This window comes from Brevibacillus borstelensis (assembly GCF_037834415.1).
Taxonomy (GTDB): Bacteria; Bacillota; Bacilli; order Brevibacillales; family Brevibacillaceae; genus Brevibacillus; species Brevibacillus borstelensis_A.
In genome coordinates this window covers 1-48,662 of the sequence record NZ_JAUMSJ010000038.1, presented here as the reverse complement: position 1 = coordinate 48,662, position 48,662 = coordinate 1, and the positions used below count along the sequence as shown (strand labels likewise).

Sequence of the window (48,662 nt, the reverse complement as noted above, 5' to 3'; positions counted from 1 at the left end):
TTTTCTTTTTGTCTCTTTAGGTTGAATGGGGGAGGAAAAGGGGGAAATCGGCAATTGGGGACGAAATTTACAAACTACGTTTCCAGGGATCAAACTTGTCCAATTTGGTAACAGCCTCACGAGAAACTTTTTTGGTTACGTGAGCATAAAAATCCGCTGTTGTTTGATACTTTGTATGCCCAAGACGTTCCTGTACGGCTTTTTAGTCCACGCCTGCCTCAATTAATAGAGTTGCAGCGGTATGACGGAGATCATGCAATCGGATATGTTCGAATCCATTTTCCCTAAGAAATTTTCTCCAGGTTGCGGTCGGCGTTGTATAGTAGTACGGTCCCCCTGTTTCATTACAAAAGACAAATGAACTGTCCTGCCACTTATCCCGGAGCTTCATTTTCCGTTTACGCCATTCTTTCTGATATACTTCCAACTCCTGCATGTACCACGCTGGCATAAGAACGACACGTTCGGACCCTTCAGTTTTTGGTGATGTGATGATCGGTTTGTCGCCGTCAAATTCCGGAATGCTTTGCTCAATGATAAACGTAGCGTTATCAAAATCAACATGTTTCCATTCGAGGGCAAGCAGTTCTCCACGTCTAAAGCCTCCAAGCATACAACCAAGAAAATACAGTCTCCACACATCGGGTTCATAGTTGCGGTCTGGTTGGCTTGAAGAAGGAGACTGGCAGCATTTGACTTACGCCATCGGTAATGTAACCAAGGCCAACATTTAGACGATACACCAAAGATTTCCTTGGGGGGAAATGCGATCAAGATGCCGTGGCATAAAGCACCAGGAAGGGCTTGGGCTTGTGATCATCGACTACCTAACCAAAATCGGGGTGGACAAACATGGGCGCAGCCGTCAGGAGGAAGTATCCGAGATCGCCAGAACGCTCAAGAGCATGGCCGCTAAGCCGTGGTGTAGAGCAGCGGCAGGACAAGCGCCCGGTGATGAGTGATCGCGCGAGTCAGGACAGATCGAACAGGAAGCCGATCTGGTAGCATTCCTATACCGCGATGACTACTACAACAAGGAAACGGAGAACAAGAACATCGTGGAAGTAATCATATTCAAGCAGCGAAACGGGCCGACTGGAACAGCCGAGCTGGCCTTTTTGAAGGAGTACAACAAGTTCGTCTGCTTGGATCACCGCTACGAAAAACAAGCTACAATTGATGACTCACATGACGACGACCGAGAACAGACATGGCGTTTTTAGTTCACTCAGCGGTAATTTGGTGAAAAAAGACCCCTAGGTCTCCCTAAGGGTTTGTTGATGGAAACTATTCAGTAACTCTAAAACCGAAACGTATCGTTGCTGCACCGCTTATTCCATCACTTGCTGTAATAGTTACAGTAGTTTCACCTAGCTTTAATGGTTTGAATCCAGCAATACCAGTTGAACTGCCTATGGATACTTCAACAATACTGCTGTCGAGTACAGAAATGGCGTAAGTTAGAGGATCACCATCCGGATCTCTAAAAGAATTAGAAAAATCACGTTCATAAACCGATATAGCCAGCGGCAATGCGATCGAAGAGAGTGTACTGTCTGACTCGGGTTTTCGATTGCTATTCTCGACTTATTCCCTTCTCTTTGAGGAGTTTCGTTCGAGCCTACACCGTGCGGGCGACTTTCATCGCACACGGCGTTCCATCAACGGATAAGGAGGTAAAAACTTACAATGGGCAAGTTAAATATATGCTGCGTTTTCTATTCTGTCTGCTAACGAAAGTTAATCATTTTTATGGCTGAGTCTGAAGCGAGCCGAGCTTAACCAAACACGCGATTTGATAAATGAGAGGGGAATGGGACATGTCGAAGGTAAAAGTTGAGCGGGTTTTGGTACAAGGAACAGTAATTTTTACAGTGCAGTGCGATGATTTGGTGGGTCTGGTTACGCCAGGCCAGAGCAAGCCGCAGATGAGCAATTCATGACGGATTGGTTCGCAGATAAGGCTGCAAAGATGCTTGATCTGGCTGACGAAGACGTGGGTTACGATAATGAGGTGCCTGTGTTGGTCAGCGAAGAGACCGGGCAGAGGCTTACGGGGCAGATCATCACGTCATCCGATTGGAAGGCGATCAGAGCCGAACACAAGGCCAACGAAGGGGCTGCTTAACATTTCAATTGATTTGTAAAGGAGGAGAGCTTGGGGTGTTGGAATTGCAGCCTCTCTCTTACGCTGAAGCATACGAATATGTGCGGCAGTATCCCCGGCACCGCCCTGCGTGCGGCAGGATGGAGGGTAATTGTACCAGACGCGCGGGGGGCAGTTGGGATTGCCCGGCGCGGCCGCGAATCGATCGGCATCCCACTGGACAGAAACTACTATAGGAATTGTTGGCCGAGTGATTTTGCAAACTGTGTAGTCCAAGTAATGAGGAGGCGAAAAAACGGTGTTTCGAGTTTTGGGCATTTGCCGTGTATGTCTTGTCTTAAGGCAGCGATTGTCAACAGTGCGAGGAAACTCGATAGTTAATAAGGGGTAGGAGTTGGAGGGCATGCAACTGCATCAATAAATCTGGGATCGATTCCATAAAACACCCAATTTAATCCATTCCATCTATAACCCGAAATTTCTCCGTACTCTACTCGGGTTGGATAAAACCAAAACCTATCCCCATTGATGAGCCAAACAAAAGTGAACGCATATAAACAATCAACAATATATGAAACAGTAGGTCTTGGAGGGATCCTCCTAGGAGGCGGTGAAGATGGGCCTTGGACTGGATAAGCCATTTTTATTACACTCCTTTCTAGTTCTCAACAGCATTATATTCTGGGAATAAAAATTAGACTCATGTAAGGGTGAATAAAAGGGCCTAAATAATGGGATTGGCAATAGGTCAAGCATGTAACAAAATGTAGCGTAGAGCTTATCTAATAATCCGCAAGGATTTTTCAAGACATACAAACATGTTTTTTCGAAAAAAGAGCACAATCTCAAGAAATTTAAGCACTGACAGGGGATGAAGAATAGCACAGGATTTATGGACTACTCTTCATCAATTTCAACGTTGTTATCGTCTGGATCGGATATTCCGGCAAGGAGTCTAGCTTCCTTCTCAAAGGATTCAGTATCAACGCTATTAGGTTTTTCGGAAAAACTATCAGACCAAGAAATGCCGCAGGCTGCTGCGTGCATTCTTGGATCGTAGGGTGACCCTGTTTTAAGAACGCTGTAGATAATCTTTGCAACTTTGCCGCACATATGCCCAATGGCTTTTCTCTTAGGCATTTGACGTTCTACCAGTCGCTCGTAGTAAGCGGCAAAGACGTTTGGGCCAGCTTTCTGTGCAATAAGTATTAACGCCATTTGAAATAGAATTCTGCGCGTATCCCGAACGCCACTAAATGTTTGACGAGTTCCTTTGACGGAAGTGCCTGACTGTTTATTTTCGGCAGATACACCCAGATACTTTTTAAATTCTTTATATGTACTAAAACGTTGAATATCACCTATGACTGCAATAAGGGTACATGCCCACCCATCGCTCATGACAGGTAATGTGAAAAGCAACTGAGTATAGGGGTGTGGTGTAGTTCCTTTCGCGACATTACCATGCAATAGTTCATGTATATTCTCGTCAATACGCTCTAAACTTTCTTGAAGCCGCAAGGCTTCTTGAATAAGCCAGCTTTGACGATCAACGACATGAACCAATGGAAGAGCGACAGTATTAGGTAGGATCTTAACTAACTCGGTTGCTGCCTTTTTTGCAACATTCTTAGCTCCACTTTCAACAATGGCTTCCCGAATCTCATCTTCGGACAAATCCTTCATATCCAATGCTGTAGGATACATCAATACTAAGCGTAATACAGAAGGGTTTGAAAGCTTTTTAAACGCTCTTTTTAGATCAGGATGAGTGATCCGAAATAATTGCTGAACCTGATTTTTCCGCCGTGTCAAGGTAGTAGTTAGCAACCAACGATCCCGAATGAGGGTACGAAAAATCGACTGTGACAACGAGGCGGGACTGGCTATTCGTACAGACTTCATATCCGGATGTAGAGACTTGTGCCATCCCATATAAGCCATCGTTCTAGCATCAATAGCATCGGATTTTTCTTGGATGCCTAGCGTTTCTTCGCGGAATTTTTTAACAGAGGCATTATCAACCATGTGAAGAGAGTAACCAGCGTTTAATAATACCTGTTGAAGGAGAAAGGAATAGTGACCACCTGTCGGTTCCATTAAAACGAAAAAGTCGATTGGTTTTAATCCTAACTGCTCTTGAACAACTTGCAGGGCGTTCAAGAAATCAGAAATACCAGAGCTGTCGGCATCGAATTTCATTGTTTTAGCCCTTTTCCATTTTCCATCACGAAACTGTTCAGGAGTAATGCAGGTAGCCACGTGAAAATCTGCTCCAATATCAACACCAACGTAGATTGGATAAAAGAGCCTGACAACTTCCCGTTGTTCATCGGTTTGGCTGACACTAAAGGTCATTAGTCGAGTTTCCTTCATAGGATAAGTTCTCCTTTTACTAAAGCAGCATGTAATACACCTGACTATCCAAGTTACTGTGAGAGCTTTATTCGCCCAATGTAGCATGTCAGGATTATAGCGCCAGGTGATCAATCCCAATATTGAGTCAAGAGGTCTAACGAAAGTTAGCCCCAAACGTTATAAGGGTTTCAACTACTAGTTTTATATAAAGAGTAAACATTACGTTATATAGACCTTTAAAAACAATATACGATAGAACTGATAGAAAACCTTCTGAGCTTCAAGAAATATTTTGGAAAATAAAGAAACCCGTCCTTTGACGGGTTAAACGCTGAAATATGTGCAGTGCCAATACACGTGGAGTGCCCCAGTGTTATATCAGAGGTCTGTAGCTTCAGCCCCAATCCTATTATGGTCGGAAAAACCATGAAAGGTCACTGCACAATTTATATGATTCGTTATATAACGAGTTTCTTCCTGCAAGACCAATGTTTCCAAACGGTAATCAGAACTGCATCGAAGTGCGCCCACATTTTGTTCAGAAATACATTGGCACAGTAAAGTTTACTACTTTGAAAAAGCCTTGAAAAGAAATTCTCAGTCGATTGCTAACGCAATCTCCCTGCGACACCTCCCGTGTGGGCTATGTCCCCCAAAATACCTAATCGAAAGTTGTGGATATACCATGTATTAAAGTTCTTACGCGTATAGCATGTAGTCCTTTATTTGAGAGAAAAAAAGAATCTAAGCACTACAGTAACGGTAATTTTGGAAAGGGATGCGAGATGTCAGTCATAGCGATAAAAAAATCCCTCGGATTTTCCCGAGGGCCGATGATTGGTTACCGCTATAAGGTAACAGATGTTACGTTTGACTGACCAGCTCTGCTACCACCTGTAACAATTAGCTGGAAATGGTATGTCGTACCTTGTGATAAACCAAAAACCATCGCAAGTGTTGAGTTCTTGTCTAAATGCACATTTGTAGGCGACCAGTGATTTCCTCCGTCAATTGACTGCATCAAAACGACACGAGTCGCATCCTCAGCTTTACTAAATCCAAGGACAACAGCTGATGGGGAAGCTCCAGTCACCTTCAAATCTAATATTGGTTTAACGCTATTCTCGACTTATACCCGTTTCTATCGGAGGGTCTTCGTTCGAGCCTACACCGTGCGGGCGACTTTCATCGCACACGGCGTTCCACCAACGGATAAGGAGGTAAAAACTTACAATGGGCAAGTTAAATATATGCTGTGTTTTCTATTCTGTCTGCTAACAAAAGTTAATCATTTTTATGGCTGAGTTAGAAACGAACCGAGCTTAACAAACACACGATGTGATAAACAAGTGAATCGATCCAACAAAAGACATCAGAAATCTTGGAAATTTACCTTTCCATAACGGCTTCATTGAAGAATTGACTTTTGAATTTTTCCAGTTCCAGTTCCAAGTGCTCCTTCCGTTTGGTTTGGAGTATGTTTCACTGCGCGTCCTGCCAGACAGTGACCCCTATCTCATTGGAGAAGAGGCGTTTTTTCTCGGGGAGCTGTAGGCGCGGCTGCCTTTCCCTCTGAACGGACACAGATTTCCATACTGATTTATGCTTTGTTTGCCCGTTGTAAAAATCTTCTTATCCGTTGATGGAAGGGTCAATTTAAAACCGGCGATGGTGGGTCAAAATAAAGTCGGCGTTGACAAGTTTACACTTTGGGCGTTTTCGGCGGATTAAATTATTCACACTGTTGCAATGGTTGCTGCTCTTGCTTTCCCAACAATTGCATATGCAAAATGGGATGTTAATGGTTGGGACAAATTGTACATCTCAGATTATCAGACAATTTCTTCGAGTGGAAGCTATAGACTCATAGTGAAATCCGGAGATTCCGAAGGTACTTCTGGATACTTTACTTGCGAACTACGGGCTGCCAAATCGGGTCAGCCAGGAACTATATCCATACAGAAAGGAACGTGTCTACGTTCGGGATTAGTTAGTCAAACTGCGGTAAATTTAGATTCCTCTTATATGTACTATGTAGTATTTACTGACAATTCAGGTACTACTAAATCAGGTTATTGGGACCTTGAAAAACAACAGTAGATAAAAAAAGTAAGCAACTCTATTTCTATAGTAGAGTTGCCTTTTTCTTTTCGCAAGGGAAGACCCAAATTCTGAGTAGGGGGCACCCTGGCGACGGAAACGGATTTGAAACGAGCAAGTGTAGGGCCTGGTTGGGATCCATTTGACCCGGCGGAACCAAATGATGTATTCCGCTTTGAAATAGGGGAACGCGGAGTCTAGATGTACCTCGAGTTTGGAGGGTGTCCCGCCAAGCATTGGGCAAACGCTAGACGAGAGGCTCGGTAGTGTAACTGTGCAGGGAGTTAATTCCTTGGATCCATAGGAGAGGAATGGAATTTTTGAACTGCAACCTCTTGTCCCTCATATAGATCAACTTCATCACGGTATGGAATATCAAATTCACGATACAAGTTCCTGAAAAACGATAGCGCCGGATTATTCTTTGCCAATTGGCAAACATAGTATTTCCCAGGGTGGATGTTAAACAGTTGGCGTATTGCTTGTCGACCTAACCCCTTTCTGCGGTGGTTGCGAAGCAGGAAAATTTCTTGAAGAGAATAGTCTGTATCAGGGAAGGTATATGGTTGTCCAGCTAACAAAATGAATCCAACGGGTAGTCCATTATGAATGATGAGATACGGATATAGGCTATCTTTCTTTTCCCAATATAAATGGTTGTTACCAAAGTCAAAAAGACCATGGCTCCCAATCTCTATATAAGAGCTGTATTCAGAAAGGTCATGAAGATAAAGTTGGTACAAGTTCAATAAGATTTCTTTTTGATGTTTATCACATAATACTAGTTCCATGAAGGCACCTCTCATGATTTTCCTGCGTATGGGACATTTGTTATGTAACCCTATAACGCATCAACATACTCCTTTGCTTCCTTTAGCGATATCCCCAAAACTTCTCTTGCTTTTTTATAGCTTCAATTCTTTTACCTTCCGTAATGAGAAGACGCAACTCACTATTAACCGGGTGTTCAGTCAAACCGATGTGTTTCGTTATTGCAGAAATAAGATAGTCCGTTCTTTTTAAGCGGGATTGAAGCTCGTTAATTTGGAAGAGAAGAAGCAAAACAATCAGAAGTAACAATCCCAAAATTGTGAGTTCCAAAGTTAATCTCCTCATCAATAATAGATTTTCGCCCCACCTCATCCAAATTGTACCATGATGAATAAGGTGATCTTATACATTGTTCACTTTCCTTAACGTTCTGAAATTTTTTCAAGCAGCTCGATCATCCTCTTATTTTGCTTAAAAATCTCTCTTTGGTAAGAAACGATTAATACCGAACGAGTAAAGGAGAAGATGGAGAGACTTACTGTTGCCATTTCCATTATGAAGCACCTCGCTTTTCCGACAATATTGTTGTGTTGCAGGCACAATCGTTATCGTGCTGGACGATCGATTTGTTTGAAGTAAATGATCTCAGGATCTCCTTCGTCAAGATTTTCAATCATACCTGTTTTTGCAAAACCGAGACGATCGCATAGTTTATGCATCGCATAGTTGGATTGGTTGGTTGAGGTAAATAGCTTCGGGGTAGGACAGAGTCTCTCTATTTGTTTCAGTAAAGCAGTTGCAATCCCTTTGTGGCGATAAGAAGGGTCAACGATAACGAGAGAAACAAACCAATACCCGAAAAAGTTCGTATCAAACGTTAAAAAGCCGGAGATCGTAGAGTTTTGCTCCGCTACCAAGCAACGATTCTTTGTAATCATTTCCGATATGTAGTCGGATCTGCTCGGAGAATGGATGACCTTCTCATCAATACGAAAAATCTCGATTGCGTCATTCTGATTGGCATATCTAGTGTTCATTTTTATCACCTATATATTTTGAAAATGATACCAGACTCGCTGTCACAATGGACATCGTGGTTAGCGATTGAGCAATAACCCGATTAAAAAAACGAAAAACAACACGGCAAAAACGATGCGAATCATATCGATACGAAATTCTGAAGGCTCATGATCCTTGTTAAACCAAAAAGCGCGAGGCTTCAGAACGATAAAACCTGTGAGGAATAATAAGAAGATGAAAAAAATGAAGTCAACAACAGACTCGATTTTCAAAAAGATTCCCTCTTATCCGTAATTTATGGATTGGGTGAGTTTAGGGGCGGTTTCAGAGTCATAGCTTGAGCAGTTGCTTAAAAGATTTTTTTGTTATTGCATAATAATCGTAGCCTTCAAACGCTCTGTCATTTTCGGTAAGATTCTTCAGTGTCAATTTGTAGTGGAAGCCGACTTTTTCTAAAATTCTTCTGGAAGCAAGGTTCTGAGGATGAACAGTGGTCACAATTTCATCTAGTTGAAGTTCATCGAATCCAAATTGTAAAACAGCCCGTGCCGCTTCTGTTGCAAGACCTTGACCTGTAAATTTTTCAGAAATGCCATAGTAAAGTTCGATTTGCTTCGGATCGAGATCATAGGGCCCTAACCCGCAAAATCCAATAAATTCTTGCGTTTCTTTGAGGGTAATGCCAAGGTTAAACTTGTAAATTTTCTCTATGGTGTTTTTCTGGCAGCAAGATATGGACCATTTAATAATGTTTTCAACTTCCATTAACGAAGGAGTGGTTTCGCCGGGGATATAATCGTAAAATGTTGGACCTGAAACTGCGCGGTGCAGATCGTTCACATCTTCTAATTTGTAAGGTCTTATTCGCAATCGATCAGTTTCCAGGATTGCATCCGTAAACAGATGACGGGTCATGTTATTTGGTCCTCCAATTGCTTTGTAGTGTGAAAATCTGGAATTCGGTCTCTACATAACATATCAGAATTTGCGGTGAAGAACCATAGCCGGTTCAAGATATCATTCAAGGGAGAGAGAATATATGAACATTCATTTGATGACGATGACAGAAGCAAAGGAAGTAGCAAATTGGAAATATCCCGAGGAGTATTCGTTTTATGATTTGGAAGAAAGTCCAGAAACAATACAGGAACTCCTGGATGGCTCTTACTATGCAGTTCGAGATAAAGATAGCCAGCTTGTGGGATTTTTCTGTTTTGGGCTTAATGCTCAAGTCCCTGAAGGTCGAAAGCAAAAGTTATACCATGGCGACGGCGTATTAGATATCGGACTCGGCATGAAACCCGATTTGACAGGGAAAGGGAATGGTTTTTTATTTGTAAAGGCTGGAATCGATTTTGCAAAACAGCAATTTAACCCAAACCATTTGCGATTAAGTGTTGCAGCCCTTAATGGCAGAGCGATCAACGTTTATAAAAAAATGGGATTTAATGAAAGGGCCTCTTTCGTAAGCAATGGGACCGTATTTATCGTAATGACAACGGCAGAATGAATAACACAAAAACAAAACGGTGAGGAATTGGCGCAATATTTCGCTAGAGAATACGGAGCTGGTGCTCCTCTTTTCGAGGAAGCACCAGCCGTTGGGTTAGTCTGGCTGCGACACACCATCTGTACCAAACAAACGCCTCAAGACGAGCTGCGTCATGTCTGATGCACGCTCAAAAACAAAAGCGACTTCCATGTCGTGTGGCAGCACATGGTAATGATTCACGCCGAGTTGTGAAAGTTCTTTGCACATTCGCAGCGCGTCATGGAGACTTACAAAAAAGTACAGACGCTTGGCCATAGTTCTCACCTCCTTCCGCAACTAAAACGTAGCAGAAGAGGGATGAGGCAGAAAAAGAAAAGCCCCCTGGGGAGGGAGCCATACATTTCGTTCGCTGCCAACATTATAACATACGACCTTCCCGGGGGGAATGAAGGTGAGCGCACATGAACAAGTACCCTTCCAAAAGCCGGTGAACGAAATAGAGAAGGGTAGCGGAGCGCCAAAAATCTTCTTATTCGTTGATGGAACGCCGTGCGGGATGAAAGTCGCCTTTGTCTTTGACATCACGTTCGACGATAATCCGGATTGGCGTGAGAAAATCACTCGTGTCTTTCATAAAACGCAAAACCGGGTCATCTGGAGCGGTGACGTAACGACATCCAAGTCAGGAAAAATTACGATCTTTTATTCCAGACTGAAAATCGATCTCGTTTCAAACGGGGCTATGTTTCGTCGCTCAAAATGGAAGAGATCCATGATTACATGCAACAACTTTACCGTCTCCTGCGTTATACTTTTATAGGTAACTACATAAAGGAGAGATAGCATGTTGAATATTTCCAAAAAGGTAATGATCGGAAGTGTCGCGGGAGCGCTGCTGTTTACTGGTGGAATGCTGGTCGGGAGCAATAGCGTATTGGCAAAAAAGGCAACGGAAGCGATTCGGGTTAATTTTGCCAATATTAAGCTGATTGTAAACGGCAAAGAAATTCAGACCAAGACAGAGCCGTTCACTTACAATGGCAACGTCTATGTTCCGGCCGCCACGATTGCGAATATGTTTAGCATCGGTCAAACATGGGATAACAGTACGCCTGCGGTCCGTTTCGAGAGTGCTGACCGGGCGGCTAGCGCACCGCAGTATGGAGGAATGCAAGGACAGCAAAATTACCCTTTCCCCTTGGACTTTGTGTACGCCCTGCGTCCCAAATTCGAAAAAGTGGTGAATATCGTCAACGATAAAGAACTGGATATTCCGAAGATGGAAAGCGGCGGGACTTTAGCGCCAATCTCACGCATGGTTCATGCAAACATGTTTTATATGCTGGAAACGAATTCCCAAGGGACATTTATCAATGGGTATCAAATTGATAAAGTAAAAATTGCTATTACGAAAGTGTTTTCCCGCCCAATCGAACCGGTGAAAGGCTCGATTACTTTCAATGAAGACACGCGGGAGTTTACCGAGAATATTTATGAACTGACCGCCGATAATAAACTTAAACTCGTCGGGGTAAAAATTTATCTGATTGATTGGGATAACGTGATCACCAAGAGAGCAGAACTGCTTACTCAGTAAAACAGAATCGATAAACACAGTAGAAAATGCGAAACATGTACGCCACAACATTCGCCGCAAAGAAAGCCGATGCTTCTATATAACGGCCCTCGGGGTATCTCGGGGGCTTTTTTTGGAGTTTGTGGTATAATTTGGTTAAACGATTCGGAGGTTCTTCATGAAACTGATTACATGCCTTTTGCTTTCAATCGCTGTTTTGACGGGATGCAGCGGGGGAAAGGAACAGATTTTAACACCATCAAATACATCCTTTGATGCACAAACGTCTGAAGCCCCAGCAACAACAACAGATAAACCCGCTGCTCTACTGGACATAAAGAAATTGGTCCAGGCAACTCAGGAGCTATCCGATCAAGCGGAAGAAGTCGCGGAAATTCTCGGCAAACCGGTCAAAACGGAGAATGGTGAATGGACGTTATTTGGATCGGGAGCAAAGAAACCGTTTGTCCGGCATTACTACGAGCTTGCCATAGGAACTGTGTCCGTTATGTACATAGAAGGCGCGATTGCGCATATAACCGTAGAATTTACGGAAGAATTGAAATACCCCGGTGATGAAACAAAAGCTATGGAACGCCTGGGGCTGGTGGAAAGCGATTTCTATCAAAAAATAGCTGAAGAACCGGCATATTCACGTTTTGTTTTAAGCAGTTTCTATTATGCGGATGTTTTAAAGGGAAAGCCGGATAAGCCAAATGTGATTCGCGGGATAAAGGTCGTTACCGATGAAGTTTATGAATAGTCAGGCGTTATTGGAAAATTCACAATGCCTTCAACCAAAAAGCTCGTAGGTATTGTGAAAGGGTAGGGAGCCTATGTTACGACAAACTGTACGATGAGTGGTGTCGCCGGATCGAGTGCGTCTCCACCCGGAATCGTGATCGTGGTAGTGGTAACAGTGGAGGTATCAGCTGTTTGAATCACACCGTTAATGTAAAGATTGTAATACGCAAACGATCCAGGGAAAGCTGTAGCAGCTGCACCGGTATCATCTGTGAAAGCCGTTGCGGCAATCGCAAATGTGGCACCTGTGCCTGTTCCAGCTCCAATTGTGGATGCAAATCTTCTTCCAGCCAAAAATGGTTTCACGATCGGCATTGGGAATCACCTCTTTTCAAAGGTTCTATTTTTTCAAGTGCTTGATTTCATAGGCTGATCAGCCGGTTTGCTTCAACCGTATTTTCAGAATTGTATTCAACCGTGAACCGAACCACTTCGATAGTAATGGGTGTACGGGCGTAAATTGCTCCGCCTTGGGCATTGATTGTAAGTGCATTTGGTTCAACAACATACGATTTGCCTTCTTGTATGATTCCATTGATGAATAGGTTAAGATAGCTGTTTTTCTGTAGAACCGGAAAATGGACAACTGTACTTCCGTCATCGTTGACAAATTGGGATGCGGAAATCATTGACAGGTGGACAGAGCTATAATCTACGGGGCAAATGATTCCTAAAATGAAGCACACCCTCACATGTACAGGTGAAGGTGTGAAAGGTGTAAATGATTAAATATCTAATTCCGTTATTTCTTCAGATGCTGCTGGTGGATCTTCTGCGTCTGGTGTAGGGAACATTTGGTATTGATGGCGTTTTTCAATCTCTTTTTCGTCCAAGGATGAGTGTACGGTGTTTGCTGGCTGCTGGTTTACTGTGTGCGTTCCTTTTTCGTGACGGCGTTCTTCCACGTGTGTCACCCCCTCAAAAAGCTAGTGTCTGCATGGAGACTGACGCTTATACGGGGGAATGCTTCTGCGTAGACCGCATAGCCCTGATGCAAGGATCGACTTCTGCGTGAATGATGCGAGCTGCCTGGAGTGTCCCAGTCATGGATGAGAATAAAAAAACGCGCTTCAGAGCGCGTCAATAAACCATGCTAAAAATGCTGTTGATTATGCATCTGACTTAGCGTCTGGTGAGCGATAGAATCGTCCATGGAGTGCTTCGTGGCGTATTCATCCCGCTTTTTCAGGCTGATCGATCCGCTCAGACACCATGCTAATCCAACCAAAACAAGCAACCCGCCTACAACATATAGCACCGGGATCACCTCTTCCATCAGGATAATTCCATTTTAGCAAATTTTCCCACAAAAGTCATTACCCATTGAATGATGGTCGGGAAACTAGAGAGCGTCAAAGAACTGGTCCCAATGGGAAGACATTGAATAGACACCCGAAAACAGGCAGCGGTCAGGGCGCAAAACCGTAAAACAGGAGAACAAAAATGAAAATGAAGACGGCACCGGCCCCTGCAGCAAGCGAAATGTATAAAACGCTCATCAATAAACGGAGAAACAATGGAAGCTTCCTGTTCTTCGCAAATCGGATCAATCCGATCAGACCGGCTATCAACAGCGGAACGATGTAAAAATAGGAGAACATGCGTACCCATTGGAATAAAGTGTGAAACGCTTCAATCGCTACTGGACCCTGCTTCATGTGATTCGCTTCCATGATGTACATTCTTCCGCCGAAAAAAACGACCGAAAGGAGCAAGTAGTAGAAAAACAAGATTTTGGGGAAGCGCAATTCCGTTCACTCCTAGCTATTAGTTTTCTACTACAATTAAAAACGATATACTCCAAATGAAAAAAGTACCAAATTTCTTTAGTACCCGCTGATTTGACGCCAAACATTGCTTGATGTTGCCGCAACAAACAACAGGCTCTAGATAAGCCTGTTGTATGAAAAAATCGCGTTTTTATCTTCAGTTTTTTACCTTGGCAAACACGCAAGTATCCCGCAGTTCTTTTCCGTCTGCGGAAAGCGAGTCGCTGTGCAAAATCCCCTCAAGCGCAAATCCCAATTTTTCCGGAATGGCACGACTTTTCACGTTTCTTGGGTCGCAGCGGATTTCGATTCGCCGCGCTTTCAATTCTTCGAAGGCAAAAGAGGTGATGCCTTGAACGGCTTCAGTCATATATCCTTTGCCGCTAAAACGAGTGTCGATCCAGTACCCGATTTCAAGCTTTGGTATGGCCCAATTGATGCGATGAAGGCCGGACGAGGCTACAAATTCTCCGGATTCTTTATGAAAGACCAATAGTCGCAGATCCTCGCGTTTCAAAAAATTCACATAAGATTCCCTGATGTTCAGTTCGACATCCTGTTCGGTCTGTTCATAGTGGGCGAAAGGCATCCATGGCTTCAACTCCGCCATGGAAGCATTGATGGCTTGGAAAACAGCCTTGCCGTCACCGGGCTTCGGCATCCGAATCAATAATCTTTCCGTGAAAAATTCACAAGGGAAGTCAAGCAGCAACGGATTCATGCACTATCTCTCCTATTCATGTTCTGAGACTGCTTTGACGCTTCTGACTGTTCAGACGCGATCAAGCGGCTTGTGCGGTTCAGGAGGAAGCTCGACCCGGATTGGATCGCCAGGCTTTACCTCACCGTCCGCTAGTACAATCCCCATGATCCCGGCCTTGCGGATCAGGTTTCCATCCTCGTCGCGATCCAAGAGCGCTGCCATCAGGCCAGGCTGAAAGCGGTCCAGCTGGGCACAGGGATTCCGTAACCCTGTAACCTCCACCAACGCCATATCGCCCAAGTATAGTCGAGTACCTGCAGGAAGTCCAAGCAGGTTGATGCCCCGCGTTGTTATATTTTCCCCCATCTGTCCGGCAGATACCGTAAAGCCCGCATCCTTTAATTCCTCGAAAAGCTCGGCGTGAATCAGGTGAACCTGACGAAGATTGGGCTGGGCAGGGTCTTGTGCCACTCGCGAACGGTGCTTGACCGTCTTCCCCAGATGCGCATCTCCTGCCACCCCGAGTCCGGAGAGAAGCTGTATACAGGCTTGGTTTGACTTGCTAAACGTATGCGTGGGGCTGATGCTGACAGCTGCTACCTCCATTGTCACTTGTCTGACACCTCCTGCTGTAATTGTAAACGGAAGAGGCTGGAAGTGCGAATCATTTGTTATCTCCATTGGTCTGAATGGAAGAGAAACGGCCAAAAATCCGGGCTTGGTTCAAACGCCCGGATTTTTTGGCCGTATTGTTGTCGATAAACGGTTGTTTTCGAAAATCCATTTTTGCTGAACCGAGACTCAGGTACCTTGCCTTTCTTGCTGATCGACTCTGCCCAAAATGCGGTGATAAAAGAACTCTGCGACACCGAGAACGAGCACCGTGAAAAGGATTTCGCCAAAACTGAAGTTCCACCTCATGAAGGCGGCTACCGCCCATAAGTAGACAGCGGCCAGGATCGCATCCGAAAAGGTTGCTACCAAGTTATTCGAGGCTCTCAAAATCAGCTGATCGCCGATCAGGTAGGCAATGATCGATAAACCAACAGATGTGACGATACTAGCCCATACGCTTGCTTCGGTAAACCAGTAAACAAAAGGGACTACAATAATACCGTTTATGACCAGCTTGAGTAGAAAACGATACAATGCCACCAACTCCATTCACTAGATATCATCAAAACTATTATTTCTTGGATTGAAGCGGGTTATTCGTGACCGAAAAATAAAATGGCAAAGAAAAGTCCCCTGGCTATGAGGGGACGAAAGGGAAGCGGAGCGGCATGAACTGCTGCCCCGTCCTTGGAATGAGATGCTATCTGTTAGGGTCACAGAAGCAATGCTGATAATAAAGGTACATCATCATTGCTTTTCTACCCGCTTCTGTGTCTGGATTCCTCTTGTTCTTCAAACATTTCAGCAGCTTTTTGTCGCAGCTGCAGGCAAAATACCCTCGTTTTTTATAACAAAGGTCGTGCCGTTTGCAGCAGGCATCTACGTCATCGATCGGCGGTTCCGGGCCACTGCATCCAGGGCCGCACCAGTTTCCGTAAAAACAGGGAAACCGTTTCGTCTTTTTGTCGCTATCCCGGTACTTTCCCATAACAGATTCACCACGTTTGCGTGTTTTTAATCATCATATGGGGAAAGACTGCCAATGATTGGATAAATAACAGGGAGAATCAGCAACAGATTAAATTTCCCGACAGGCAGCTGGGGCAATGAACAAACAAGGATCATGCAGCCGTGAAGGGAAGGCCAAAATTTCCGGCCGGCATGCGGCAGCGGCAGTGGTAGTTGGTTTATGCATGTCCAATATATTCGGCCTGGTATGAATTGGCTCCGGCGTGAACGGAAAGCAACGTGTCTGCGTAACTAACAAGACGGTTTACCAATTCTTCGGAAATCTCGTACACAAGCGTATGCAGGTCTGGGTGATGGAGTGCGGGATCATCGTAAATAATGGTCGTATTTATGTACACATCCCTGTTCCCGTACAAATCGTAATGGATGATCACCTTGCCTGCGGCACCTTGCGTCAGCGGATCTTTAAACCCAGGCAAGAATACATACCATTCTTCTGCCGTTGCCGAGCGAAAGTTTTTCGTAAAGGTCAGGCCGTTGATTTCTGCTTCCGTTCGTTTCTTGATCTCCGGGGGAATGAGCGATGTGATTTTTTCCATACCTTTATCTTGAGCAAGGAGGCACACAGCATATGCACCAGACTTCATCCTAATAAGCGGGAAATAACGGAGCGCTCTGCGAGAATGTTCCTATGCCTTCCCAAAAGACTTTTTCACTGTAGTTATATTTACCTGATTTTCCCCGAAACGCAACCTTGAGCAGGCTTTCCGCAGTCAAAAAAGGTACCTCGCTTATTCACTGCTACTCCTTTTGTTGCCGTCAGGGAATCTGGCGGCTTTTTGTTTGCCTGCTTGAGAGAGGTTTTTGTTTTGTTGGCATAATATTTCATTAATAGAGAGTAACGCGAAATTTTCGAAACTTGTGTGCCGTATTTTCGTATGACAAAGCATAATGCCAATAATAAAGGAGAATCGAATGGAAAATCAGAAAGTCACACAAATGAATCCCAAATTGGGCACGACGAAGGCGATTGTCACCATCATTGCCGCTCTTATCATCGGTTTTCTCATTTTTCAATCCGTTACGATAATCCAGGCGGGACATCGTGGAGTCGTATTACAGCTGGGGGCCGTTCAGCCGCAGGTTTTTGACGAAGGTCTGCATTTCCGTATGCCGTTTATTCAAACGGTGATTCCGATGGAAGTACGGGTCCAAAAGTCGGAGACCAGTCAAACTTCAGCCTCGCGGGATTTGCAGACGGTAGCGACAACCATCGCGGTCAACCATCACTTGGATGGGAATAATGTCAACAGGCTTTATCAAGAGGTGGGGATGGACTACGCGGCACGAATTGTCGATCCTGCAATCGCTGAAGCGCTAAAAGCGGTAACGGCACAATATACGGCAGAAGAGCTGATTTCCAAACGCTCCGAAGTAAGTGCAAAAGTAAAAGAGGCCCTAAAAGAAAAGCTGGCTTCGTATTATATCGTTCTGGACGAAATCAACATCCGGGAGTTCAAGTTCAGCGAGGAATTTGACCGCGCGATTGAAGCGAAGCAAGTGGCTGAGCAGCAAGCGCTCAAGTCAAAGCTGGATCTTGAGCGGATCAAGATTGAGAAGGAGCAGGAAATTACGAAAGCTCAGGCACAAGCGGAAGCGCTCCGCCTGCAAAAGCAGGAGGTTACACCTGAGCTGATTCAATTGAGGCAAATCGAGGCCCAGCTGGAAGCGATTCGCCGTTGGGATGGCAAACTGCCAAATGTAACGGGGGGAGCCACTCCTTTTATTAACGTGGACAACAAATAGTTGCGGAACCAATGCCCTTTGGCGATATAACGCTGAAGGGCTTTTTCTGTGCCGCCCGTGCAAGGAGGGACTCGATCATTGGGGATAAGCGGTCCCGTCTCCGCGAAAGAGCTTTCGCACCATCTCGTACAGTCTGCCTGACATATGGGGGAATACGATCGCGTACTGATCCGCACCTTGTCGCAGAAGCGCAACCGGCACTTCAATGAAATACGGGATTTTCATCAAGTCCAGAATCTTTTTATACTCTTCCAGCTGATTGTGATCCACCGTATAATAAAACGCTTTGTCCATATCAATCACACTCCTCTCTTCATATTACCAAAGATGCGTTTCACATAAAAAGAAAAAAGAGCCAGCCCTTTTTGGGGAGGCTCTACATAGCTCTGCATGAAAATAATTTACGAATACATTCCTTCGTGAAAAAACGATCGATGTCCCGGATGTTTGATGAGGGTTAGTATCTTCTATCTCGACGGCGACGGCAGCATTCAGGGGGACACCAACGACAGTGATCAGGGCAAAATCTGCGTCTGGATGGCGGACGATACTGATCCCGTTGAGCAGGCCATTGGGCACTTTGTGCTGACCAATAGGAGCTTTGCGAAGACCATTGCGGACTTTGCGGGGACCATTGGGAACTTTGACCTGACCCTTGCCAAGGATAAGAATACATGAACTTCATCCTTTCTGTTTTTTCTTGGATTACCATACCTGTATATTCTGATGATTGCATTTGTGGATAGACACGTGACCAGTAGGCATGGGAAAGAGGCGTTCAGCCATCAGCTAATCGCCTACAGAGCAAGGAGTACAAACAGCAAGGAGCGTCGCGGTCATGTAAAGAGTCATGGGCAAAGTCAGAAGATGCAGTAATCAGGCATGAAAAAACAATCACGCAGGCTTGTCTCTCTACAGGATGATCTGTTGCTTTGCGGATTTCGGGAGACCTTTGAAAACCAAGTCATACGAAAGGTCGATCAGGCTCAAAAGTTCTCCCTCCGGCATGCCGGCTTCCACTTGGATGGTATTCCAATGTCGCTTATTGAGATGGTACCCCGGCTTGATGGCCTCATACTGCAGGCGCAAAGTCTCCGCGAGCTCCGGTTCGCACTTCAAGCTGATTTGCAGACCGTTTTCTCCAGTCGCCAATAGTGCAAACATTTTCCCCCCAACCTTGATGACATGAACCTCCGGACCAAATGGAAAATCCTCTACAGCGCCTTTTTTCTCAAGACAGTATTGCGTAAGCTGCAACAAATTCACTGGAATCCCTCAACTTTCGATAAATAGGTTCGGTTAATTTGGCCTTTTCCGGTACACAGTAATAAAATGCAAAAGCTTTGAATGAGACTATTTGGCGTTTTGCCGCATTCAACAGACGAGGAGAATGAGTGTGTACAAGGATAAACGCAGTGACCAACAACCGCAAATCAATCTGCTGATTGCCAGACAAAATATGGATACCCCTTACATCACCGACCAAGAGCTTGATTCCGATGTAAATGAGGACCCGAAGAGAGAATACATGCTCGACGAATCGGCAGAGGCCTTTATCCAAAAACATGTGAACCGTTCTGCCGATGAATAAACCGAGGGAGGAGTTCGAGGTCAAACTGCTCTACGCGATCGAGCCAGTCGGCGCAAAGCGACTGAACCAGCTGGCGCTTTTCGATTTCCAGCAAATGGCCGGAACCGTGGAGAACCGAAAAAGTGGCGTTCGGAAAGCGCTCAAGCATAGACCAATGATCACTGTAGCCGCAAACGGCATCCTGCCGACCGAGAAGAAATAACGCAGGGGCTCCATATCGTCAAAGGGAGAAAACGGGAAGAAGTATCCTTTGGTCCTCCAATCGGAGGTGAGAAAATCTCTGTCTGCCAAAAGACGGCCTGGCTGTACCTCTTCCAGAAAATACGCGAGATTCTCCCTGGTTTGTACAGTCATCAGCGTTTCGAATGCTGCCCGTATATCCGGGGCGAGTTCTTGCAGCATCATCTCATCCCGTTCCACGATGGTCCTGGCGGGCAAGGTACGTTCCTGCAAATGGAGGGCGGGAGAGAGGAGAAAAAAACCGTCGAGAAGCGCTTTTTTTCTGGCAAAAATTCCTTGTGCGATATAACCGCCAAAGGACTTGCCTGCCAGGGCAAAGCGCTTCCCCGGTATGAAGTCATCCAAAAACTCCAGTATGATCGCGAGCATATCCTCAGAGGTTCTACCCCCATTTTTTACCTGGCTATGTCCGTGAGCCGGAAGATCAATATAGATGCGCAGCCAGCCTGGACGATTGGCAAAAAGGGGTTCCATCCATGCTTCCATGGCCCGGTGGTCTGTTCCTAGAGCATGCAAGATAACAAGCGGCTTTCCTTCACCATGGCAAGCGTAAGAGAGTGTATCCTTCCAGATTGCGGTCATTGCTTCAACTCCTGTTTCTTTTCCATTTTCTCCAAATCCTTACATAAAAGTTTTCTTTCTTAAAAGAATAGGAAGTAGATTCCCCCGCTAATCGCCAATAAGACGAAAAGAAACAGCAATCGCTCCTTTCCCTTCCTATACATGTGGGGCGAATAGGATTTCGGCACAACCCCAAATCAATAAAAGCAAAGCCGAGACGACCTTCCCAAGCATTTTCATCATCCTCCGCTCCAAGGTTTCCATTACATTCCAAAGGCATTACATAATTTGGTATAATCTAATCTTGGCAAGAAGATTGCACAGGGGGAGAAGCAATGAAGCGATTCGTATTGGGCATAGCACTGGCAAGCGTGGTGGTTGCAGGCTGTCAAGAACAAACAAAGGTTTCATCACCGCAGCAGGCAGCTGCAGGTTCAGGGAATACTTCGGAGACAGAAGCCGGGCAAAGCAGCCCATCATCTATTGAAAAGCCGACTGAGGAAACGGGACATCAAACAACCGGCTCATCTCAGGAAGCTGCTGCAGGAAACCCGAAGGTCATATTGGATGAGAACTTTTTGCCTGGCCTCACCAATAACAAGCTAAACGGATTCAATATCTCGATCGGGTCAAGTTTGCAAGAGGTGAGCGAAAAATACGGCCAAGTTACGAGCAAGGATTTTTACGACGGAGGACAGTACCACGCTTTTGAGCATCTGCAAAGAGGATTCGTCTTTTTTAACGGCAAGGAGCAAGTCTATGCGATTGATTTGTCAGGGTATCACTTGAGTACCACCAGCCTCGAGGAGATCAAAAAAGCTTTGGGTACACCGGCATCAGAAGGCGCCGATGAAATGGATGGCGGCTGGCTGCTTGTGTACGAAGCCGGGGATAATACCGTTTATTTGCATGCAGAAGATGCAAAGTTTCCCGTTGAAAAAATCAGAGTCATTAACAAGAAGATACTCGAAGAATCCCCGCAAAACCTGTAGGGGAAGCTGTCAGTCAAGAGGTTGAGGCTGGGAACAGCGACCCGCAGCTATCAGGAAGAAAACTCTCCCTGATCGTATTCCCGGGAGAGCTCAGGTAATCAGGAAAGCGATGAGGAGCATAATGCTCCCGATCAGAATGACGCTGAAGAAGAAATAGCCAAACCATCGCAATGGCTTCGGCATGCTTTCCAGGTCAATCGGTTTGTCAGGCGTCCCTACAATGTTCCGGTAGTGGTCGACAACGCTGTTAAAAGGCTCATTCTCTTGAGGCGGACGGTATTCAGACGATCTCTTTTCCTCATTCAAGTCAAGACACCTCCTTGTGGTTCATTTTACCACAAAGCTGCAGCAAACATCATTGCCGCAAAATGTCTTGACGAAGAAGAGGGGGGGCTAAACAGCAGCCCCCGATTGCGATGGATTCCGTTCCGTTTTGGTCTGAGCGTAAAACGGAAGGTACAGCAGGAAAAAGAGCAAGGCAGCCACGCCTTCCAGCGAAAGGATGTACCAGGGGTATGGACCGAGGTAATCCAGAAGGCTAGGGTTGGCGGGCTTTTGCGAGACGAACATGTAGTTGCCCCCGGTCATGCGATTGGCAATCAGTACGATTGGCAAAAGGAGATTCAAGACGGCGAGAGCCTTCCAGTAAGAGCGGATGGTAGGCCGGAATTCCGCCACCCACGTCATGTACAGGCAAGCGAGAATGATAGCTGCGTGAGCCAGAAAAAAGTGAAAAAAGCGAAAATGCGGAAACGGGTAAAACAGTTCAGGCGTCAGCATCGCTTGGAGGGCTCCTCCGAGGCCGAGAAAGTATGTGAACTCGTAAATTCGGTAGCTTTTACGCACAAGCATCGCAATGCAAAACAGCAAGGAGATGCTGCAGAGCTGCAGGGGCAGCGTATAGGCGGCAGACCAGCTCCCGGTATAGACATGCCAGAGCTGAAAGGTTGCCTCCGTTAAGAGCAGCAGCCCCGCCAAACAATACCGCCCCCCCATCTCCGCAAAAGGCTTCCGTAACGTATTGCGCAGTACATAGAGAGCAAGTACGGAAAGCCCAGACAGCACAAGTGTGGCAAGATGGGAGACCGAAAACAGCATAAAGGGCTCTCCATGAATGGTATAGGACAAAAAATCAGACATGATGAATATTCCTCCCAAAGCCAATCGATAGGTTTACATGCATGTGAGGCAGCGAATACATGTATGGCAGAAAGATTTTCCTCTCTTTCCAATAGTAGAACACACGTAAATACTCATTGGGAAGTGTGGAAAGCATCAAAAGAAGGGCCGCTTGGCAAACGGAAGAAAGATTGGCAGAATAGATACGAGAAAATCAGGAACGCAAAACGCAAACCACGGGGAGGCTCAATGAAAACGGCTCTTTATCACATCGCGTATCAAATCGGGATGCATCCGACCGAGATGGCCAAGCTGGTGCGGGAAGGCGAGATAACGGGAGAAGTGACTGGGAATAACCCGCAGGCAAAGGACGCATGGGTGGATCTGCATTCGTTGCGCAACTACATTCAATGGCGCCATGACCAGAATCGGATCGACGAGATGGCCTATCTGAAGGCAATCCGTCACATTGACAAGGCGCTTGGAGGCTCTTAGCCAAGCGGGTGTCGCCTGGCGTCCTGCCTATCACAGCGTGAATCCAGATGAGCAAAGACAAGATACAGCGCTGAACACAGAAAAGGAGAATGTTTATGGACATCATCTATTGCCTGGTACCCAAGTCCTACTGGGAAACATGGTCGGGAAAGGAAACCTACCTCCCCCGCGATTATGAACAGGAAGGCTTTATTCATGCTACAAAGGGAGAGGAGCTGCTGCGCAAGGTGGCCGATCGGGTCTACTCAGATTTTGCGGATGAGCTGTATGTATTGGTCATTGAGGAGCAAAAGATTGTCTCGCCGGTCAAATACGAGCAAGCGAAGGACGGTCTGCTGTATCCGCATATCTACGGTCCTTTGAACAAGGATGCCATCCTGGAAATCCGCGAGATGAAGAGGACAAACGGCCACTGGAGTGTGGCAGAGGCGGTTCGATAATCTGAATCGAGCCGATTCTTGTGACCGTGGATCCAAAACAACAGCAGATTTCTGTTCAGACTTTCCTTTTTATGGATAGAATAAGTCCAGGAGGGATGCAGTATGCCAAAAATCGAAGTGTTGGGAAAAGGTACGTTTGAAGTGGCGGAAGGAACAAAGCTGGTGCTCGCCTTAGAGGACAATGGAGTGGATATCCTTCATCGCTGCGGCGGCAATGCACGCTGTACAACCTGTCGAGTGGAGGTGTTGTCAGGGGATCTCGGACCGATGGGGGAAGCGGAAGCGAAATTGCGTGAGGCCAAAGGAATCACAGATGAAAAGATACGCCTCTCCTGTCAAATCCGGGTAGTGTCAGATGCTTCGGTCAAGCCGTTGATGACCGTGTCGGAATCCGGTATGGACGCTGGCCCAAGGCCTGCAGAGTGATCAGGAGACTGTGCGGGAGAGGACGCGCCGATGTGTACATAAAGTGTCCTGTCCGGGCGCAAAATGGTAAGGATGTGGAATGATACCTGCAAAGGAGTGTGCCGCATGGCCAAACCAGACAACCGCTCGGACAATGTTGAAAAGCTGCAAGAAATGATTCAAAACAGCATGGAGAACATTCGCGAAACACGCGACTATCTCAATGTGCACGGCGATGAGATTTCTGCTGAGGAAAAAGCCGGACTGGAGCAAAAAAACGAACGCAGGGAAGAGAGTATTGAGGGCTTCCGTTCCGAAATCAAAGACGAGGCTTCGCAAATGGAATAAGCCTGCATGCGCCTGCCGGACACTTCGGCAGGCGTTTTTCGCGCAAGAATACATGAATTGTTTTGCGAAACATGATAATCTGTAGAGGTACAAATTCACAGTGAGGAGAACGACCATGAAAAGACCAGAAGATACACCTGTCGTCGTCGGCATGTCTGGAGGGGTCGATTCTTCCGTGACCGCATACCTGTTAAAGCAACAGGGGTATGATGTGATCGGCATCTTCATGAAAAACTGGGACGATACCGACGAATTCGGCCACTGCACAGCGGAAGAAGACTTTCAGGACGTTCGACGCGTTTGCGATCAGATCGGGATTCCGTACTATACGGTCAATTTCGAGAAAGAGTATATGGAAAAAGTGTTCCAGTACTTCCTGGATGAATACCGCCGCGGGCGGACACCCAATCCGGATGTCATGTGCAACAGAGAAATCAAATTCGGCGAGCTGCTGGCCAAGGTAATGGACCTCGGGGCAGATTACATTGCTACCGGGCACTATGCCCAGGTTGCCTTCCAGGATGGCGAGTACAAGCTGCTCCGCGGCAAGGACACCAATAAGGACCAAACGTATTTTCTCAATGCGCTTAATCAGAAGCAGCTGTCCAAAACGATGTTTCCGATCGGCCATTTGAGCAAGCCGGAGGTTCGGGAAATCGCCGTGAAGGCTGGCCTTGCGACTGCCAAGAAAAAAGACAGTACCGGGATTTGCTTTATCGGCGAGCGCAACTTCCGGGAATTTTTGCAAAACTATCTGCCGGCCAAGCCAGGGAATATCGAATCGGTTGACGGCGATGTCGTCGGCCGGCATGACGGCTTGATGTACTACACGCTCGGGCAACGGCAAGGTCTCGGGATCGGCGGCGGCCACGGCAAGACAGGAGAACCGTGGTTTGTGGTGGATAAAGATTTGGAGCGGAATGTCTTGGTCGTTGCCGAAGGGGCTAATCATCCGCGAATGTTTTCGACCAGCCTTGTTTCAACAGATGTAAACTGGATCAGCGACCGAAAACCGAGCGCGACGTTCACTTGTACGGCAAAATTCCGTTACAGACAGCCGGATCAGCAGGTCACGGTGCATATTCGTGAAGACGACACAGTAGAAGTTGTGTTTGACCAGCCGCAAAAAGCGGTTACTCCCGGACAAGCTGTAGTCTTTTACAACGGGGAAGAATGCCTGGGCGGAGGGACAATCGACAAGGTCACTCCCCTGGACGCAGGGAAATAATTGAGGGAATGGAGAATCGGACGTGGAAGCGACAAAGAAATCAAAAGTGATGATCTTGATTTTTTTGGGAGGAGCAGTTTTACTGGCGGTACTCGCTTATTTTGGGATGCAATCCCTGGGCCAGGAACATGTCGCTGTCATCCATGATGTCATCGGGGCAAAAGGCGGAAAGGTCCAGCAAATACTTGTCGTTCCCAAAGAGGAAAGCCCCTTTACGGAGAGCGGCAAAGGCAATACCATTTACAAAATCGATTACGAGGTAGAGGGGAAAGCGCAAACGGCATGGTACCGCTCCGACAATCAATCCTCTATAATAAAAGAGAAAGAAGAGTGGATTTTACCTGAGTAATGATCAGAGTAGGACGTGATAAAGACCATGTCGAACAGAGAAGACTTGCTTGAAATCGCCCGCTTGATACGCCGACTGGAAACAAAGACGGACACCGCCTCTATCTCCATCCTGTCCCATGAAAACAGGGACGAGATTGCCCGAGCCTTAAGCGAAGGATTGGGAGGCAACGCAGCCGTTCAAACAAGTTCGGGTGAATATGCCAATCACCTGGCGATTGTCAAAATGGGCGGCAACAAGTATACGATCGCCCAGGACTGGCGAGAGGTGTACATTAGCGAGATCAATTACTGCCCGTGCCGGATTCCTCCCGGTTCTCACGGCCTTCTGGTGTATCATATCGACTATCCGGGCGTAATCTACGACGTCTCGCGGATACTCGCCGACAACCAGATCAACATCTCGAAGCTGAATGTTTCCCGCGAGCAGAAGGGAAAAAATGCTTTGCTCGTTTCCATTACCGATGAAGAGATCTCCGCAGAAGTAGCTGCGGCGATCGAAGCATTGCCGCAGATCACAAAAGTGTTTTCACTGAAGTAAGACAATTTCGGCTCCGTCAAAATATGGCGGAGCCGTTGTCTATTGATAAAAGGTGCAGAGAGAAGAGGGACAGGAGAGAAAAACAGCAGCGACAAATCGCCTGGAGTCATAGGTGGGTATTTCCTTTTTTGTGATAAAATGGCTGGAACAGGGAGGGTTTCGCTTGTTCTACTTATACGTGATGGTCGCCCTTATTTGCCTGATTACCGGTATCGGGCTACTCGTAAACAACGCCCTCGTATGGGGCATCGTTTTGACCGTTGCAGGGATTGGATTGATAGTGTTTTTGCTGGTTGCTTATCCGTCCAAGCGTAAAAAATGCTCGTCGTGTGATTGCGGCTTTGTCGATTGCGGGACAGGCTCGATACCGGATTGCGACTGTTTGCCGGACTGCGGAGCGGGGACGCCGTGAAGACAGATTGGCTCGGCAAGATGATGTCTCTTTCTTTCGTTCCATGCCACCGCATGCCATCCCGGTCGCTGATCATTCGAGGCAAACGGCTCCCGCTCTGTGCCCGCTGCACCGCTATTTTGTCCGGCTACACGTTGCTGCCGCTGCTCTTGTTCGTTCCTTTTACGATCCCTTGGTACGCAGGGGTTTTGCTGCAGGTGCCGATGCTTGTCGATGGCTGCACCCAGTATTTACAGTGGAGGGAGAGCAACAATGTGCTGCGGGTTGTCACCGGGCTTCTCAGCGGAGTCGGTCAGTCCATATTCGTCGTTGGAGTCTCGCGTGTCCTGCTGGAGTGGCTGTTGAAGCTGATGTAGCGAGAGGGCCGCTATGATTCGGACTGCAGATGGCAGGCCAGCTGAATTTTGAGCATATCCTCAGGCTGCTTGAAGTCAACACCAAGCAGCTCTTCGATTTTTCGCAACCGTTGATACAGCGTGTTGATGTGAATATGCAGCTGCCTGGCCGCAAGATGGGCCGATTGACCGCTGTTGACATAGACGAGCAAGGTTTTCTCCAAATCGCTGTACTTCTCCTTTTTCTCCCAAAGTGGATAAAAAACGCTGCGGACAAAGGCTTCCTGATCCTCCGACGATTGGTGAACCAGCAGCTGGTTTACGCCCAAATCTCCGTAGTGCACGACTCCAAAGCGGTTCCGGTTACGCAGGTAGAGAACCGCTTTTTTGGCTTCCTCGAAGCTTTTTGCGATCTGCTCAAAGCCATTGTAAACACCTCCGATCCCGGCGGACAGTTGGCTATCCTCCAGACGATTCCATTCCTCGATGAAATGATGCAATCGCTCCATGCAGGTCCTGGGATGAGTTTGCCGGGGCAAATCGATCAGCATCGTCAGCTGGTTGTGAAAGCCGTATGTCAACACTTCCAGATCCGCATAGAGCTGTTTCCACCGGGTAACGATGCGATGAACATTGGCTTCCTGCTTGGTCAAGTCCTGGCAGCGCAGCAGCATCGCGTGCACACAGATGTAGGTCGCGTCGGGACTCAGCCCGAAAGCTTGCGCCTGTTCCGCCAATTCTGTTCCTTTGGAAGTCAAAAGGTGCTGGAAAAAATCGTGCGAGCGTTTGTAAAAGACAGAGCTAAGCGAATGCTTTTTCACGAGGTCGAGCGCGAGGATGGAGATCCCTTGCTCGATCGTGATCCGCTCCAGATCGGAGAAGGAGCGTCGATCCGAGCGAAGCACCAGACAGCCGAGGAAGACAGAGCCGTTCACGAGTGGGTACATGCAAACATGAACATCCCCGTCTTGCTCTTTGTCGTGGACAGTGACCCACGCGGGACGGCGTTTGGATCCCATCATGATCGTCAGCTCATCCCAGCTGCATATCTCCTCCAGCTTTGGAAGCGGCGGATAGAGGCGCTGCTCCAGCCAGTCGATCAAGAGAAGCGGTTTGCCCACCATCCGGCTGAGCGCTCGCACAATTTTCTCGGTCCTTTATTTTGCAGGGAAAGCTGCTGCAGCGTTTCATGAATTTCCGTCCGCTTCAACAGGTCATCGTGCTTGAGCCGCAGCTCTTCGCTCAGCTGTGCGGTGCGTTCGAGCGCCGCTTTCGTATGTTCGTAGAGCCGGGCATTTTCCAGAGCGATCGCTGTCAAGTCCGCGACGCCCTGCAGGATCAACAGATCGCTGGCCAAAAAGAAAGTTTCTTCGTGGAACTGGTGGAGAACGAGCACACCGATCCGCTCGCTGCCGATGGAGAGCGGAACACACATAAGCCCGTGCAAACGAGTCAGTTCCTTCGCCTCGTTGAGGTGCACGTAATTCTCCGGAGAGATGTCCTGCATGCCTTGTTTCACCTCATGTTGTGTGCGGTATATGCGGGGAACGCCATCCTGGTACACTTTACCCGCAATGGACTCGCCCACCCGCAGGCGAAAGCGGTGAATCACACTCTCATGGAAGCCGACCGCCGCTCTCGGCACCAATCGTTCGAGGGCGGGATCGTACAAATGCAGCAGGCCGGCATCTGCCGCAGGGATGACGGAAAGCGTATTTTGGATCAAATTGTGGATCACGCTGTCCAGGTCAAGGAAAGAGGCGATGGAGCGTGTTCCTTCCATGATCTTTGAAAGCTCGACGCTCTTCGCCTGGATTGTTTCTTCCGCTTCCAGAAGGCGCAAGAGCACCAGGAGCAGCTGCATGTCAGATGCCGGGGGAACTGGGCAAGTCCCGTCGATCCGGATAAATGCCAGGCTGTCGTCGGCCAGGGAAAAATGCAGGTAGCGGAAGGGAGGGGCGTTGAATTGGCCGTACTGACTCTGCCAAGAAAAGTGGGCTTCCCTAAGGCCAGTCGGCGACGGGGGATCATGCTGAAGCGCGAGACCGTCATCTGTAGCGAAGAGCAAGCGCAGGTGGCGGTCTCTTTGCGTTTTTACCCAGATGGCATATGGCTTCGATCCGCACAGCTTACGCAAGCAATCACGCAGCATCTGTATCGTACGCAAAGAATCACCCTTTCAATGTGAGAACATACATAGATAACGGAATAACAATGGTGACTTGCACATTGTACCAATTATTTTGAATTTATACAATTATCCCATAACAATCTGGAGGTGGGGCAATTGACGGTTACGTACAGCAACTATATCAATGGCGAATGGGTGTCCAGTGTGACCCGCGAGGTATTTCCGAGCATCAATCCTGCTCGGACACAAGAGGTGCTCGGGTATTTTCAAAAGTCAAACGCAGAAGATACGCGGCACGCAATTGAAGCGGCGGCGAATGCTTTTTCCTCCTGGTCCAGGAAGGCAGCCCCTTTGCGTGGCGAGTTTTTGTACAAGCTTATTCATCTGCTGGAAGCGCGTCTTGAAGAATTGGCCGAGACGATCACCCGCGAGGTAGGCAAAACGCTCAGGGAAGCGAGGGGCGAGGTCAACAAGACGATCCTGTCGATGAAACAGCTTGCGGGCGAGGCGACCAGGCTGACTGGTCAAACAGTCCCGTCCTTTGATGAAAACGTATTCGCGTATACCGTTCGCGAACCGATCGGCGTATTTGCGATCATCGCTCCGTGGAATTTTCCACTTGGGATCGGCTTGTGGAAAATCGTACCGGCCATATTGGCAGGCAACACGGTCGTATTCAAACCGGCTAGCAACACTTCTCTGATCAGCGCCAAGCTGACGGAACTTTTGATCGAGAGCGGCGTTCCGGCTGGCGTGGTCAATCTTGTCACAGGCCCCGGAGCAGTCATCGGCGAAGAGCTGGCCCGCAATCCGCTGATCAAGGGCATCTCCTTTACCGGGTCTTCCGAGGTGGGGCTCGCCCTAGGCAAAGCTGTCGGTGCGCGGGGCGGCAAAATCCAGGCCGAGATGGGCGGCAAGAATCCGGCGATTATCATGCCGGACTCAGACGTCGATCTGGCGATTGACTGCATCGTGACGAGCGGATTTTTTGACAACGGCCAGCGCTGCACCGGGACCAGCCGGGTACTTGTCCTGCCGGAAGTGGCGGATGAGGTGAAAGCAAAGCTGATCGCCCGGGCCAAGGCGATGAAGGTGGGAGACGGCTTTGACCCGGCCAGCGACAATGGCCCGCTGGCTGACGAAAATCAGCTGCAGACGTATCTTCACTACGTGCAAAAAGGAGTGGAGGAAGGGGCGAAGCTGGAGTGCGGCGGGACCCGTCTGACTGATGAAGGCCGCGGAGATGGATATTTCGTGGCGCCGACCGTTTTTACCGGTGTCACCCCGGGGATGACGATCGCCCAGGAAGAGATATTTGGACCCGTCATTTCAGTGATCGACGTACGGTCATTCGAGGAAGCCATGGAGGTAGCCAACCAGGTTGAGTTTGGGCTGTCGTCCACGATTTTTACGAATGACTTGAACAAAGCCTTTCACTTCGTGAGGGGAATCCAATCGGGTGTGACCCATGTAAACATGCCGTCCACCCACTTTGAGTCGCACTTTCCGTTTGGCGGGAAAAAAATCTCCGGTTTGGGTCCCCGCGAGCAGGGAGAATCGGCTCTTGACTTCTATGTCGACCTGAAAACGGTCTATATTCGCCCGTAGCGGCTCAGGAGGGGTGGTCATGAAAGAGATCGGGTTTATCGGAATCGGTGCGATGGGGAAAGGGATGATTTCGACTCTGCTCCAGAAGGAGTATCGCGTTTTTGCCCATGATGCCAATCCGGAGGCGATGGAATGGGCCAAGGAGCAGGGGGCGGAAACCGTAGCGGCACCCGGAGAAGTGGCGCGTTTCGCTCGGATCGTATTCTCCTCGCTGCCCGGGCCGGAGATTGTCGAGGCGGTGATGCTGGGAGAAAGCGGCGTCTTTCACAGTCTCCAGCCGGGGAGCATGGTGTTTGACACGAGTACGATTGACCCCGCTACAGCCCAGAAATTGTACAGGCACGCACGCGAGCGGGGGTGCCGATTTTTTGACTGTCCGGTAAGCGGCGGCCCCGCAGGTGCCCGGAATGGGACGCTCACGGTCATGGTGGGCGGAGATGGCGACAAGCTCGCGGAGGCAATGCCGTATTTGCAAGCCATCGGAAAAGAAATCATTCACATCGGGGAAGCGGGAGCAGGGCAGGTAGCGAAATTATGCCACAACGCAATAGTGGGAACCATCACCGCTGCGCTGGGCGAGGCCTTGCTCGTCGCCAGAAAAGCCGGGGTGGACCCGGTGAAGCTGGCATCTGTGATCGATAAAGGCTCTGCACACAATCGAGTGCTCGCCATTTTCGGACCGAATATTCTCCACGGGACGTACAGCGAAACGATTTTTTCGCTTGCACATATGCTCAAGGACTTGCAGCTGTACGGAAATACCGCCCGCCAGCATCAGACGCCTTCACTCGTCGGCTCTACAGTGCTTCAGCTCTACGAGGCGGCAATGGCGCAAGGGAAGGGAGGTTGGGATTCGTCAGCCGTATGCACGGTCATCGAACAACTGGGGCAGGACAGCATTGCTCGCTAGAGGGAGTCGTGTTTCCTTTGGGGAAACACGCTTTTCCCGTTTCTCAGGTTTTTTCGCTAGAACGAAAAAAGTTCGAGGTGATCAAAAATGAATGGCAATGTGCGTGATTGGAAGCTTCATCTCATCGTCTTGCTCCTGGTCATGGTCGGAGAATGGATCGGCGCCAAGAAAATCGATCTGGGCTTTGGCGTATTGGCCCTGTTCCCGATGCTGTACGTGCTCGTCCTGGGAGGAATCATCAGCTGGCCTGCGTTTCGCTGGTTAAGCGAGCCGCAGATGAAGAAAGCCGCGACGATTCTCGGGATTGCCTTTATGCTTTTCGTCGCCAAGCTGGGCACGATGCTGGGGCCGTCGCTGCTGCAAATTTTCGATGCGGGCTGGTCGTTGACCTTCCAGGAGGTCGGCCATTTTGTCGGCACGATTGTTCTCGGCTTGCCGATCGCCCTGTGGCTTGGCATGGGACGCGAATCGATTGGCGCGACCTTTTCTATTGACCGCGAGCCGAATCTGGCCATTATTTCGGAAAAGTACGGGGCCGACTCGCCCGAAGGCAGAGGAGCGCTCGGCGTTTACGTATGCGGCACGCTGTTTGGAGCCATTTACCTCGCGCTTTTGGCTGGCTTTCTCGGCAGTATGGGCATTTTTCATCCGATTTCATTGGCGATGGGAGCAGGAGTTGGTTCCGGCAGCATGATGGCCGCCGCCTCCGGCGCGCTGGCCGTCGTCTTCCCCGAGTTTGAAAAGGACATCGCTGTCTTTGCCGGAGCGGCGAACCTGATCACGACGATTCTCGGTACGTATATCTGTATCTTCTTCTCCTTACCGGTGACCGTGAAGCTTTACGGGTGGCTGGCGCCGAAAATAGCCAAAAATCAAGTGGCGAAAGAGGAGGAAACGAGGATATGAAAAAAAAGCTGCTGATCATCTCGCTGATCGGACTCATCGCTGTGATCGGCAACTGGATCGGTTACGGCGTTTCACCTTTGGAAGCGCTTCCCGGTATTCTGATCGTGATTGCCATCACCGTGATCGGTTGGGGAATTGCGGGGATTCTGCCGTTTAAAAGCCCGGCAGTCGTCTGGATTTCCTTGATTGCACTGCTTGTTACTTCTCCGATTTTTCCAGGTAATGCGTTTCTGGCGGATGCAGCCGGGAAGGTAAACTTCATGGCTTTGGCTACGCCCATTCTGGCTTATGCCGGTCTGTCTCTCGGGAAAGACATCGACAGCTTCAAGCGGCTAAGCTGGAGAATTGTCGTCATCTCTCTCGTGGTGTACACAGGCACCTTTTTGTTTGCGACGCTCTTTGCCGAAATCATTTTCCGCATTCAAGGGAAGTTTTGAGCCATCCGCTTTCGTTTCGCGAAAAAAACATCGAGAGGGTTTTCTTCTGCCAGCTGAATCTCGTTTACTTGACATCGTACATCATCCGATTTTAGGATGGTACTACTGATCAAAGCAGAAACGGGGAAAAACAGGTGCAAGAGCTGACAGTCTACGAATTGGCGAAGATGGAAGACCCGGCTATCGGAAAACAGGCAGCGGTCTTTCTCTACACTCCTTTTTGCGGAACGTGCAAGCTGGGAGAAAAAATGCTCGAAATCGTCGAGCAGACGATTCACGGAGTCCCCCTTTATCGGTTCAATATAAATACAGGGCCGCAGTTTGCGCAAAAGTGGGAGATTACCAGCGTGCCGGGGCTGCTCATCTTTCGCCAGGGACGGCTCGTCGAGAAGCATTTCGCTTTTCGGTCTGTCGATTTTTTGTATCGGACTCTAAAAAGGAACTTCTAGACATACACCTATTGCCTTCACGTTGAATACATGAAAGAGAGAGACAAAACGTGAAGGAGGAGAACGATGCAGATCCATGTCGTAGAGCGGGGACAGACCTTGAGCACGATCGCGGAGCGGTACAGTTCCACAGCGGAAGCCATTGCCAGAGCCAATCAAATACCGGAGCCCGACCAGCTCGTCGTCGGACAGGCGCTGGTGATCCCTATTGTGGGCAGCTACTACTGGGTGCGGCCCGGGGATACGCTGTATACGATCGGGCAGCGCTTTGGCATCAGTGCTGCCGAGCTGGCTCGTGTAAACCAGATTTCCCTGTACCGCCCGATAGAAGTGGGGCTCCGTTTGTACATCCCTCCACGGCCTCGTCGAGCGGCCGATTTTAACGCATATGCGGAGCCGAGGCGAACGGTGACGCCGGCCTTGGAGGAGGATGTACGGACGGCTGCCCCTCATTTGACGTATTTGGCGCCCTTCAGCTTCAGAATAAATCGGGACGGCACGTTGACACCGCCCCCGTTGGATGATTTTCGCCAAATCGCCCAGGAAAATAGGGTCGTCCTCATGATGGCGATCACCAATTTGGAGGGCGATCAATTCAGTCCGGAGCTGGGCAGCTTGGTGTTAAACGACATGACCGTTCAAAATCGCCTTCTGGACAACATCATTACTACAGCCACCAGCCTCGGATTTGGCGACATCCATTTTGATCTGGAAGCGTTGCCTGCCACCGACAGAGAGGCATATGCGCGGTTTCTGCGGCGTGCCCGGGAGCGGGCAAGAAGAAACGGCTTCATGATGTCTGTCGCAGTAGCTCCGAAAACAAGCGCGGAGCAGCCGGGCAAATGGTATGCCGCCCACGACTATCGGGCGATCGGTGAAATCGCCGACTTCGTGGTCATCATGACGTATGAATGGGGATATAGCGGAGGCCCGCCCATGGCTGTCTCGCCGATCGGCCCTGTCCGCCGGGTACTCGAATACGCGTTGACGGAGATGCCGGCAAATAAAATTTTGATGGGGCAAAATCTTTACGGCTACGACTGGACACTGCCGTATCAGCCCGGTACGACCGCTCGCGCGCTAAGTCCGCAAGCAGCTGTTGCGCTCGCTCAGAGGGAGCAGGCGCCAATCCAGTACGACAGCCGGGCGCAAGCGCCGTTTTTTGAATACACCGACGACCAGGGGCGGCGCCATCGCGTCTGGTTTGAGGATGCGCGGTCGATTCAAGCAAAGTTCAATCTGGTCAAGGAGCTCGGCCTTAGAGGCGTCAGCTATTGGAGGCTGGGGTTGCCCTTTCCGCAAAACTGGCTGTTGATCGAGGACAACTTCCGTGTCCGCAAGCGCCGCTAATCCATGAAAAGCGTACAGTCCAGCCAGCCTGTACGCTTTTTTTCTGCTTGCCAAACATGGTATGATGGAGCCAAAAGAGCGAGGAGGGAGATCATGGGAGAATGCAGACTGGACCATAGTACAAACGACGTTCTGAACAAACTGGCTGAGCAGACTCCGTTTTTGCCGCAAGCGCTCACAGGGCAGCTGAACGGACTTTTGGCTGAACCGCTATCCCAGGAAACGCTGAACGAACTGTTTCACTTGTTGAAAAAATACGATCTGGCCACCCCGGAAGAGCGAAGCAGACGAGAAGAAAAAATGGCCATGCTGGCAGCGCAGCAAGGCCAAAAATAAGAGCGTCGTTAACGTTATAAGGAGAAGGCCGACTCGTTTTCCATGCGAAGGAAATACGGGTCGCGAGCCTCAGTACGGACGGGCCGCGTTATTTGGAGCAGTGAACGCGTTTTAAGAGCGCCACAAGAACAGCGGTCTATTCAATTGGTTTTCGACCGGCAAACCCTTCTTCGATACCGTGGTAATACCCGATGCTTGGCTCGCCCTTCCGCCAGCAGAGGAGTACTTCTTTGCCGTTGATGACTGCGGGGAAATCAAACAAACCGATGTCGATATCCTTTACTTCTATGCCTTGCTCCATGAGATGGTTGACGTGCATTTGCGCCTCCAGCTCCATAAACTCGAGGCGGCATTCCAGCGTGAAGACTTCTTGCTCATCCGGCGGTTGCCGTTTCTTGGCTTGCTGCAGCTCCTGGTAGGTTTGATAAAAGAGGCGTTTCGCTTCCTGTAAAAACGAAAGCTCTTCGCGTACATATGGCAGCAGTTGGTTCGCTTGTTCGACAGTAAACATTTTTTTAGCCAAGCATAACACCTCCTGGACTCATTATACAAAGAACCTGTCAGGGAGGAAATGGAAGGATCGGCTGTTTATTGCAGGTGATTGGAAAGGGGTATGTATGAACAACAGGTTGTACTATCAAAACGTTTATTTGCAGACCTTCGAAGCAAACATCGTCAAGCGGGGCGTGGAAGAGGACGGGACCGCCTACGTTGTGCTGGATCAAACGGCGTTTTATCCAACTGGCGGAGGGCAGCCCTGTGACACGGGAACGATCGAAGGGCGCCGCGTTACGGATGTGGAAGAGGTCGACGGGGAGATCAGGCATCGCCTCGACGCTCCGCTTGCGGAACATACGCAGCGGGTAACGGGCCGGATTGATTGGGAGCGGCGTTTTGACCATATGCAGCAGCATACGGGTCAGCACATTTTGTCCGCGACGTTTATCAAGCTTGCCGATGCCCACACGGTAGCCTTTCACCTCGGACGCGATCACGTTACGATCGATACCGCGCTGAATGAGCTTACGCCGGAGCTGATCGAAAAAGCGGAGCGGCAGGCTAATCAGGTGGTGTTGGAAAATCGCCAGATAGACGCCCGTTTTGTCACGACGGAAGAACTGGAAAAGCTGCCGCTCACCAAGCAGCCCACGGTATCCGAGAACATCCGGGTCGTCATCATCCCCGATTACGACTACAATCCGTGCGGAGGCACCCATCCGAAAACGACAGGCGAAGTCGGTCCGATCAAGATTATCGGCTGGGAACGTCACCGCGGCAACATCCGCGTTCAGTTCCTTTGCGGTTGGCGGGCGCTGGCTGATTACACGCGCAAGCAGCAGCTTTTGCAGGACCTTACGCGGATGATGACGACAAGCGAGGCGGAGCTTGCCGACATGATGCAGCGTTTGCTTGCCGAAAAGGAAGCCTTGAAGGAGACGCTGCAACAAAAAGAATCGGAATTGATGGCATATGAAGCGGAACGGTATTTGAAAGATCCAGCAGAGCTGGGGAGCGCACGAGTCGTCCAGGCGGCGTTTGAGGGGAGGAGCATGCTGGAATTGCAGCAGCTTGCCCGCGTGCTCACTTCGCAGGACGAGCAGATCGTCGCACTCCTTGCGACTACCACGGACAAGCTGCAGCTCGTTTTTGCCCGAGGTGCCAGGGTGACCGTCCCGATGAATCAATTGCTGAAAGAGACCTTGCCGCTGATCGATGGCAAGGGCGGAGGAAACCCGGCGATGGCCCAGGGCGGAGGGGCTGCGACGATGGCGGCTGACGCCGTTCTGGATCATGCCCGCGGCTTGCTGGAGGCGTGAAGCTCTCAGTGGAGGTCAGCTCAAACAGGATGGTATGGAAACGAAGGAGGAGAGTCGTATGCATGCATGGAATCCGGGAGATCTTGTCCGGGTCGGCTACAAGACGGGAGAGTACCTGACAGAGGTTGTGGAAAATCACGGCGAAAAGCTGCTGGTTAAAATCATGGCGGTAACGAAATACCCGACGCAGGGTGATTTGCACAATCCGCTTGAGGTAGACGTTGCCCTGTTTCACCAAAGACCAGCCCTCTCCTATCTGGAAAAAATCATGGTCCCCGCCCAGAGCGTGATCCGTTTCAACGGCACTTTGCCTGACTACAAGGAATCGCTTAGGAATGCTTTGGAGCGGGAGATGGAAAAGCTCCGCAAAACGTCGAAATGGGCGGAGCGCTGCCTGATCGAACTGGAGATTCTGTACAAGGAGAGCTTTACAAACCCAAAATAGAGTGGTACTGTAATAATCGAATTGAATATCTATGCGCAATACCAAACGGGGGTCGAGCAAAATCGGCTGAGATTGTAACGAATGCGTTACTGACCGTTGAACCTGACCTGGGTCATGCCAGCGGAGGAAGAGGTATCAGCTCATCAGCGTGAACGCCGATGCTGTTTTCAAATGGATTTGGACAGCAGCTCGGCTTATGCAGATCAGCAACCACAACCATCCGAGGCGGATGGTTTTTTTGCTGTCCGCCCCTGATGTACCGTATTCAAACGGCTTCTTCCGTCTGTTTTGTTTCATGGCACAGGCGCGAAGAAGCCGTTTTTATTTGGACCGGCAACGTACATGATGCGCCGAAAAAGGAGGAGGAACATGCTGGTACAGTTGAACGGCAAGCGTGTAGAGCTGGCTGCTGAAATTGCGACTGTCCGCGACCTGCTGCAGTCCTACCAGCTGCAGGAGAAGATCGTGATTGTGGAGCGAAACGGCGAGATTGTGGATCGCGCCCGTTATGAGGAGACACCGGTTGCGGATGGCGACCGGATTGAAATTGTACACTTTGTCGGTGGAGGATGATCGAGATGGATACTTGGAAAATCGGACCGTATGAGTTTCGTTCGCGGCTGCTTTTGGGAACGGGGAAATTCCCCGATCTGGAGATTCAAAGCAAAGCGGTGGCGGCATCTGAGTCAGAAATTCTGACTTTTGCCATTCGCCGTCTGAATCTGGAAAATCCGCATGAACCGAATTTTTTGGAGCAGCTGGATCTGAAAAAGTTCACGCTGCTGCCGAATACCGCGGGTGCCTATACGGCTGAGGAAGCGGTGCGGATCGCCCGATTGGCCAAAGCATCCGGCTTGTGCGACATGATCAAGGTGGAGGTCATCGGCGATCCGAAGACGCTGCTTCCCGACCCGATCGGGACGCTGGAAGCATCCCGGATTTTGGTGGAGGAAGGCTTTATCGTCCTGACGTATACCAACGACGACCCGATTTTGGCCAAACATCTGCAGGAGGCGGGCGTTCACGCTGTCATGCCGGGCGCGTCTCCGATCGGGTCCGGCCAGGGCATCATCAACGAGAACAACCTGCGGTTCATCATCGAGGACGCAAAAGTGCCGGTCATCGTGGACGCCGGTATCGGTTCCCCCGCCGACTGCGCGAAGGCGATGGAGCTGGGGGCGGACGGCGTTCTGCTCAATACGGCAGTCGCTCTCGCTGACAATCCGGTATTGATGGCGGAAGCGATGAAGCTGGGCGTGGAAGCCGGCAGGAAAGGGTTCCTGGCCGGGCGCATCGCGAAAAAACGGTATGCGTCCGCGAGCAGTCCGACAGAAGGGATGATCGAGTAGCGTGGAAGAGGTACTAGCCGCGATCGAAACGCGGAGGGAAGAGCTGTTTTCGCTTCTGGCCGAACTGATCGCCCAGCCGACAGTGAGTCCTCCGGCCCGCAACAGCGACAAGGCGCAGACCTTGGTGGCAGAGAAGCTGCAAGCTCTCGGCTTTGAAATCGACCGCTGGACCGTTTTTCCCGGGGACGACAATGTCGTGGGCGTGAAGAAGGGCACCGACTCGGAAAATTACAGGAGCTTGATCATAAACGGACACATCGATGTAGCTGAAGTCGGCGACGACAGAGGCTGGAAGTATCCGCCGTTTGCGCTTGCCAAGGGAGCGGATGGCAGGTGGTACGGACGCGGCGCCGCCGATATGAAAGGGGCGCTCGCGGCCAGCCTGTTCGCGATCCAGATGCTGCAGGAGTACGGCATAGAACTGAAAGGCGATCTCGCTTTTCAGTCCGTGATCGGCGAAGAAGCAGGCGAAGCTGGAACGCTGGCCGCAATCGAGCGCGGCTACTCGGCCGATTACGCGCTTGTCGTAGACACAAGCGATTTGCATATGCAGGGCCAGGGCGGAGTGATTACCGGCTGGATTACGATTGAAAGTCCCGTTACGCTTCATGACGGGATGCGCAGCAGAATCATTCACGCTGGCGGCAAAGTCCACGGGGCATCGGCGATTGAGAAAATGATGAAAGTGATCGCCGCCCTGCAGGATTTGGAGCGCCATTGGGCTGTGATGAAATCGCATCCGGGCTTCCCGCCGGGCATGAGTACGATCAATCCTGCGGTCATCGAAGGCGGACGCCACGCCGCTTTTCTCGCGGATCGCTGCGCTCTTTGGATCACCGTCCACTTTTATCCGGACGAGACGCACGAGGACATCATCCGGGAAGTGGAGGAGCACGTCCTCAGGGCTGCGGCCGCCGATCCATGGCTGCGGGATCACCCGCCCGTTTTCCGCTGGGGAGGCCGCTCCATGATCGAAGAGCGGGGAGAGATCTTTCCGTCGCTGGAACTGGACAAGGAGCATCCCGCCCTACTCAAACTGAAGGAAGCCTTTGAGCAGCAGACGGGCCGTCCGGCGGTGGTGAATATGTCCCCTTCCGTCACGGACGCAGGCTGGTTTGCATACGCCGGGATCCCGGCGGTGATCTTTGGTCCGGGTGAGCTTGGCCATGCCCATGCTGTGAATGAATCCGTCGATCCGGAGCAGTTGATTGTCTTTTCACAAACGCTTGCCCGGTTTCTCGCGGACTGGTGCAATACGAAAAGGGAGTGAGTGATCTTGTCGACATTTACGCATCGTTTGCTGGAGAAAGTAGCGCCGATCTGGGAGCGGACCCACTGTCATCCGTTTGTCACGGGTTTGGGAGACGGAAGCCTGCCAGTGGAGTCGTTCCGTTTTTACATGAAGCAGGACTACGTGTATTTGATCGAATACGCCAAGATGTTTGCCATCGCCAGCACGAAAGCTCACGATTTGGAGACGAGCGCCCGGTTTGCCTCGCTGCAGGAAGCGACGCTCAATTTCGAAATGGCCCTGCACCGGCAGTATGCCGAACGCTTTGGCATCTCGCGCGAGGAGCTGGAACAGACAAAACCGTCGTTTGTGATGCTGGCTTACACGAGCTATATGCTAAAGGTCGCTCATCAGGGATCTCTGGCCGAACTGGTCAGTGCGGTGCTGCCATGTGCCTGGAGCTACTGGGAGATCGGCAAGCGGTTAGCCGGGGTAGAAGGCGCGCTGGAGCACGAATGGTACGGCGAGTGGGTGCGGACCTACAGCTCGGACGAGTTTGGACAGCTGGCCCAGTGGCTGATCGATCTGATGGATGAGCTCGCAGAGGGCAAATCGGAGAAGGAGCTGACGATTCTGGAGGAGCATTTCCTGAACACGTCCCGCATGGAGTATCTGTTCTGGGAAATGGCTTACACGGAGGAAATGTGGCCGTGCGAGAAAAACTAGCCTTTTCGGGCGTCGGTTTTTCTTATGGAGAAAAGCCGATACTGGACGGATTCGATTTGCAGCTAAGCCGTGGAGAGCTGGTCAGTCTGATCGGGCCGAGCGGGATTGGAAAAAGCACCCTGTTTCAGCTGGCGGCGGGGCTGCTGCAGCCAGACAAAGGAACGATTCGGCTGGATGGAAAAGCGGCAAATGAACGCCTCGGGCAGGTGGGGTACATGCCGCAGCGGGATTTGCTGATGCCGTGGCGGACTGTAGCTGAAAATGCTGGTTTGCCGCTCGAAATACAAGGATTTTCCAAAAGCAAGATTCGTGAGCGAGTCATAAAGGAGCTTCCCCGTTTCGGACTGGCCGAATGGAAGGACGCCTATCCCGAAGAGCTTTCTGGCGGTATGCGTCAGCGCGTGTCTTTCCTGAGAGCCCTGATGACCGGGGCAGACCTGCTGCTCCTGGACGAGCCGTTTAGCGCGCTGGACGGTATCACGCGGATGGAAATGCAGGAATGGCTGCTCTCGATGTGGCAGCAGACCGGATGCTCGATGCTTTTGATTACCCATGACATCGATGAAGCGATCCTGCTGGCGGACCGGGTAGTCGTTCTCCTGGGAAGTCCGATCCGGCAGCCGGTGGAGCTGCAGGTTTCCGTTCCCCGGCCGCGAACCCTGGGCAGCCGAAACGATCCGCAGTTTCACGAGCTGCGCGAGAAAGTCTGGAAGCTGCTGCGGGGCAATGGCGCTGCCCGTGTGGAGGTGAGTGAGCGGTGAAAGAGCCTGTGAAAAAAGGACTGTGGTTTTTCGCCTCGGTCCTCTCGCTTCTCATCGTCTGGGAGGCTGCTTGCCGGCTGCTTGCCGTTCCGGCCTTTATCCTGCCGCCGCCAAGCACGGTCCTCCTCTCGCTGTGGGTGCTAAAAGAACAGCTGCTGGGCCAGCACCTGTGGGCGACATTGCGGGAAGTGGCGCTGGGGCTTGGCGTCTCCATCCTGTTCGGGGTATCGCTGGCTTTGGTGATGACGCTCAGCAAAACGGTTGAACGCTTGGTGTATCCTTACATCGTCATTTCCCAAACCATTCCCATCATCGCGCTGTCACCTGTCTTCATTCTCTGGTTTGGCTATGATTTGACGGGAAAAATCGCGGTGACGATCCTGTTTACCTTCTTTCCGATCGTGGTCAGCACGTATGACGGTCTGAAGGCATGCGACCGGGACATGTTGAATCTGCTCCGGACGATGGGGGCAAGCAAATGGCAGCTGTTCAAAAAGCTCCAGCTTCCGGTCAGCTTGCCCCATTTTTTCAGCGGCTTGAAGGTGGCGGCTACCTATAGCGTGTCAGGCGCCACGATCGGCGAGTGGCTGGGGGCGAGCGAAGGCCTCGGCTATTTCGGACGGCGCGCTTCCGGCAACTTTCAGGCACCAGCCCTGTTTGCTTCAGTGCTCTTGTTGTCGGTACTTGGCATGCTGCTATTCTGGCTGGCGGGAAGGCTGGAGCTTTGGGCCGCCCCGCAGACGCGAACAAGAAAAAATAAAAAACAATAGGATAGGTAGGAGAGTATCATGAACAAGTGGACGAAAACGCTATTGACGCTTTCTCTGGCTGCGAGTCTCACAGCGTGCGGAGCGCAAGGCGAAAATCAGGAGAAGGCAGACGGTGCCAAACCGGCTGCAGGCAAAGAGCCGACGGAATTGACAATCGCGCTCGACTGGTATCCCAATGCCGTACACTCTTTTCTCTACGCTGCCGAAGAGCAAGGCTTTTTCAAGGAAGAAAATCTGAAAGTCAACCTCCAGATGCCTTCCGATACCAATGATCCTCTCCGTATGGCCGCCGCCGGAAAAGTGGACATGGCGATCAGCTATCAGCCGCAAGTGGTGCAGGCCCGCTCGGAAGACATCAAAGTGGTCTCCATCGCCGCATTGGTCCGTCACCCGCTGAATGTGATCATGACGCGAAAGGACAGCGGTCTGGATACGCCGGAGAAGCTTGCGGGGAAAAATATCGGCTATCCTTCCGTGCCGTTGGATGAATCGATTGTCCGGACGGTTGTGAAGCAAGCGGGGGCAGACGATTCCGGCCTGTCCTTTACCGATATCGGGTTTGACATTATCCCTGCGTTGACCGCGAAAAAGGTGGATGCCGTGGTTGGCGGTTACATCAATCACGAGCAGGTCCTGCTGGAAAAGCACGGAGTTCCCGTAAATGTCATCAAGCCGAGCGATTTTGGGGTTCCGGACTATTATGAACTGGTCGTGGCCACCAGCGATGAGACGGCAGCCAAAAAGAAAGAGGCCCTGGCGGCGTTCCTCCGTGCAGCTGCCAAAGGCCAGGCCTATGTGAAAGAAAACAAGGAGAGGGCGTTGAAATCTCTGCTGGCCAAGCAAGCGCAGGAGTTTCCGCTGGAAGAGGACGTAGAGACAAAAAGCTTGGATATCCTGCTGCCTTTGATGGATGCAGGCAGTGAGCCATTTGGCAGTCAGACGGCGGAATCGTGGCAGACGCTGATCGATTGGATGAAACAGCAGAAATTGATCGCGAAAGATGTCAAACCGGATGAAGTCATGCTCAATCTGAATAAATAATGACAAATGCCAAAACTCTCCTCCGGGAGAGTTTTGTTTTTATTCGATGGGACTTATAATAGAGGGGGAATTCAGGCTAAGGAGACGACTTATGGACAATCGGGAAGATCGGAATAACAAGCTGGTCATCTGGATCTTTGTCGGCAGCGTTCTCGTCTGTACGCTGTCGGTAGCCATTTATATGTATCTTGTTGTGACCAAGTAAAAGAGCAGCATTTCAACATGGACCGAACTGAAAATAAGCCACTGAACGCATGCTGTTCAGTGGCTTTTTGCATGTTCCGCTAGCGGCGGACAAGACAGTAGTGCTGCTTTAACCGTTGAACGGTGTTTTGCCAGCTGAAAGAAGCAGCAACTCTTTTGCGGGCAGATAGAACGAGACGCTTCCGCAATCCCGGGTTGTCATGGAGGCGGGCAATCGCGCTTGCAAATGCGTCCGGACTTTGGAAACGGCTCACCAAAATTCCGCTGTGACCGTTCTTGACCACCTCCCGGATCCCCCCGCGGTTCGAAGCTACCACAGGGATGCCGGAGGCCATCGCTTCCGAGTTGACGGTAGCGAAGCCCTCGCGGAACAAAGTAGGGCAGACGAATACATCCCCCAGTTGAAACATATCCTGGATGCGGGCGGGTGGAATGTAGCCGGTAAAACGGATCGGCACACCGAGACGCCTGGATAATTGACGGACATGACGCATATAGGGTGTTTGCCTGCTGACTCCCGGCCAGGAAGCGCCTACGGCGACAAGCCTTACACGGGGAATATGCTTCTTCAGCCGGGAGACTGCACGGACGAGCGTATGCAGTCCTTTTCCACGCACAATCCGCCCGACAAAAAGGACGTTGTACGAGCCGTCAAGGCCCCAGCGTCTGCGGAGCCGTACTTTGGCAGAAGCAGGCAAAGGGCGGAATTTGGTGGTGTCTACTCCGAGAATGGCCGTGCGAAATTTATGTGCGTGACGAGGGTAACGGCGCTGCATGGTCCTGGTGACAAAGGAGACAACCGATGTCACGCCGTTTACCTGACGAAGAATCGCGTCCGCTTGGCCGGGAGAAAGGAAGGACATGAATGTGAGAGAATGAAGCGAAAGGATGATCGGGGTTCTCGGAAACTGTCGGCGGACTTTCGGAACAAAGCGGGGACGATTTTCAATTTGGATCACGTCAAAGGATTGGCCGGCTGCCTTTTTCAGGGCGGAATGGATATAGCTTTGTCTGTTTCCGTGGGGGATGCGAATAATTGTAAGCCGACCGTCTTGATAGCGGCTGACAGGAGGCAGCCTCGGATGGGCGCGGCTAATCATGACCACCTGATCGGTCCGAGCCATCCTTTTAAAAATGTTGTACGTGCAGGTTTCAACAGACCCGCCTTTGATCGGCGGCACAGGCAGCTGCTCAGGCAATATGACCAAAATGCGCAAGCCCTGATTCCTCCCCGATTCGGATATGAATATCAGCCGTATATCCTATTCGGAGCAGTCGGTACCACTCATGGACGAATACCCGTTTTTGCGATGGAGACCGCCTATTTAGCGGCAAGCGGGACTGCTTCTGGGGAATTAGCGCTGGACATTCCTGAGCTTGTTCTCCACCTGCCTGATCGTTCGCTGATTCAATTCCGCAAAGCCTTGCCCGCGCAAGCTGACGGTTTTGCCTTCGTACAGCGGATAAACGCCTTGCCACAGTCCGACGATACTGTACAAATCTGTCCGGTTCACTTTTTTCAGAAACAACAGGTATTGGCCCTCCCCAAGCGGACCAGGGTACGAAAGGTTTGCGGGATCAGAGGCATCGGGCAGAGGCTCGACACCGGTGCTGAGGAGCTGAACCCGGGAAGGGGCAGATCCCTTGATCACTCTTTCAATTTGAACGGTTTGAACGTAATTCACCAATCGGCCAGAAGGAACCCGCTTCGTTGTCGGGAACCTTTGATGGCGTTCATCGGTCAGTCCCACCACAATCAAATCACAGCGCAAGGTCAACTCCTTCCAGTCTTTCATCCGGGTTTGATCCACTTGCAGGTCAGCCACTTCCGGCGCTGCCGAAGCGGGTATGGCAATGAACGCGGCAATAAGCAAGAAGGCGAGCAGCAGCGGGATTGTTTTTTTCCACATAGAGAAACCTCCCAAATTATGTAAAGGCCTTTTTAGTATGATCGCTAGTCCAGCCTTTATTCCGAGGAAACGCAAAAGGCAAGGATTCTATCACAAAAGTCATTGTGTTAATATTCCGAAAATGAAGGCGAAGTGATAAGATAATGAAGACTGCTTCTAGAACCGGCTTCAAGGCAACAGACTAGGACAAGGAGGGTACTATGAAACGACTGCTCAAACGCTCTGGCTGCTGGATTCTGCTCATGCTGCTCGTCTTTCAGCTGGCTTCGGTTCCCGCTCTGGCTCAAGGGACGGCGGGTACCAAGGAGCCGCTTGCGGCAAACATCGGGCAAGCTTTGGCCGAGCTTCACAAAGACCCCGACAGCGTCGGCCTGCACGCCGGAATATCGGTGTACGATCTGACAGCTGGAAAAGCGCTGTACGAGCACAACGCAAACAGAACCTATATGCCTGCATCCAACTTGAAGCTGTTTACGACGATTGCCGGCTTGGAAAGGCTCGGACCAGACTATCAGTGGAAAACGGAGGTGTACGCCATAGGAAAGGTATCTGCGGACGGCGTGCTCAACGGAGACTTGATCCTGAAGGGTCTCGGAGATCCAAGTCTGACTGTTGCGGATCTGCAAGCCATCGCTGCTGCCTTGAAAGAGAAAGGGATCAAGCAGGTAAACGGAAAGTTGCTCGTGGATGAAAGCTATTTTGACGGCACGCGTCTCGGCTACGGCTGGATGTGGGACGATGAAGTCTATGGGTACAGCGCCCAGCTGAGCGCCTTGGCGGTACATAAAAACATGCTGACGATTACGGTGGAGCCGGGGAAAAAAGCGGGAGAGACACCGGTCCTCTCCATGGAGCCGGCGACGGAGTATGTGCAAATCGTAAATCAAGTGAAGACGGTTGCCGGCAAGGACAGCGACATCTCTGTCGAGCGGCCGCGCGGGAAAAACACGGTCATCTTCAGCGGTACGATTGGCGTCGAGGCGGCGCCTTATCAGGAAGACGTCACGCTGGAGGACCCGGCCCTGTACGTCGCGGACATTTGGAAACAGCGATTGGCAGCGAGCGGCATCAAGCTGCATCCACAGGCGACTCCCGAGAAAACGACAGTCTCTACGGGCATCCCTTTGTATACACATCTCTCCAAGCCGTTCTCCGAGATATTGGTGGAGCTTAACAAGGACAGCGACAATTTTTATGCGGAAATGCTGCTCAAGACACTTGGAGCTGCGGAAAAAGGAGCAGGCACAGCGGAGGCGGGCAGCGAAGTTGTCGCGGAAGTATTGAAACGAGCCGGTATCGAATCCGGTTATGTGCAAAAGGACGGCTCCGGACTTTCCCGTTTCAACTGGATTACCGCCAATCAAATGGTGAAGTTGCTTGCTTTTGCGCAGGAGCAGGAATACAGGGATGCACTGGAGAAGTCGCTCCCGATTGCCGGTGTCGACGGAACGTTGAAAAACCGTTTGAAAGGCACGCCGGCAGAAAAAATGGTGATCGCAAAAACGGGCTCTATGGGCGGCGTGAACAGCTTGTCCGGATACGCTACCGCGAAAAATGGACACAAGCTCGCCTTTTCGATCATGATCAACGGGATATACAAGTCCAAATACGCGCGGGATTTGCAGGACAAGGTAGTGATCCTGCTGGCTTCCTATCCGGACATCAAGGCCCCGGAAGGGTTCAAACCGGCTGCGCCTGATGCCTACAAGCTTTCGGCATTGCTGGACCCGATCGCCGAAGAAGCGGATGCCTCCGGGATTACCGCCGGGATTGTGGTCAAAGCATTGGATCAGGAGCAAAGTGAAGCGACCTGGTATGAACACGAGGCAGACACGCTCTTGACCCCGGCTTCCAACCTCAAGCTGCTGACGACCGCGACAGCGCTGGCACAGCTGGGCAAAGACTATCAGTTCAAGACTGAGCTGTACGGGTCTTCTCCGCTCCCGAAAAACGGCGTGTTCCAAGGCGATCTCTACATCAAGGGCTACGGCGACCCGACCCTCCACACGGAAGACAATCTAAAGGTGCATGAGGGCATATCGATGGAAGAGATCGCCGCCTGGCTGAAGGAGCAGGGAATCAAACGGATCAACGGCAATCTCATCCTCGACGAGACCTATTTTGATCAGGAGCGGCTGGGCCTTGGCTGGTCGTGGGACGACGAGAGCTACTATTACAATCCGCTTTTGGGGGCGCTGGCATTGAACCGCGGGACGGTCATGATCGAATTTGAGCCGGCGGTTCGCGCTGGCGACCCTGTGCCGATCAACCTGTTGCCCAAAACGAAGTATGTCAATGTGATCAATGAGGCCAAAACGGTAAACACAGGTCAGGAAAACACCTTTGCCATCGAAAGAGACCGCGGAACCAATACGATCCGTATCACCGGGAATCTGCCATTGGGCACAGCTCCCGATTACGAGCGAGTTCCTGTCGAGGAGCCGGCGTTGTATGCGGGCACAGTGCTTCGCGAGACACTTGAAAGGGAGGGAATCTCCTTTTCGGGCAACAGTACTGTCAGCATCGGGACGGTGCCTGCCCAGGCGGTCAAATGGACCGAGTTCGCATCGGAGCCCCTATCGGAAATCGTTTCCTATCTGAACAAGAAGAGCGACAACTTTTATGCGGAAATGCTGCTGAAGACATTGGGAGCGGTGAAACGGGGCGAAGGCAGTTCGTCAGCCGGTGTAAAGGTCGTACAGGAGACGCTTTCATCTCTCGGGGTACAGGCAAACTTTGACATGGTCGACGGCTCGGGCCTGACACGATATAATCTGATCTCCGCCCGCCATATAGCTGCTGTGCTGGAGGGGATGACAAAGCACGCTGCTTATCCGAAATACCTCGAATCCCTTCCTATTGCCGGTGTGGATGGCACCTTGAAGAACCGCATGAAGGGGACGGCCGCGGAAAACAATGCGCGTGCTAAAACGGGTTCGCTGACAGGGGTCAGCAGCCTTTCCGGCTACGTTCAGACGAAGGATGGCCAAAAGCTCGTTTTCTCTATCGTCATAAACGGTAACGCACCGAAGAGCGAGCATATGACGGAGATTCAGGATCGGATCGTGGAAGCGCTCGCTTCCTATGAAGACAAGTAAGTTTCCAACCAGCCCGATGATGGGCTGGTTTTTTGCTC

61 protein-coding genes, 1 pseudogene and 1 riboswitch are annotated in these 48,662 nt (G+C 50.2%); of the genes and pseudogenes, 36 read left to right on the top strand and 26 right to left on the bottom strand.

Annotation, left to right across the window (positions count from 1 at the left end; all coding sequences use genetic code 11):
• Positions 1–202 precede the first annotated feature (202 nt).
• Complete coding sequence (locus Q3F21_RS22275; protein ID WP_340257975.1) at positions 203–640, bottom strand: site-specific integrase; 438 nt, start codon at positions 638–640, stop codon at positions 203–205.
• 124 nt (positions 641–764) lie between these two features.
• On the opposite strand from Q3F21_RS22275, the pseudogene Q3F21_RS22270 reads away from it, so the two are divergent.
• Together Q3F21_RS22270 and Q3F21_RS22265 are read left to right on the top strand one after the other, a co-directional pair.
• A pseudogene (locus Q3F21_RS22270) lies at positions 765–1,223 on the top strand (DnaB-like helicase C-terminal domain-containing protein).
• A gap of 716 nt (positions 1,224–1,939) precedes the next feature.
• Complete coding sequence (locus Q3F21_RS22265; RefSeq protein ID WP_340257973.1) at positions 1,940–2,128, top strand: hypothetical protein; 189 nt, start codon at positions 1,940–1,942, stop codon at positions 2,126–2,128.
• A gap of 876 nt (positions 2,129–3,004) precedes the next feature.
• Here the strand turns inward: Q3F21_RS22265 and Q3F21_RS22260 are convergent.
• The 5 genes from Q3F21_RS22260 to Q3F21_RS22240 form a co-directional block, all read right to left on the bottom strand.
• Positions 3,005–4,483, bottom strand: coding sequence for an IS110 family transposase (locus Q3F21_RS22260; RefSeq protein ID WP_340257971.1), 1,479 nt, complete (start codon positions 4,481–4,483; stop codon positions 3,005–3,007).
• A gap of 2,366 nt (positions 4,484–6,849) precedes the next feature.
• A complete protein-coding gene (locus Q3F21_RS22255; protein ID WP_340257969.1) occupies positions 6,850–7,356 on the bottom strand; it encodes a GNAT family N-acetyltransferase in 507 nt (168 codons plus the stop codon).
• A gap of 82 nt (positions 7,357–7,438) precedes the next feature.
• On the bottom strand, positions 7,439–7,666 hold the full coding sequence (locus Q3F21_RS22250; RefSeq protein ID WP_340257967.1) for a hypothetical protein: 228 nt from the start codon (positions 7,664–7,666) through the stop codon (positions 7,439–7,441).
• A 275-nt stretch (positions 7,667–7,941) separates the two neighbouring features.
• Entirely contained in the window at positions 7,942–8,373 is a 432-nt protein-coding gene (locus Q3F21_RS22245; RefSeq protein WP_340257965.1) for a GNAT family N-acetyltransferase, read from the bottom strand.
• Between the two features lie 313 nt (positions 8,374–8,686).
• Positions 8,687–9,271 (bottom strand): GNAT family N-acetyltransferase, encoded by a 585-nt coding sequence (locus Q3F21_RS22240; RefSeq protein ID WP_340257963.1) that lies wholly within the window; start codon positions 9,269–9,271, stop codon positions 8,687–8,689.
• Positions 9,272–9,395: 124 nt separating this feature from the next.
• On the opposite strand from Q3F21_RS22240, the gene Q3F21_RS22235 reads away from it, so the two are divergent.
• Positions 9,396–9,866: a GNAT family N-acetyltransferase gene (locus tag Q3F21_RS22235; protein ID WP_340257961.1), complete on the top strand. Its 471-nt coding sequence runs from the start codon at positions 9,396–9,398 to the stop codon at positions 9,864–9,866.
• A 96-nt stretch (positions 9,867–9,962) separates the two neighbouring features.
• On the opposite strand, the gene Q3F21_RS22230 is transcribed toward Q3F21_RS22235, so the two are convergent.
• On the bottom strand, positions 9,963–10,163 hold the full coding sequence (locus Q3F21_RS22230; RefSeq protein ID WP_340257960.1) for a hypothetical protein: 201 nt from the start codon (positions 10,161–10,163) through the stop codon (positions 9,963–9,965).
• A gap of 136 nt (positions 10,164–10,299) precedes the next feature.
• Between Q3F21_RS22230 and Q3F21_RS22225 the strand changes: the two genes are divergently transcribed.
• The 3 genes from Q3F21_RS22225 (at position 10,300) to Q3F21_RS22215 (ending at position 12,187) form a co-directional block, all read left to right on the top strand.
• A complete protein-coding gene (locus Q3F21_RS22225) occupies positions 10,300–10,668 on the top strand; it encodes a hypothetical protein (protein ID WP_340257959.1) in 369 nt (122 codons plus the stop codon).
• A 24-nt stretch (positions 10,669–10,692) separates the two neighbouring features.
• On the top strand, positions 10,693–11,445 hold the full coding sequence (locus Q3F21_RS22220) for a stalk domain-containing protein (RefSeq protein WP_340257957.1): 753 nt from the start codon (positions 10,693–10,695) through the stop codon (positions 11,443–11,445).
• Between the two features lie 157 nt (positions 11,446–11,602).
• Positions 11,603–12,187 carry a hypothetical protein gene (locus tag Q3F21_RS22215; RefSeq protein ID WP_340257955.1) on the top strand — a complete coding sequence of 195 codons (585 nt, stop codon included), beginning with the start codon at positions 11,603–11,605 and terminating at the stop codon, positions 12,185–12,187.
• A 71-nt stretch (positions 12,188–12,258) separates the two neighbouring features.
• On the opposite strand, the gene Q3F21_RS22210 is transcribed toward Q3F21_RS22215, so the two are convergent.
• The 9 genes from Q3F21_RS22210 to Q3F21_RS22175 all read right to left on the bottom strand — a co-directional run bounded on the left by Q3F21_RS22210 (position 12,259) and on the right by Q3F21_RS22175 (position 16,883).
• On the bottom strand, positions 12,259–12,543 hold the full coding sequence (locus tag Q3F21_RS22210) for a DUF4183 domain-containing protein (protein WP_340257953.1): 285 nt from the start codon (positions 12,541–12,543) through the stop codon (positions 12,259–12,261).
• 47 nt (positions 12,544–12,590) lie between these two features.
• Entirely contained in the window at positions 12,591–12,857 is a 267-nt protein-coding gene (locus Q3F21_RS27530) for a DUF4183 domain-containing protein (RefSeq protein WP_425341294.1), read from the bottom strand.
• A gap of 96 nt (positions 12,858–12,953) precedes the next feature.
• Positions 12,954–13,133, bottom strand: coding sequence for a hypothetical protein (locus tag Q3F21_RS22205; protein WP_340257951.1), 180 nt, complete (start codon positions 13,131–13,133; stop codon positions 12,954–12,956).
• Positions 13,134–13,321: 188 nt separating this feature from the next.
• The gene (locus Q3F21_RS22200) at positions 13,322–13,486 is read right to left on the bottom strand and encodes a hypothetical protein (protein WP_340257949.1); all 165 of its coding nucleotides are present in this window, start codon (positions 13,484–13,486) and stop codon (positions 13,322–13,324) included.
• A gap of 151 nt (positions 13,487–13,637) precedes the next feature.
• A complete protein-coding gene (locus Q3F21_RS22195; RefSeq protein WP_340257947.1) occupies positions 13,638–13,976 on the bottom strand; it encodes a hypothetical protein in 339 nt (112 codons plus the stop codon).
• Positions 13,977–14,154: 178 nt separating this feature from the next.
• Positions 14,155–14,718: a GNAT family N-acetyltransferase gene (locus Q3F21_RS22190; RefSeq protein ID WP_340257945.1), complete on the bottom strand. Its 564-nt coding sequence runs from the start codon at positions 14,716–14,718 to the stop codon at positions 14,155–14,157.
• 51 nt (positions 14,719–14,769) lie between these two features.
• The gene (locus tag Q3F21_RS22185; RefSeq protein ID WP_340257983.1) at positions 14,770–15,306 is read right to left on the bottom strand and encodes an MOSC domain-containing protein; all 537 of its coding nucleotides are present in this window, start codon (positions 15,304–15,306) and stop codon (positions 14,770–14,772) included.
• 195 nt (positions 15,307–15,501) lie between these two features.
• Positions 15,502–15,855, bottom strand: a complete 354-nt coding sequence (locus Q3F21_RS22180) for a DUF2512 family protein (RefSeq protein WP_340257981.1) — start codon at positions 15,853–15,855, stop codon at positions 15,502–15,504.
• Positions 15,856–16,502: 647 nt separating this feature from the next.
• Complete coding sequence (locus Q3F21_RS22175) at positions 16,503–16,883, bottom strand: hypothetical protein (protein WP_340257943.1); 381 nt, start codon at positions 16,881–16,883, stop codon at positions 16,503–16,505.
• Positions 16,884–17,259: 376 nt separating this feature from the next.
• Here Q3F21_RS22175 and Q3F21_RS22170 point away from each other — a divergent pair, with 376 nt between their 5' ends.
• Entirely contained in the window at positions 17,260–18,090 is an 831-nt protein-coding gene (locus Q3F21_RS22170) for a prohibitin family protein (RefSeq protein WP_340257941.1), read from the top strand.
• 75 nt (positions 18,091–18,165) lie between these two features.
• Here the strand turns inward: Q3F21_RS22170 and Q3F21_RS22165 are convergent, their stop codons facing one another.
• Entirely contained in the window at positions 18,166–18,384 is a 219-nt protein-coding gene (locus Q3F21_RS22165) for a hypothetical protein (protein ID WP_340257939.1), read from the bottom strand.
• 156 nt (positions 18,385–18,540) lie between these two features.
• On the opposite strand from Q3F21_RS22165, the gene Q3F21_RS22160 reads away from it, so the two are divergent.
• Positions 18,541–18,768, top strand: coding sequence for a hypothetical protein (locus Q3F21_RS22160; protein ID WP_340257937.1), 228 nt, complete (start codon positions 18,541–18,543; stop codon positions 18,766–18,768).
• Positions 18,769–19,002: 234 nt separating this feature from the next.
• Here the strand turns inward: Q3F21_RS22160 and Q3F21_RS22155 are convergent, their stop codons facing one another.
• The gene (locus Q3F21_RS22155) at positions 19,003–19,350 is read right to left on the bottom strand and encodes an MmcQ/YjbR family DNA-binding protein (RefSeq protein ID WP_340257979.1); all 348 of its coding nucleotides are present in this window, start codon (positions 19,348–19,350) and stop codon (positions 19,003–19,005) included.
• A gap of 136 nt (positions 19,351–19,486) precedes the next feature.
• Between Q3F21_RS22155 and Q3F21_RS22150 the strand changes: the two genes are divergently transcribed.
• A complete protein-coding gene (locus Q3F21_RS22150) occupies positions 19,487–19,681 on the top strand; it encodes a hypothetical protein (protein ID WP_340257935.1) in 195 nt (64 codons plus the stop codon).
• A gap of 30 nt (positions 19,682–19,711) precedes the next feature.
• Here Q3F21_RS22150 and Q3F21_RS22145 read toward each other — a convergent pair whose 3' ends face one another.
• Positions 19,712–20,503, bottom strand: a complete 792-nt coding sequence (locus Q3F21_RS22145; protein ID WP_340257933.1) for an alpha/beta fold hydrolase — start codon at positions 20,501–20,503, stop codon at positions 19,712–19,714.
• 314 nt (positions 20,504–20,817) lie between these two features.
• Between Q3F21_RS22145 and Q3F21_RS22140 the strand changes: the two genes are divergently transcribed.
• Positions 20,818–21,474, top strand: coding sequence for a DUF4309 domain-containing protein (locus tag Q3F21_RS22140; protein ID WP_340257931.1), 657 nt, complete (start codon positions 20,818–20,820; stop codon positions 21,472–21,474).
• 90 nt (positions 21,475–21,564) lie between these two features.
• On the opposite strand, the gene Q3F21_RS22135 is transcribed toward Q3F21_RS22140, so the two are convergent.
• Together Q3F21_RS22135 and Q3F21_RS22130 are read right to left on the bottom strand one after the other, a co-directional pair.
• Positions 21,565–21,780, bottom strand: a complete 216-nt coding sequence (locus tag Q3F21_RS22135) for a hypothetical protein (RefSeq protein WP_340257929.1) — start codon at positions 21,778–21,780, stop codon at positions 21,565–21,567.
• Between the two features lie 87 nt (positions 21,781–21,867).
• Positions 21,868–22,614: a TIGR02206 family membrane protein gene (locus Q3F21_RS22130; protein WP_340257927.1), complete on the bottom strand. Its 747-nt coding sequence runs from the start codon at positions 22,612–22,614 to the stop codon at positions 21,868–21,870.
• A 228-nt stretch (positions 22,615–22,842) separates the two neighbouring features.
• Between Q3F21_RS22130 and Q3F21_RS22125 the strand changes: the two genes are divergently transcribed.
• From Q3F21_RS22125 to Q3F21_RS22085, 9 genes are all read left to right on the top strand, one after another.
• On the top strand, positions 22,843–23,088 hold the full coding sequence (locus tag Q3F21_RS22125) for a hypothetical protein (RefSeq protein WP_340257925.1): 246 nt from the start codon (positions 22,843–22,845) through the stop codon (positions 23,086–23,088).
• Between the two features lie 95 nt (positions 23,089–23,183).
• Complete coding sequence (locus Q3F21_RS22120; protein ID WP_340257923.1) at positions 23,184–23,528, top strand: DUF952 domain-containing protein; 345 nt, start codon at positions 23,184–23,186, stop codon at positions 23,526–23,528.
• Positions 23,529–23,630: 102 nt separating this feature from the next.
• The gene (locus tag Q3F21_RS22115) at positions 23,631–23,954 is read left to right on the top strand and encodes a 2Fe-2S iron-sulfur cluster-binding protein (RefSeq protein WP_340257921.1); all 324 of its coding nucleotides are present in this window, start codon (positions 23,631–23,633) and stop codon (positions 23,952–23,954) included.
• A 105-nt stretch (positions 23,955–24,059) separates the two neighbouring features.
• Positions 24,060–24,281, top strand: coding sequence for a small acid-soluble spore protein Tlp (gene tlp, locus Q3F21_RS22110; RefSeq protein ID WP_340257919.1), 222 nt, complete (start codon positions 24,060–24,062; stop codon positions 24,279–24,281).
• A 115-nt stretch (positions 24,282–24,396) separates the two neighbouring features.
• Complete coding sequence (gene mnmA / locus Q3F21_RS22105; protein ID WP_340257917.1) at positions 24,397–25,509, top strand: tRNA 2-thiouridine(34) synthase MnmA; 1,113 nt, start codon at positions 24,397–24,399, stop codon at positions 25,507–25,509.
• A gap of 22 nt (positions 25,510–25,531) precedes the next feature.
• Positions 25,532–25,858: a hypothetical protein gene (locus Q3F21_RS22100; RefSeq protein WP_340257915.1), complete on the top strand. Its 327-nt coding sequence runs from the start codon at positions 25,532–25,534 to the stop codon at positions 25,856–25,858.
• A gap of 27 nt (positions 25,859–25,885) precedes the next feature.
• Positions 25,886–26,398 (top strand): ACT domain-containing protein, encoded by a 513-nt coding sequence (locus tag Q3F21_RS22095; RefSeq protein WP_340257913.1) that lies wholly within the window; start codon positions 25,886–25,888, stop codon positions 26,396–26,398.
• A gap of 163 nt (positions 26,399–26,561) precedes the next feature.
• Positions 26,562–26,810 (top strand): hypothetical protein, encoded by a 249-nt coding sequence (locus tag Q3F21_RS22090; protein ID WP_340257911.1) that lies wholly within the window; start codon positions 26,562–26,564, stop codon positions 26,808–26,810.
• The gene (locus Q3F21_RS22085) at positions 26,807–27,166 is read left to right on the top strand and encodes a DUF2085 domain-containing protein (protein ID WP_340257909.1); all 360 of its coding nucleotides are present in this window, start codon (positions 26,807–26,809) and stop codon (positions 27,164–27,166) included. Before Q3F21_RS22090 ends, Q3F21_RS22085 begins: the two co-directional genes overlap by 4 nt.
• Before the next feature lie 11 nt (positions 27,167–27,177).
• On the opposite strand, the gene Q3F21_RS22080 is transcribed toward Q3F21_RS22085, so the two are convergent.
• Both Q3F21_RS22080 and Q3F21_RS22075 read right to left on the bottom strand, forming a co-directional pair.
• Positions 27,178–28,287, bottom strand: coding sequence for a PucR family transcriptional regulator (locus Q3F21_RS22080; RefSeq protein ID WP_340257907.1), 1,110 nt, complete (start codon positions 28,285–28,287; stop codon positions 27,178–27,180).
• Positions 28,245–29,312: a GAF domain-containing protein gene (locus Q3F21_RS22075; RefSeq protein ID WP_340257905.1), complete on the bottom strand. Its 1,068-nt coding sequence runs from the start codon at positions 29,310–29,312 to the stop codon at positions 28,245–28,247. The genes Q3F21_RS22080 and Q3F21_RS22075 overlap by 43 nt, the downstream gene beginning before the upstream one ends.
• A gap of 120 nt (positions 29,313–29,432) precedes the next feature.
• Between Q3F21_RS22075 and Q3F21_RS22070 the strand changes: the two genes are divergently transcribed.
• The 7 genes from Q3F21_RS22070 (at position 29,433) to Q3F21_RS22040 (ending at position 35,272) form a co-directional block, all read left to right on the top strand.
• Positions 29,433–30,884, top strand: coding sequence for an aldehyde dehydrogenase family protein (locus Q3F21_RS22070; protein ID WP_340257903.1), 1,452 nt, complete (start codon positions 29,433–29,435; stop codon positions 30,882–30,884).
• A 19-nt stretch (positions 30,885–30,903) separates the two neighbouring features.
• The gene (locus Q3F21_RS22065) at positions 30,904–31,794 is read left to right on the top strand and encodes an NAD(P)-dependent oxidoreductase (protein WP_340257901.1); all 891 of its coding nucleotides are present in this window, start codon (positions 30,904–30,906) and stop codon (positions 31,792–31,794) included.
• Between the two features lie 87 nt (positions 31,795–31,881).
• Positions 31,882–32,700 carry a DUF3100 domain-containing protein gene (locus Q3F21_RS22060; protein WP_340257899.1) on the top strand — a complete coding sequence of 273 codons (819 nt, stop codon included), beginning with the start codon at positions 31,882–31,884 and terminating at the stop codon, positions 32,698–32,700.
• Positions 32,697–33,137, top strand: coding sequence for a hypothetical protein (locus Q3F21_RS22055; RefSeq protein ID WP_340257897.1), 441 nt, complete (start codon positions 32,697–32,699; stop codon positions 33,135–33,137). Before Q3F21_RS22060 ends, Q3F21_RS22055 begins: the two co-directional genes overlap by 4 nt.
• 134 nt (positions 33,138–33,271) lie before the next feature.
• The gene (locus tag Q3F21_RS22050; protein WP_340257895.1) at positions 33,272–33,586 is read left to right on the top strand and encodes a thioredoxin family protein; all 315 of its coding nucleotides are present in this window, start codon (positions 33,272–33,274) and stop codon (positions 33,584–33,586) included.
• Positions 33,587–33,652: 66 nt separating this feature from the next.
• Positions 33,653–34,936 (top strand): glycosyl hydrolase family 18 protein, encoded by a 1,284-nt coding sequence (locus Q3F21_RS22045; RefSeq protein WP_340257893.1) that lies wholly within the window; start codon positions 33,653–33,655, stop codon positions 34,934–34,936.
• Positions 34,937–35,029: 93 nt separating this feature from the next.
• Positions 35,030–35,272 (top strand): hypothetical protein, encoded by a 243-nt coding sequence (locus Q3F21_RS22040; protein ID WP_340257891.1) that lies wholly within the window; start codon positions 35,030–35,032, stop codon positions 35,270–35,272.
• Positions 35,273–35,408: 136 nt separating this feature from the next.
• On the opposite strand, the gene Q3F21_RS22035 is transcribed toward Q3F21_RS22040, so the two are convergent.
• Positions 35,409–35,804 carry a DUF2203 domain-containing protein gene (locus tag Q3F21_RS22035; RefSeq protein WP_340257889.1) on the bottom strand — a complete coding sequence of 132 codons (396 nt, stop codon included), beginning with the start codon at positions 35,802–35,804 and terminating at the stop codon, positions 35,409–35,411.
• Positions 35,805–35,889: 85 nt separating this feature from the next.
• Here Q3F21_RS22035 and Q3F21_RS22030 point away from each other — a divergent pair, with 85 nt between their 5' ends.
• From Q3F21_RS22030 to Q3F21_RS21990, 9 genes are all read left to right on the top strand, one after another.
• Entirely contained in the window at positions 35,890–37,089 is a 1,200-nt protein-coding gene (locus Q3F21_RS22030) for an alanyl-tRNA editing protein (RefSeq protein WP_340257887.1), read from the top strand.
• Positions 37,090–37,147: 58 nt separating this feature from the next.
• Positions 37,148–37,534 carry a sporulation phosphorelay system protein KapB gene (gene kapB / locus Q3F21_RS22025; RefSeq protein ID WP_340257885.1) on the top strand — a complete coding sequence of 129 codons (387 nt, stop codon included), beginning with the start codon at positions 37,148–37,150 and terminating at the stop codon, positions 37,532–37,534.
• A 35-nt stretch (positions 37,535–37,569) separates the two neighbouring features.
• Positions 37,570–37,680, top strand: a riboswitch (TPP riboswitch).
• Between the two features lie 223 nt (positions 37,681–37,903).
• Positions 37,904–38,107: a sulfur carrier protein ThiS gene (gene thiS, locus Q3F21_RS22020; protein ID WP_340257883.1), complete on the top strand. Its 204-nt coding sequence runs from the start codon at positions 37,904–37,906 to the stop codon at positions 38,105–38,107.
• A 5-nt stretch (positions 38,108–38,112) separates the two neighbouring features.
• Positions 38,113–38,883, top strand: coding sequence for a thiazole synthase (locus tag Q3F21_RS22015; RefSeq protein ID WP_340257881.1), 771 nt, complete (start codon positions 38,113–38,115; stop codon positions 38,881–38,883).
• 1 nt (position 38,884) lies between these two features.
• Entirely contained in the window at positions 38,885–40,153 is a 1,269-nt protein-coding gene (locus tag Q3F21_RS22010; RefSeq protein ID WP_340257879.1) for an acetylornithine deacetylase, read from the top strand.
• Positions 40,154–40,159: 6 nt separating this feature from the next.
• Positions 40,160–40,840, top strand: coding sequence for a thiaminase II (tenA, locus tag Q3F21_RS22005; RefSeq protein ID WP_340257877.1), 681 nt, complete (start codon positions 40,160–40,162; stop codon positions 40,838–40,840).
• The gene (locus tag Q3F21_RS22000; protein ID WP_340257875.1) at positions 40,825–41,601 is read left to right on the top strand and encodes an ABC transporter ATP-binding protein; all 777 of its coding nucleotides are present in this window, start codon (positions 40,825–40,827) and stop codon (positions 41,599–41,601) included. Before tenA ends, Q3F21_RS22000 begins: the two co-directional genes overlap by 16 nt.
• A complete protein-coding gene (locus Q3F21_RS21995; RefSeq protein WP_425341293.1) occupies positions 41,598–42,371 on the top strand; it encodes an ABC transporter permease in 774 nt (257 codons plus the stop codon). The genes Q3F21_RS22000 and Q3F21_RS21995 overlap by 4 nt, the downstream gene beginning before the upstream one ends.
• An 18-nt stretch (positions 42,372–42,389) precedes the next feature.
• The gene (locus Q3F21_RS21990; protein WP_340257873.1) at positions 42,390–43,412 is read left to right on the top strand and encodes an ABC transporter substrate-binding protein; all 1,023 of its coding nucleotides are present in this window, start codon (positions 42,390–42,392) and stop codon (positions 43,410–43,412) included.
• A gap of 284 nt (positions 43,413–43,696) precedes the next feature.
• Here Q3F21_RS21990 and Q3F21_RS21985 read toward each other — a convergent pair whose 3' ends face one another.
• The gene (locus Q3F21_RS21985; protein ID WP_340257871.1) at positions 43,697–44,833 is read right to left on the bottom strand and encodes a glycosyltransferase family 4 protein; all 1,137 of its coding nucleotides are present in this window, start codon (positions 44,831–44,833) and stop codon (positions 43,697–43,699) included.
• Between the two features lie 138 nt (positions 44,834–44,971).
• Positions 44,972–45,526, bottom strand: coding sequence for a hypothetical protein (locus tag Q3F21_RS21980; protein ID WP_340257869.1), 555 nt, complete (start codon positions 45,524–45,526; stop codon positions 44,972–44,974).
• A gap of 200 nt (positions 45,527–45,726) precedes the next feature.
• Here Q3F21_RS21980 and dacB point away from each other — a divergent pair, with 200 nt between their 5' ends.
• Positions 45,727–48,624 (top strand): D-alanyl-D-alanine carboxypeptidase/D-alanyl-D-alanine endopeptidase, encoded by a 2,898-nt coding sequence (dacB, locus tag Q3F21_RS21975; protein ID WP_340257867.1) that lies wholly within the window; start codon positions 45,727–45,729, stop codon positions 48,622–48,624.
• Positions 48,625–48,662: the final 38 nt, after the last annotated feature.

Bases quoted from the DNA above. Each gene is read 5' to 3' on its own strand.
- Q3F21_RS22265 (WP_340257973.1), top strand. From the start codon at position 1,940: ATGACGGATTGGTTCGCAGATAAGGCTGCAAAGATGCTTGATCTGGCT.
- Q3F21_RS22260 (WP_340257971.1), bottom strand. From the start codon at position 4,483: ATGAAGGAAACTCGACTAATGACCTTTAGTGTCAGCCAAACCGATGAA.
- Q3F21_RS22255 (WP_340257969.1), bottom strand. From the start codon at position 7,356: ATGGAACTAGTATTATGTGATAAACATCAAAAAGAAATCTTATTGAAC.
- Q3F21_RS22245 (WP_340257965.1), bottom strand. From the start codon at position 8,373: ATGAACACTAGATATGCCAATCAGAATGACGCAATCGAGATTTTTCGT.
- Q3F21_RS22240 (WP_340257963.1), bottom strand. From the start codon at position 9,271: ATGACCCGTCATCTGTTTACGGATGCAATCCTGGAAACTGATCGATTG.
- Q3F21_RS22235 (WP_340257961.1), top strand. From the start codon at position 9,396: ATGAACATTCATTTGATGACGATGACAGAAGCAAAGGAAGTAGCAAAT.
- Q3F21_RS22230 (WP_340257960.1), bottom strand. From the start codon at position 10,163: ATGGCCAAGCGTCTGTACTTTTTTGTAAGTCTCCATGACGCGCTGCGA.
- Q3F21_RS22220 (WP_340257957.1), top strand. From the start codon at position 10,693: ATGTTGAATATTTCCAAAAAGGTAATGATCGGAAGTGTCGCGGGAGCG.
- Q3F21_RS22215 (WP_340257955.1), top strand. From the start codon at position 11,603: ATGAAACTGATTACATGCCTTTTGCTTTCAATCGCTGTTTTGACGGGA.
- Q3F21_RS22210 (WP_340257953.1), bottom strand. From the start codon at position 12,543: ATGCCGATCGTGAAACCATTTTTGGCTGGAAGAAGATTTGCATCCACA.
- Q3F21_RS27530 (WP_425341294.1), bottom strand. From the start codon at position 12,857: ATGATTTCCGCATCCCAATTTGTCAACGATGACGGAAGTACAGTTGTC.
- Q3F21_RS22190 (WP_340257945.1), bottom strand. From the start codon at position 14,718: ATGAATCCGTTGCTGCTTGACTTCCCTTGTGAATTTTTCACGGAAAGA.
- Q3F21_RS22185 (WP_340257983.1), bottom strand. From the start codon at position 15,306: ATGGAGGTAGCAGCTGTCAGCATCAGCCCCACGCATACGTTTAGCAAG.
- Q3F21_RS22175 (WP_340257943.1), bottom strand. From the start codon at position 16,883: ATGGAAAAAATCACATCGCTCATTCCCCCGGAGATCAAGAAACGAACG.
- Q3F21_RS22170 (WP_340257941.1), top strand. From the start codon at position 17,260: ATGGAAAATCAGAAAGTCACACAAATGAATCCCAAATTGGGCACGACG.
- Q3F21_RS22165 (WP_340257939.1), bottom strand. From the start codon at position 18,384: ATGGACAAAGCGTTTTATTATACGGTGGATCACAATCAGCTGGAAGAG.
- Q3F21_RS22160 (WP_340257937.1), top strand. From the start codon at position 18,541: ATGAGGGTTAGTATCTTCTATCTCGACGGCGACGGCAGCATTCAGGGG.
- Q3F21_RS22145 (WP_340257933.1), bottom strand. From the start codon at position 20,503: ATGACCGCAATCTGGAAGGATACACTCTCTTACGCTTGCCATGGTGAA.
- Q3F21_RS22140 (WP_340257931.1), top strand. From the start codon at position 20,818: ATGAAGCGATTCGTATTGGGCATAGCACTGGCAAGCGTGGTGGTTGCA.
- Q3F21_RS22130 (WP_340257927.1), bottom strand. From the start codon at position 22,614: ATGTCTGATTTTTTGTCCTATACCATTCATGGAGAGCCCTTTATGCTG.
- Q3F21_RS22125 (WP_340257925.1), top strand. From the start codon at position 22,843: ATGAAAACGGCTCTTTATCACATCGCGTATCAAATCGGGATGCATCCG.
- Q3F21_RS22120 (WP_340257923.1), top strand. From the start codon at position 23,184: ATGGACATCATCTATTGCCTGGTACCCAAGTCCTACTGGGAAACATGG.
- Q3F21_RS22115 (WP_340257921.1), top strand. From the start codon at position 23,631: ATGCCAAAAATCGAAGTGTTGGGAAAAGGTACGTTTGAAGTGGCGGAA.
- tlp (WP_340257919.1), top strand. From the start codon at position 24,060: ATGGCCAAACCAGACAACCGCTCGGACAATGTTGAAAAGCTGCAAGAA.
- mnmA (WP_340257917.1), top strand. From the start codon at position 24,397: ATGAAAAGACCAGAAGATACACCTGTCGTCGTCGGCATGTCTGGAGGG.
- Q3F21_RS22095 (WP_340257913.1), top strand. From the start codon at position 25,886: ATGTCGAACAGAGAAGACTTGCTTGAAATCGCCCGCTTGATACGCCGA.
- Q3F21_RS22065 (WP_340257901.1), top strand. From the start codon at position 30,904: ATGAAAGAGATCGGGTTTATCGGAATCGGTGCGATGGGGAAAGGGATG.
- Q3F21_RS22060 (WP_340257899.1), top strand. From the start codon at position 31,882: ATGAATGGCAATGTGCGTGATTGGAAGCTTCATCTCATCGTCTTGCTC.
- Q3F21_RS22055 (WP_340257897.1), top strand. From the start codon at position 32,697: ATGAAAAAAAAGCTGCTGATCATCTCGCTGATCGGACTCATCGCTGTG.
- Q3F21_RS22045 (WP_340257893.1), top strand. From the start codon at position 33,653: ATGCAGATCCATGTCGTAGAGCGGGGACAGACCTTGAGCACGATCGCG.
- Q3F21_RS22040 (WP_340257891.1), top strand. From the start codon at position 35,030: ATGGGAGAATGCAGACTGGACCATAGTACAAACGACGTTCTGAACAAA.
- Q3F21_RS22030 (WP_340257887.1), top strand. From the start codon at position 35,890: ATGAACAACAGGTTGTACTATCAAAACGTTTATTTGCAGACCTTCGAA.
- kapB (WP_340257885.1), top strand. From the start codon at position 37,148: ATGCATGCATGGAATCCGGGAGATCTTGTCCGGGTCGGCTACAAGACG.
- thiS (WP_340257883.1), top strand. From the start codon at position 37,904: ATGCTGGTACAGTTGAACGGCAAGCGTGTAGAGCTGGCTGCTGAAATT.
- Q3F21_RS22015 (WP_340257881.1), top strand. From the start codon at position 38,113: ATGGATACTTGGAAAATCGGACCGTATGAGTTTCGTTCGCGGCTGCTT.
- Q3F21_RS21990 (WP_340257873.1), top strand. From the start codon at position 42,390: ATGAACAAGTGGACGAAAACGCTATTGACGCTTTCTCTGGCTGCGAGT.
- Q3F21_RS21980 (WP_340257869.1), bottom strand. From the start codon at position 45,526: ATGTGGAAAAAAACAATCCCGCTGCTGCTCGCCTTCTTGCTTATTGCC.
- dacB (WP_340257867.1), top strand. From the start codon at position 45,727: ATGAAACGACTGCTCAAACGCTCTGGCTGCTGGATTCTGCTCATGCTG.